Here is a 57,306-nt window from a genome sequence, read left to right as displayed (position 1 = left end):
CTTCTATATAAAGAAGAAAGAAGCTACTTTAAAAAAACGACATATGTAAAATCGAGAAAGCTTGTCCTGTTCAGGCAAGCCATTATTACAGCCAATCGAGCATTGGATACATTAAAGAAACTGCACAGGCTCGAAAACGAAATCTATCACATGCCTGAGGAGTTTCAGACGACTTTGACAGAAGAGATTGATTACCTGCTTCATTGGCATGAACGGATTTTGATGCGGTTTGTCGGCAAAGTTAAGCCGCACGATGATTTTGAGGAAGAAGGCATACAGTACAAACAGCTTTTAACAAGATCATTTTTAAAAAACCAGCAAAACGCTGAGGATGAACTGCTTGATTATAATATGCTTAATATTATGGCAAGCGCGGTGGAATATCGTGAACAGCTTGAACATTTAGAAACATTAATCACAAGCTTTCAGACCTATCATCCGGAAGACAGTGAGTTGGAGACAGAGGAGTAGCCCGGTTTCATTAACCGGGTTTTTTTGCACGAAAAAAACTGATATCGCAGGAGCGATATCAGTTACATGTCAGTTTAAATTTTGGATGGTAAATAAGTGTTTGTAATGGCTGTCCCGCTTCATCAGTTCGTCATGAGTGCCGGTTTCGATAATCGTTCCATTTTCCATCACGACGATTTTATCAGCGTGTGTAATGGTAGACAACCTGTGGGCGACGATGAATGTCGTGCGATCCCTTGCCAGTTTTTCCATGGCTTCCTGGATATAATGCTCGCTTTCGAGATCAAGCGCAGAGGTAGCTTCATCCAATATTAAGAGAGGCGGATTTTTCAAAAAGACCCGCGCTATTGAGATCCGCTGCTTTTGTCCGCCTGACAGCTTGACTCCTCTTTCCCCGACTTTCGTTTCATACCCTTCAGGGAAATTCATAATAAATTCATGGGCATTGGCGGCTTTTGCGGCTTCGATAATGTCTTCAAGCTTAGCATCCGGCTGGCCGATGGCAATGTTTTCCCGAATCGTTTCACTGAATAAAAACGTATCCTGAAGCACCATTCCCACCTGGTTCCGCAGACTTCTCGCCTCATAGTCCCGGATATCGGTACCATCAATCAGCAGGCTCCCGCCTGATACATCATAAAACCGCGGAATCAGGCTGACGAGCGTTGATTTTCCGCCGCCGCTCATTCCTACGAGCGCTATGGTTTCTCCCTTATTCACCTTCAGGGTCACATCAGTCAGTATATCCTCTTTTTCTTTCTCATATTGGAAAGACACATTTTGGAATTCTACTTCGCCTTTAATGTGATTTGCTTTTTTAGCATTCGGTTTATCTGTCAGTTCATATGGTTCGTCAATAAATTCAAACACCCTGTCCATGGATGCGATCGACTGTGTCAATGTGGTGGAAGAATTGATCAGCCTTCTCACGGGATTGTACATTCTGTCAATATACCCGACAAATGCAACCATTGTTCCTACGGTGAGCGGGCCGTTTATGACAAAGTATCCTGCAAACGCAATGACGATGAGAGGCGCCAGATCTGTAATGGTATTGACGACAGCGAAGGTTTTCGCGTTCCAATTGGTATGACTGATTGCTTTATCTAAAAAATGTCCGTTCTTTTCGTTAAAGTTCTCTTGTTCATGGTCTTCTATCGCAAAGCTTCTGATCACCGGCATGCCTTGAATCCGTTCATGCAAGTGGCCTTGAACTTGGGCAAGCGCTTGGGATCTTTCCCTTGTCAGCTTTCTCAGCCGTCCGTAGAAATACTTAACCGATATGCCATATAACGGAAACAACACAATGGATATGAGCGTCAATTTGATATCCAGGGTAAGCATGACACAAATGACAATCAAAATCGTCAGCATGTCGAGCCAGATATTCATTAAACCGGTAATGACAAAATCCTTTGTTTGTTCCACATCGTTTATAACCCGGGAAATGACTTCACCTGTTCTCGTATTGGCATAAAAACGCAAGCTCAGCTTCTGAATATGGTCAAACAGCTTCGCCCTAATGTCATAGAGCACTTTGCTGCCTGTCCACTGGGCAAAATATTGCCGATAATACTCAACAGGAGGCCGGAGCACTAAAAATATGGCAAACATAACAGCCATAATCGTAACCAATGATGTTGTTTTATCGTGGGCGCTGCCGCCTCCCTGAATAATATCATCCACGACATATTTCAGCAGGAGCGGGAGAGCAAGAGGAATAGAAAACTTCACGATTCCGATTAATACTGTAATGACAATCTGCTTCTTATAAGGTTTTACAAAATGCATATAGCGTTTAATAACACCCACACTTCATCCCCCTCTCTCTTTATCATGATGTGCGAGCCCATGTGAAAAACCTGTTGCACCCCCAACAGGTTTTTCATTAAGAATTATTTTGTATAACGCAGAAACCGTTCATACCACATATCTACAAATTCTGGAGCAAACGGCCCTTTTCGCTGGTGAATCCAATGCAGCAGCGTGTTCAGATATTCTCTCAAAATACTGTCGATTTCTTTTGGATAATTCATTAATTTTCGATGGTCATCGTACTCGTCTTCATCAAGAATATTATAAGTCATATCAGGAAATACTTTGACATCCAAATCATAATCAATATATTTAATCGCTTCGTCATCATAGGCAAAGGGCGAACTGATATTGCAATAATAGTGAACTCCGTCTTCTCTCAGCATCCCGATGACATTAAACCATTGTCGCGCATGGAAATAACAGATTGCGGGCTCCCTTGTCACCCATGTCCGGCCATCTGATTCTGTCACCATCGTCCGGTCATTTGCGCCGATGACACACATTTCTGTACTTTTTAAAATCGTCGTTTCATTCCAAATTCTATGAATCAGCCCGTTATGCTTATAGCTGTGAATTTGAATGGTTTCTCCTTCCTTGGGATAGCCCATTTTTCTCCCCTACTTTCTATAAAGCCCTGCGGTTAGTATGTCCAAATTTCCTTTATGACAACGTCTTTTACCTATTATAACGTTACAAATTAAAAAATGAAAATAAAAGAACCATTCCGGTGTCGGAATGGCACATTTTAAGCGCTACACATAAGAAGACGGTTTTTCTGATCTGCGATAGGAGCGAATAACCTGTTCGGTCTGCTTTTGAAATACACTCTGTATGTCAGCCAGATCTTTTCGTTTTATCGCAATCTCCTCCTGAATGGTGTGCAGCCTTGCATCCCGTTCCAAATGCCGGAGTTCTGATTCAACTTGTTTGCACCGGTCAAGCTCTGCCTGCAGGTCGAGAAGCTTATCCATAATCTTCATTTGTTCGCTTACCAGTTTTTCAAATTCTGACATCCGGTTCCTCCTTCATGCCTGGTGCAGGGTATATGGTTTTCCATACAGTATGATTTCTATTTTGCTGAATAAATCCCTTTGACTCTTTATGTTGAGCTTTCACAAGTTTTGTCGTTTTATAAAAAGAAAAAAGCACTTCCACCCGAGGATGAAGTGCTTTTTTTCTGTTTCAGTGATTAGCTGTTTTGTTGTTTGTTTTGTTCAGCAGATTGGTTTTGCTGTCTTACTTGCTGAGCATCAGTTTCACTAGCGAATTCAGTGCCGAATTGTCCTTGTCCAGCAGCTGATTGTTGGTTTTGTTTTCTTACTTGTTGTACGTTTGTTTCGCTAGCAAATTCTGTACCAAACTGACCTTGGCCAGATGCTGATTGTTGGTTTTGTTTTCTTACTTGTTGAGCGTTTGTTTTGTTGTTTGAGTTAGCCATGTTTATCACCTCCACGACAATTAGAATGTGCAGGAGATAAACGGGCTATTCATATTTCGAAAAAAATTTTAAACGAGCAGAGAACGTCCGCCATCGACGATGATAGTCTGCCCGCGGATCATATCCGCTTTTGAAGAAACTAAAAATTCAACGGTATCCACCATGTCTTTAATGTCGACCATTCGTCCGGCAGGCGTATTTTGGCGCGCGTCCTCCAATAGGTCTTCCCTGTTTGGAAAATGCTTAAGTGCATCCGTATCAATCGCTCCGCCGGAAACCGCATTGACGATAATCTGTTTTTGAGAAAGCTCGACCGCCAGATAGCGTGTTAATGCTTCAAGAGCGGCTTTTGACACGCCGACTGTCGTATAGTTTTCAAGATAACGGATGGACCCTAATGAACTGATGCTGACAATATGCCCGCCTCCGTTTCTTTCCATAAGCTTGGCCGCTTCCTGGGCGCAGAAAAGCAATGCTTTCGCATTAATGTTCATCGTCCAGTCCCAATGGGTTTCTTCAAGCTCCATGACAGGTCTTAATACGCCTGACGCAGCGTTGTTAATAAAAACATCAAGTCTGCCGAATGTTTCATCAATTTGCTGAAACATTTCTTTTATTTTTGCAGGCTGTCCGACGTTCGCTTTGACAACAAGCACTTTAACGCCGAGCTTTTCAATTTCCTCAGCAGTTTCTAACGCCGCTTTTTTGCTTCGTGCATAGTTAATAACGATGTTGTAGCCCTGCTCAGCAAGTCTTATTGCGGCTGCTTTTCCGACGCCGCGGCTGCTTCCTGTGACGAGCGCACATTTATTTTGTTCCATTTTTTCCTCAGCTCCTTGTTGTGTATAGTTCTTTCATTTCCACAAATAATAATGATAACAACGAAAAAGGGGGTCTTCTGTTATGTATGTCGGACGTGATATGGGCGAACTTAGTATGATATCCAAAAAAGATTGGAAAAACAGTGAGCTCTCTTATTTTCATCATGCCTTCCAACAAATTATGCCTTATTTGAATGAAGAAGGCCAATCAAAATATCGTGAATTAAATCAAGAAATTGAAGCGCGCGGCGGACTGAAACGAAATGAAGCAGATTACAGCCACGGCACACGCATCAGTTATGATTAAGGCTTAAGGCAGTCGGTTTATGCTACTCGGCTGCCTCAACAGCCATTTTCCATATTTTTTGATGAGAGACGGGAAATGCGAATTCCTCAAGCTGTTTTTTCGTTACTTTTTTCAGACGTGTGCTGTCCGACACTTGTTTTACTTTACCGAAAAATACAGAAATATTCCAGACAAGATGGGTGAAAACGTGCTCGACAACACCTTGCAATTCGTCAATCTCCGCATTTATCCCCATTTCATTCTCTAAAAATAAGACGAGCTGGTCGCGTTCTGTTTTGATTCCTTTTTGTGTTTCAACATTCGGGAATTCCCACAGGTTGGCAAGCAGGCCTTTTGACGGACGTTTATGGATATATATATTTTCTTGATCATCTGTCAGGACAACCGCCGCCATTGTCTTGATCCCCGGTTTTTTCTTTTTGCTTTTGACGGGAAGTTCTCGTTCAGAGCCTTCCGCAAAGGCTGAGCAATGCTTCTGCACCGGGCACAGCAGGCAGGACGGCGACTTCGGTGTGCAGATGATCGCTCCGAGCTCCATCAGCCCTTGATTAAATTCAGATGGTTTTTCTTTAGAAATAAATGCATGAACCGCTTGCTCGAAAATGGTTCTCGTTTTTGGTTTGGCAATATCATCCCAGATGGAAAGGATTCTGGACATCACGCGCATTACGTTTCCATCAACTGCAGGTATCGGTTTGTTATAGGCAATGCTGAGCACAGCCCCTTTTGTATAAGGCCCGACTCCTTTTAAGCCGCCGAATTCCTTTTCCGTAGAAGGGACGGTCCCCCCGTACTGCTGCTGCACTTCTTTTACGGCGCTTTGCAGATTTCTGACTCGCGAGTAATACCCAAGCCCTTCCCATGCTTTAAGAACTTTTTCTTCATCGGCCTCCGCCAATGCTTCGACGTTGGGAAACTGCTCAACAAACCGCAGAAAGTAAGGGATAACCGTTTCTACTCTTGTTTGCTGCAGCATTACTTCTGATACCCACACCTTATACGGGTCTTGATCTTCTCTCCACGGCAGAATTCTTTGTTCTCTTTCAAACCATGTAATTAAATCATCACGAAACATGTCTATATCTTTTTGCTGTAGTTTTTCTTCAAGTGCGTTCATTTGAGTTTCTCCTCGGTCTTTCGTTGCCTCAATCGCGCCCCGCTTTTCTTAAGACTGTTTTTTGTAGTACACTTAGGGCACAGTACGATAATATGTTACATTAAATATAGATAAAGAAAAAGCGGAAACATATGAGAACAAGTCTGTTTTATGATTTGGCAAATGTAAAATGGGGAATATCTTTAATGTGTATGTGCAGGCTATACGATTTTACCTGCAAGGAGGTCACCAATGGATACTGGCACTCATGTTGTCATGGGCATCGCGCTCGGCGGTATTGCGACCCTGGACCCGGTCATCGGCACGGATACTTCGATGGCACACGCCGCTATGATTGCAACGCTTGCGGGCTCTCAGGCTCCCGATATTGACACAGTGTTAAAGCTGAAGAATAATGCCGTTTATATAAGAAACCACAGAGGTTTCACCCATTCAATTCCCGCTGTTTTGTTCTGGTCAGTGGCGATTCCGGGGATATTGATGTTGTTTTATCATCATGGAAATTTTCTTCACTTGTGGCTGTGGACACTGCTGGCCGTTGTGCTGCATGTTTTCGTTGATATATTCAATGCATATGGAACACAGGCAATCCGGCCTTTTTCAAAAAAGTGGGTAGCTCTCGGTTTAATTAATACGTTTGATCCATTTATTTTCATCAGTCATCTGGCGGCGATTGCCGTTTGGTATGTCGGCGGTCATCCCGGTATAACCTTCTTGATTTTATATGCTGTACTGGTCGGTTATTACGTTGTCAGGATTATCATGCAGCTGAGGATTAAAAGAAGGCTGCGGGAGCTGATTGACGAGGACATCGAAACCATTATTATATCGCCGACGATGAAATTCAGACAATGGCGGATTGCGGTTACGACCGCCCATGCGTTTTATGTTGGCAGAAGCCTTGACGGCCATGTCGTTATACTTGATACGTTCAACCGGGTTCCCGTGCCTGAAACAGATGTAATGAAGGCCGCGCAGCAGGATGAAAACATCGCTGCGTTCCTATCGTTTTCACCTGTGTACAGGTGGGAGGTTGACACATACAAGGACCATTATGAGGTCCGGTTTATTGATCTCCGCTATCGCAGCAAAGGGCACTATCCGTTTGTCGCAATCGTTCACCTCACCCATGATCTTGAGCTTAAATCTTCTTACACAGGGTGGATATTCAGCGAAGAAAAGCTTCAGAAAAAATTAAAGCTCGGCTCTATTTAGAGCCGGGCTTTTTTCGTTTTCTGATATAAAAACAAGCAATGGCGAGACTGACCAAAGTGACGGCTGCAGCCGGTTTAAAATAAGGAGGATAGTAGGCCAGCTCAATGCGGTTCTCCCCTTTTTGGGCACGGAAACCGATAAAGGAATAATCAGCTTGTTCCACCGGCTGTTTTTTCCCGTTGATCTTCAGCTCCCAGCCTTTCTCATACGGGATTGGGAGCTTGATATATCGAGCATTTCCCTTATTTTGATATGTAATGTTGAGTTTATTTTTGTTCCAGTCTATTTTAGCCGGCTGTTCTTCTTTTTCTTTTTCGGCAGCGGCTTTTAAGGTTTGATAGGTTTCTTCATAGAGCGTAAAGCGCTTAAGCTCATAGGTTCCTTTCGGCAGCTCGATTGTGATTTGGTTTGTTTTCGGCACTCTGATGGTGAGGTCGTTTACTCCGGTTTTATAAATGGATTTGTTTGATTTTCTTGTTGTTACATAATCATTCACTTTCAACGTAAAGCCTTTGTCCTTCGCCTTGCTTTTCAAATAGAAACTGAGATAATAATCGCCCGGTTGTTTTGACGGAGATTCCGGCGTGATAATCAGTTGTCCGGTTGATTCCATTACCGTCAGCTGTCCGTTTTTATATTCCGCATGCTTTGCTGTAATGTTTGAATGTGAGATCAAATTGTTCAGCTTCGGCGGTTTCTCAGTTTTCCCTGAAGGATCTTTTATGACAATTCCCCGTAACATCGCCTGTTCTTTCACAAGCGCCGGAGACCCGTCAAAATCTGTTTCATTGTACACCTGGCCGGCGGTCTTCACGAACGGAAGCACATGTTGATTTTGATAGACAGCGTAATGTTTTGATTCCATTATTTTTGTAAAGCCGTAAGGGACATTGGCTGTGTTCGTTTTTTCCGTCATGAAGTACTTTCCGTAAAGCAAGCTGTATAAATTCGCTCTGCCTCCCATTGATGCGTAACGGCTGACACTTTCCCTCCCCATATCTATATTGAGATCATTCCAATAAAAAGACAGGAGATTTTGGTTCAAAATGCTGGAATAAGCGCTAAATCCGTTAAATCCATACATGATGGGCGTATTATTGCGGACGCCATTCATCCAATCCAACCTGGCTAAAGGATCGGTATCTTTTGATTGCAGGCGGCTGATGAGCTCCGTTTGCTCTTCGCCTTTATACTCTCTGCTTGTTAAATAGGTGTTTGAAACGGTTTGAAGGCCTCCTCCGTCTGACAACACATATTTTTGATAGATGTTGGCAATCAGCACAGCTGACAGGACAATCACTGCATATACGGTGAGACGTGACTTTTTAAAAGTCAGCTTTGACACGAAAAGGGCAGCAATTGTCAGAAATAAGAGCAGGATGACACTGGTATATGCCGGTTTTGTCAGATCAAGCCCGTGCCGGTGCTCATTGTACCAGTAAAACAGGATGGCGATTACGCTCGCTCCCAGCATTTCCTTCCATCTTACCTCAGACAGCTGGGACAAACCTGCGGCTACAGCTCCCGCAAGGGTAAAGGACAACACATATTCAAACCTGTATTGAGGAGCTGAAAAGCCGTTAAAGACACTTGCGGCATAAGGACTGTAATGAAACATGATGAAAAGCACGCTGAGCCCCGCAAATAGGCGAAATACACGATTTCTGTACAAGGAGAACGTAAACAGAAACAGCAGAAAAATCGCGGGAAGCACGATAATTCGGCTTGAAAATAAAATATTGTCAGAGAAATCGAACCACTCAATCTGCCCGCTGTACGGCGGGCGAAGGTTATGTAAATATCCGTATACAACAGGAATAAAGGCTGCCGCGCTGATGCCGAAAGAAATCAGGCCTGAGATCATAAACATTTTAAATTGGGCGAGTTTTTTAATCTCGCCTTCTTCAAGCCTGATCAGCCATCTGAATAGAATGTAAATGCCGATAAAGATCAGATTCATATATGCGAAGTAAAAGTTATTGATTAAAGTCAGCGCGCAGGCCGCGATAAACCACGCAGGCCGGCGTTCCCTGATGATTTTTTCCGCTCCGTAGACGAGAAGCGGAAGCCATATCATCGTGTCGGTAAAAAACTCCCAGTATGCTTCATGGCGAAAATAAATAATGGATACCCCGTATAATACGGCCCCGACAAAAGCCGCTCCTGTATGTTTAACGATATAACGCAACACACCGGCGGCAGTAAATATAATAAGGCTGAGCTTTGCAATGCTGATAAAAACGGCCGCCTGCGCCCAAAACAGCGTATCAGCTTCCCCCGCCAGATGGACAAGCTGAAGAATTCGGACGACGGCAGAAGTCAGGATAAATAGAAAGGAAACAGAAAAATAATAGCCAAGCTGACTGTAGACTCCGCCGCCAAGTCCAAATGAATAATTGTAAAAAAAGTTGCCTTGCATGTATTGTTCAAAAAGCATTTTTTTGAAGACGATCATTTGTGCAAGACCGTCTCCCGGTCCTGTCATATATCGGCCCTCAGCCCATTCTTTAAGGAAAAAAGCGTGGGCGCAAATCGAAATGAGCAGGCTTGCAGCAAACAGATATGCTTTTTTCATTTCGCTGCCACAGCCTTCCAGCCATAAAAGCCGCGCATACAAAAAGAGCACTGCCATCTCTTGTTCATTACTTTCAGTGCGGAATGCTGATGCTTCTTTTTTGTCTCTTTATTTACTTCAATTTGTTTCATTTTGATCTCCATTAGGGATATTCGCTTCTTGAATTAAATAATGCGGTCTTTTTTTCGTTTCATAATAGATTCTGCCGATATATTCTCCGATGATCCCGAGGCTTAACAACTGAATGCCCCCGAGAAACAAAACGGCTGTAATAATGGTGAAATAACCCGGCACTGCCACGCCGTTTGTCATGATTTTGACGAACGTGCTGATGATATAAACAATGGATAGCAGCAAAATAAAGATTCCCGTATAAAAACAAATGCGCAGCGGCTTGTTGTTAAAAGATACGACACCGTCCATTCCGTAGTTAAAGAGATTGCTGAATGACCATTTGGATGTACCGTTTTTTCGCTCGACATTTTCGTAAAAAACGATTTTCTGATCAAAGCCGATCCAGCAAAACAGCCCTTTCGAGAAGCGGTTGCCTTCACTTAATTTCAGCAAAGAATCGACCGCCTGGCGGCTTAGCAGGCGAAAATCACCGACACCGTCCCGCAAATCCACTTCCACCGCTTTGTTTATAAATTTATAATAAAGCGATGAAAGTGCGGAGCGGACCGGATTATCCCCTTTCCTGTTTCGCTGGGCAATCACTTGGTCATACCCTTCCTCATAGCCTTTAATAAATTCATGCAGCAAATGCGTCGGATGCTGTAAATCCGCGTCCATCACAATGACAGCCTCGCCCTGAACATGCTCAAAACCGGCCAGAATCGCAGCTTCTTTTCCGAAGTTCCGGGAAAAAGAAATATATTTGACTCTGTCACAAATTTGAGTCAAATTTTTGATCTGCTGAAGTGTGTCATCTTTGCTTCCGTCGTTTATGTAGAAAATTTCATAATCATAATGAATGCTTTTGAATTCCTTTTTCAAGGATTCATGAATGAGTTTGACGTTGTTACCTTCGTTATAGGACGGGATAATAATTGAAATCAATCCTTGTTTCATTAAGGCACCTTCTTTTGGTATATTCTTTTTTAAGTATTGCCTTATGGGAGGTGTACGCAAATTCTTCAGTAAGGCTATTCCTTTTTTAAAAGTCGTTTAAACCTATTATTTGTTACATTTTGTTTAAAAAATTTCAATTTGCGTATGTTTTATTGTTATTTTGTCATGTTTTTAACCATCTATGAGAAAAAAAGAAAAAAGTCTGCGAAAGAGACAGACTTTACAACGTGTTGTTATTTATAAATTCTAGGATCAGCCTGTTCACAATGTCAGGTTTTTCATGGTTGATCCAATGTGTTGCCTCATCCACAAAAATGAGATGGCCGTTCGGACAGCGTCTGACGGTTTCTTTCGCAAGCTTCCTGCTTAAGAAACGGTCTTCCATCCCCCATATCAGCCTGTAAGGTACCGTGTGTTTCGGTTGAAGTGCCCTTAATCCGCCCATTCCTATTGCTCTGTACCAGTTCAGCATGGATGTGAGCGCTCCTGGTTGGCTCCAAGCTTCTTTATACTTGCTTACATCCCGGCTTGAAAAAAGCTCAGGGCGGTTTGTTAAGCCGATAGCCTGATCCAATACTTGATACTCGTTCCGTTCTAAAGACGCCTCCGGTATATCCGGAAGCTGAAAAAAGGCAATATAGGAGCTTTTTTTCCACTGTGGCGGATAAACAGGCGTTACCTTTCTCATGACTGTCGGGTTAGGCATATTGACAGCAATCAGTCTGTCTGCATATTCAGGTCGGGTGGCTGCCAAATGCCAAGCTACAGCTCCTCCCCAATCATGTCCGATCACAATCGCTTTGTCATGCGTGAACTGGGTAATGAGGCCGATGATGTCATTTCTTAATGTGTCGATCATATAATTCCTGATGCCTTCCGGTTTTTCACTCAAATTGTATCCTCGCTGATCAGGCACGATCACTCGATAGCCCGCTTCTGCCAGCGGTTTGATTTGGTTCTTCCATCCGTACCAGAATTCCGGGAACCCGTGCAGCAGCACAACTAAAGGGCCGTCCTTAGGTCCTGCTGAAGCTACATGCAGCGTGACTCCGTTTGTTTTCACATATTGAAATTCAATGTCTGCCATCTGTTTCCCCTCCATGTTTCAGCTTTTTCAGCCTGGTTTGCGTTGTGAAAAAAATCAGACTACATGCGGTGAGCAGATAAATGAACTGTAGGATGATATTAAAGACGGTTTCCGGTCCTAAAATTGTGTCGCTCACAAAACCAGCCCCCATGACGAACAATCCGCTGATTAGCATGACATTTGCGCTGTACCGATTGCCTTCTTTCCATAACGTATCCTCTGACATTGAAAGCCTCGTTCTGTAACCGTACAAGCTGTTGATATGCCGAGGCGGGAAGCATTTAACCAAGAAACCCGCAATCACCATTAATCCGCCGCCGATTAAACCAATCATGTCACCACTCTCCTTTCTTAGTATTACGAAAGAAGTCAGGAAAAGGTTTCCTGTAAAAAAGCCAGGTCATGGTAAATGATCTGGCTTTTGTTTGCTTGCAGCCGCTGATAGCGGGCATCGGAGGACGTCCGCGTTTTAGCGATTGATTCGGTTTGTGCACACGCTGAGTCTGACTTTACTTGATATTCAACTGTAAATCGTCAGTATGGATATAACCTCTTACTCCGTCATAATCAACATATGCCCAGTTGAAATCAAATCCGCCATTCTCACTGAATCCCCATCCTAAGAAAGAAACTTGGGTGCCTGAAGAAATGCTTTGTTTTTTGCCGACTTCTGGTGTCGGTGAATAAAAAATTGTTTTATTTGCTGTTTTTGCGAGGCTTGTCTGTTTCATTAAGAAATGAGTGGATATATACGCTTTTTGGCCTTTGAATTGAATCTCGGCCCAGTCGGCGCCTGCAAAACCTTTCACATTCACTTTGTCTTCTGATTTCAAGGTGCCGAGAATTTTCCCTTTATGATTGGGTTGTGTTCGGACGTTCAGTTCGCCTGCTTTAATCATATATGAATCTGTTGGCATTGTGACATTCGTTTGGTGAGATGATGCTGCTTGTGCTGTCGGAACGGCATCAAAAGGAACATTGCCTGCTGCTGTGAATCCCAGTCCAGCGGCCGCGGTAAAAGCGATCAGTGCTTTTTTCATTTTCATATGTAGTTCCTCCTCGCATATTGACAAGATATAGTAGGTATTTCCACCATTGATTCAGTTTTAAACCTCTTTTCTTATAAATAAGAAAAGACCCGCCGGAAACATCCGGCAGGTCTTTGTTTTTCGTTTAATGCAGCAGTCCTCTGCTTTGATTCAGATAATCATTCACATCTTCACGCGCGCTTTGAAACATGTGGAGCTGGCTGCCGTAGTGGTCAATCCATTCTTTTACGATCCGCTCCGTCATTTCTTCGCCTTTATAAGTGTGTCCTGCTTTGGCATAGGTCGCTTCAAAATCCCCCCATAACAGCTCAACCCAAGTTTTCGCCTGTATATAGCTGAGCATCTCATTTTTCTCAAGCAGCAAATTTGTCAGCTTCTCAATATATGTATTCATCGTTAAACTCCTTCCAAGAAAAAAATTACGCTTTAAAACGGCTTGTTCTCCATATACTAACCTTACGTCTTCAGATGATGAGACGCAACTTTTTGATCTTGACTGGGGGTAATGATATGGTACGGAACAAAGCAAAAGGCTTTCCTAACTTAAACAACAATAAATTTGAAGGCGAACCGAAAGCGAAGGATGACTTTGCTTCAAAGCGCCCCGACGGTTCAACGAATACGCATCCTCAAGAAAGAATGAGAGCATCCGGTAAACAATAAGGAAAAACAGCTGCGGGCGTCTGCAGCTGTTTTTGTGTGTCTAGCTTTTATTGATTTCATATTGATACATGCTTTTCTTTTCAGAAAAATGCGCGAATGTGGACAGAACTAGGCCAAGAGCGGTCACCAGCGCTCCGCCGGCAAACAGCCAGTGATAAGACCCGGTTCCGCTTAAGATGATTCCGCCGATCCACGCTCCAAGCGCATTGGCGAGGTTAAACGCAGATACACTGACAGCTGCGGCGATGGTTGTCCCGCTATTAGAAGATGAAATTACCTTTGTTTGCAAGAGCGGAGGGGTGCCGAACGCGCAAGCCCCGAATAAGAACGTGGCTAAAATGGCCGCTGCCGGATATACCGCCATGTATGGAAAAACAGACAGCACACCGATTAAACCGATCATGACGCCAATCATCGTCCGTGTCAGCAGATGAAGCGGCACTTTTCCTGCGAAAAAGTTTCCTGCGACTCCGCCTAACCCGTAGGCAAATAAAGCGCCCGTGATGCCCACGGTGCCGAATCCTGCTGAATTTCTGAGCATCGGTTCAATGAACGTATAAGCGATAAATACGCCTGAATAACCCAGAATCGTAATCGCAAACGAATACAGCACTTGCTTTTGTTTGAACACGCCCCATTCATTCATAAGCACCGGAATGACTTTTGGTTTCCGGTTCGGAACAGTCAGCATAAGTCCGATAAAACCGACTGCGCCAAGGATGGTAATAATTCCAAAGACAAATCGCCAATTCATGATATCTCCTAAGTAGGAGCCGAACGGAACGCCGAGCATTAAGGCTACTGTTAAACCGCCGTTCATGGATGCGGCGGCGGCTGAACGTTTTTCAGGCGGCACCATTTCACTTGCAAATACCATTGCGATAGCAAAGAAGGCACCGTGTATCGAAGCTGATAAGATTCTCGAAATAGCCAATACAGCAAAATTAGGCGCTAACACGCTGATCAGGTTAGACAGGATAAAGACGCCCATTAATCCGAGAAGCACAGGTTTTCTCGGCAGTTTGACTGAAATAATCGTTACGAGCGGGCCTGTCAGACAGACGCTTGCCGCATACGCGGTGACAAGAAGCCCCGCAGAGGATACATGTATGTTAAAGTCATCGGCAATCGACGTCAAAATACCCATCACAGCATATTCGGTATACCCGATCGAAAAGGTGCAGATCATTAATACGAAAATGATCAGTTTAACTGATGCCTGCTTATTTTTGATACTCAACGCAAATCGCCTCCTTTTTAAAAAACAACAGATTTCATCTTAAAAGATATCAGAGGCGAATTCAATCATTTTTCCCCAAAATATTATAGCTAATGTGCTGGTGCCTTTTTTTCAAAAAAAGAAGAGGCCTGTTTTCAGCCTCTTCTTTCACCTTTTTCTTTTAAGACAGATATCGGCAGGGCCTCTTCCTGTTCGGGAGAAGATTTCCGGAACCCCCATGCAAACACTCCGTTTAAATAGCTGATATGAAACTCGTCCTCTGAGCCTTCTATCTGGTAGCTTTCGCCCGGTGAAAAGTCTTCCGGTTTCAGCAAATATGCTTTTGCCATCGTGATTTTCCGTTCCAGCACTGCCAGTTCATTTACGATTCCAAGCTGTTCCGCTTTTCTCGCTTTTTCAGAAAGTCCGGAAATTTCTGTATGCAATTCGTGCTCAGTCATTTGGCTGTATCGTTTGTCCATTCTGTAATTACTCCTCTTCCTGCAGAAATTGGTCTATCATATCCAGTGAGAATCCTTTTCTGAATAAATATTGTTTTACCTTCATCTTGCTCTCGTAGGAGCCGTCATATCGGTATTTTCTTAGCGCCTTTTCAGCGTGCTGCCGTAACGCTTCCCTTTCTGTATCTTCATCGTTTGCATACTCGGTCTGCTCAAGCGCCGCTGTGATGACGTCGAAGGAGAAGCCCTTTCGCTGCAAAAGCATTTGCGCTCGCTGCTTGATTTCTTTTGTAGAGAGCTTTTTTTCTTTTTTCAGGATTTTTCCGATATGCTTCAGCGCCTCTTCTGTCTGTTCCTCAAAAGAAAATGTGCTCAGTGTCTCTTTGATCGTGTCATCGTCGATCCCCTTTGACCTTAACTCTTTATAAAGAACGTCCGGTCCCTTTCCATTTGTTTTCTTATGTGTGCTCGCATAAGCTTCTGCGAACTCTTTATCATTCAGATAGCGATAATCATTCAGCTTATGGATGATTTCTGTAATGGCCGGATCTGATATTTCTTTCTTCTTTAAATGGTCCGTTACCTCTTTTGTTGAGCGCATCCGGTATGATAAAAATTCAAGCGCACGGTTAAAGCCTTTCTTTACTTCATCCCCGTATTGAATCTCAACGATATCAAGGTCGTCGAGTTCTTTTCCTTTTTTCAGGTCGAATTTGACGAGTACGTCCGCATCCACACTGAAAGCATATTTATTATCGAGAAAAATGTTAAAGCGCTCGGTCGTTTTTTTCTGCGTTGTGATTTTCGTGATAAACGGCATGCCGATCTCCCTTCTTGCGCCCGTGTCAGGCGTTTTCTTTTATTAAAATGAGGTAAAGTATAACTATCAGAATCATGAGGAGAGATGTTTATGAATATTGCGATGACGGGCGGCACCGGATTTCTCGGTCAGCATCTGACAGGTGTTTTCACCCGGCAGGGACACCATGTCTATATTCTATCAAGAAAACCGAAAGAAACTGAACAAAAAAATATCACGTATGTTCAATGGCTGACTGAGGATGCTGCGCCTGAACAAGAGCTTCCCCATATTGACGCCTGGGTGAATCTCGCGGGACAATCCATTTTTGGCCGCTGGACGGAAGATACAAAACAGCAGATTCTCTCCAGCCGCGTTGATTCAACGAGAGAAGTGAGAAGGCTTATTCATAAACAAACGGACAAACCGGACGTCCTCATTCAGGCGAGTGCTGTCGGCATTTACGGTACGAGCGGCACCGAGTCCTTTACTGAGGATTCCCCCACATCAAATGAAGACTTTCTCAGCCATACGGCGCATGTATGGGAGCGCGAAGGACAAAGGATCGAAGCGCTCGGCATTCGCACCGTTTATGCAAGATTCGGCGTCATGCTTGGAGAAAAAGGCGCCCTGCCCCTGATGGTGCTGCCATACAAGCTGTTCGCCGGAGGGACGATCGGTTCAGGGGATCAATGGCTGTCATGGGTCCATGTGGGCGATGCGGCCGACTTGATTTCCTTCGCGATCGAACACGACAGCGTATCCGGCCCAGTCAATGTAACATCACCAAATCCTGTCGAAATGAAACAGTTCGGCAAAGCGATCGCACGCATCAAACACCGTCCGCACTGGCTTCCCGTGCCGGAATTCTTTTTAACAAAAGCACTGGGCGAAATGAGCCTGCTTATTGTGAAAGGACAGCGCGCTCTGCCTAAAAAAGCCATTGTAGAGGGGTTCCGTTACACCTATTCAGATCTCGGCTTTGCACTCTCCCATCTATTAAAGAACCGGAACGCTGTATAAAATTAGCAGGAATGCATCACCCTAAGAATACACTGTTTATCATAAAGGAGGGTCTTTTATGGAAAAGAAGCGGGAGAAACATCAGCAGGGAGCGAATCTGAAAAAAATGCAGGAAGTACTTTATTCCGGCGAATTTAAAAAAGCAGAAAAAGCTGCCAAACGCAAATAAACTTTGCTTTGAATAGAAACGCGTCAGCGGCAGATACTATGTTTGTTTGATATCACTTTTTTCAGGGGGAATGTGTAATGGGCAGAAATCATATCCACAAAAACCGTGATAAAAACAAACAAAAACTTCCTCAAGTTCCTGACGCATATAAACGTGAAGCTGACGGCGTATATGAGGAATACTCAAGCGAGCTTGCTGATTCAGCAGACCGTGAAGCACAAGCGCGTATGAAAGCCGCTGACAACCGGGCGAAAAATAAAAACCGTTAACCGGCAAAAACCCCGTCTCTTCTGAAGACGGGGTTTTTTTACAGTTCAGTAAACCGCTCGCGCACAGGTGTGCGGTCTTTGACTTTCGGCATTTCATCAGGATAGCCGGTTTGGATGATAGCGGCAAAGCGTTCGTCGTCCTTCAACCCGAAAGCCTTGTGCATCTCTTTATCGTAAAGGATTGGGCCGCTTTTCCACACCATGCCGATCCCTTTTTCCCAGGCAAGGAGCTGAAGATTTTGGATGAGGCAGCTGACAGCTGCAAAGTCGTCATCTTTTGCTCTTTCATTTTCATCCACTTTACATACAACAAGAAGAAAACCGGGCACACCGCTCAGCGTGTTTTTCACATTTTGCACCTTTTCTTCTGTCAGGTCGGGTTTTGTTCGTTTGAAAAAAGATATATACTGATTTGCCAGATTTTTTTACCTGTTTCGCTTGAGACGTAAATAAATCTCCACGGCTCCGTCAGTCTGTGGTTTGGCGCATATACAGCGGAATCAAGCATCTCCAGCATGATATCTGAAGCAACTGGTTCAGCTTTGAATTTTCTGATTGATCTTCTATTTCGGATAATATCTCGAATGGATGAATGTTGATTTATTTGTTCGGTGTGAGGCATGCCGATTCACCTTCCTATACAATTGAAAATGATTATCATTAGTAATGATAACGGAAAGGAATGCCTTTTGTAAACTAAAATCAGATGTTAAGTATCAGGGTTTCCGCATATACGGCGGTTCCTGTCATTTTTATTTTCATTTCTTGGTTTTCTTCAAGGACAGCAATTTCAACTTTTCCGTCTTTCCCCATCTCTTGTCCTTGTTCAATTGTGAAAACCTGCTGATCCGCATGACCGTATGTTTTCATATAGGCAGCCATCACGCCGGAAGCTGTGCCGGTTACGGGATCTTCCGTTGTTCCCGAATAAGGCGAGGAGAAATGGCGGCCGTGCAGATCGCAATCGGGATGAATCGTTTCAAACGTAAACGGATGGACGGAAGCTTTGGGAAGATCAATTAAAACGTCTGGGAATTGATTGTTGTTAGGCCTTATTCTTTTTGAAGCATCTAAGGTTTTTAACGGAACAATTGTCGTCCAGATCCCCGTATTGCCATAAACAATCGGCAGTTTGTCATGAAAATCGCTGATTGTTAAGCCAAGAGAGGCCGCCAGCTTTTCTTTATCTCCTGTAAAAGCTTTAAATTGGGGAGAAGCCTGTTCAAGGGTAATATGGATACGCCCCTCCCTTTCTGAAATCTCCACAGGCAAAATGCCGGCTTTCGTTTGTATGTTATATGTCTTCCCCTTTTCAAGACCGCCTTTTTCGCACAATGCAAATAATGAGGCGACGGTTGCATGTCCGCATAAGTCCATTTCGTGTCCAGGTGTAAAATAGCGGATTTCTAAATCGGCCGAATCGCTTTTCAATAGAAAGGAGGTTTCCGAATAACCTGTCAATTCAGCAATTTTTTGCATATCATCTTCTGAATAGCTGTCTCCGTCAAACACAATTCCCGCCGGATTTCCTTGGTTAGGTTCGCTCGCAAATGCTTCATATTTCAATACCTTTGCCTCTCTCATGTCAAGCCATCCCTTTCTGCTTTCATTGTCACGTTTTAGTATAACAAACAAGAAATGAGAATATTTAGTATTTTAAAACAAAAAACTCATTTTCTTCTGAAAATGAGTTTTCTGCATCAGTTATTTCTTGTTTTATATAACAGATAAATGAAGTAAGGTGCGCCGATCGCGGCTGTGAAGACGCCAGCCGGGACTTCCACCGGGGAAAAGAACGTTCTCCCGACAATGTCAGCCAGCAAGACAAGCAAACCGCCGATCAGTGCAGATACAGGCAAGAGCGCGCCAAACGACGAACCGACAAGCCGCCTTGCAATGTGGGGCGCCATTAAACCTACGAAACCGAGGGTGCCCGCAACAGAAACCGCACAGCCGGTTAAGGCGGTACTTAACAGCAGCAGAAAAAAACGGTTTCGCTGAACAGAGCTTCCCGCACCAGCAGCCACATCCTCACCAAGCCCTTGTATATTCATATTTTTAAGCGAAACAAAACAAATCACTAAGAGTACAATTGAAAATGCCGCAGCCACTTTCACATGCTGCCAGTTTGACCCGTACACAGAGCCTGTAATGTAAACATTGGCTTGAGACGCCCTGTAGATAGGACCTTTAATCATCAGCAGTGTCGTCATCGCCTGCGCGCACATGGAAAATCCTATGCCGATCAACACGAGACGGAAGGTCGAGGCGCCGTTTTTGTAGGCTAATACGTAAATGATGAGCCCTACGAGCGCGGCGCCGATAAAGGCGGCGACGGGAAGCCAGGACAGACTGACCGTCAGCGAATCATTGCTGTCTGAAAAGAGCAAGAGAAAAAGCATAACCGCCACAGCGGCGCCGCCTGTTATTCCGATAATATCAGGAGAAGCCAATGGATTGCGGACCAGACCTTGCAAAATCGCGCCGGCAACAGCCAAACAGATCCCCGCTACTAAAGCGACCAAAATCCTTGGCATACGGAATGACTGCACAATCATTTCATCGAGCGTTGTGCCTGCCCCAAACAGCGTCTTTGCCACTTGCCACGGGGAAATAAACCGCTGGCCGAGACCGGCGCTTATCAACAGTGTTGCCGCCGTCAAGATGAGTAAGATCAAGAAGACGAACAAGGCTTTTTTTTCGGCTGCCGTCATGACTTTTCCGCTGCCGAAGCGAAACGTCCGAATCTGTTTCATATAGTCTTCCCCCTTCTTGCAATATAAACAAAGATCGGCATTCCGATAATCGCCGTCATTACACCGACCGGAACTTCCTGCGGCATAATAATATAGCGCGCGCCAATATCTGCGGTCACAAGCAGGATCGCGCCCAGCACAGCGCTAAAAGGCAAAATCCAGCGGTAGTCATTTCCGATGACAAACCGGGCAAAGTGAGGAATGATAATCCCGATGAATGAAATCGGCCCGGCGATCGCAACTGCCGAACCGGCAAGCAGAACGATACATATCGCCATAACTAATTTTAACAGACCCGTTTTTTGCCCAAGGCCCTTGGCTACGTCTTCTCCCATTGACAGCAGATTTATTTTTTGTCCGAGGAAGAAACTGATGATCAGCGCAACAGCGGCATAAGGCAGCATTAACAAAAGCAAATGGAGACTGCGTCCCTGTACAGAGCCTGTGAGCCAGAAAAGCACCTGTTCAAGCTCAAGCTCATTCACAGCGAGCAATCCTTGAGTCAGAGAGGAAAACATCGCCGCCATAGCAGCTCCGGCCAGCGTCAGCTTAACCGGAGTTAACCCTTCCCTCCCCAATGAGCCAGCTCCATACACAATCGCCGCGGTAAAGGCTGCGCCGATAAAAGAACTCCACCCCAGCGCATGGGGCGATTGGATATGGAGAAAGAATGAACCGGCGACCACGAAAAATCCAGACCCCGCGTTTATTCCGAAAATCCCCGGAGAAGCGAGCGGATTTTTTGTCAGCGCCTGCATTAAAGCTCCGGCGACAGCCAGCGAGGCCCCGACCGCTGTGGCTACGAGGGCGCGCGGCAGCCTTACATTTTGCACGATTAAGTGTTCGTTTGATCCATCAAAAGATGTAAACGCTTGATAGACCAATCCCCATGATGTATCTGTATATCCATACACGACACTCGCACAGTTTACTGCCAATAACAAAATAAGAAGACTAATCAAAACCAGAACTTTAAAATACGTCTTTCGAAAGAGCATCGTCCAATTCTCCTATTTTTCACTATGTATACATCCTTATTAATTTTATCAGACTCTAGTGATTTTGAAAATCAACCTCAATTAATGATTGACAGTCAGATTGTTGATAATTATGATCTAATTGAGAACAGATTTCAATGTAGGAGGAAAAAAATGAAAAAGCAAATCACCATGCTATTCGTATTCGTTATGGCGATCATGGTACTTTCTGCCTGTAACAGCAGCGGGAGTTCAAATGACAGCAAGGGGAACAGCAGTGAAACAAGAACGATTAAGCATGCGATGGGGACGTCAACTAACATTCCCGCGAATCCAAAGCGAATCGTGGTGCTGACGAATGAAGGAACGGAAGCGCTTTTAGCCCTCGGAATTACTCCCGTTGGGGCAGTCAGATCGTGGAAAGGCGACCCGTGGTATGACTATATTAAAAGCGATATGAAAAATGTAAAAGACGTGGGGCTTGAAACCGAGCCGAATGTAGAAGCGATTGCGGAATTAGAGCCTGATTTAATTATCGGAAATAAAGTGCGCCAGGAAAAGATTTATGACCAGCTGAATAAGATAGCGCCGACTGTCTTTGCCGAGTCTCTGGCGGGCAATTGGAAAGACAATCTGACTCTTTATGCAAACGCCGTCAACAAAGCGGATAAAGGAAAAGAAGTCATTCAAACATTTAATAAACGTGTGTCCGACATCAGCGGAAAACTTGGCGACCAGAAAAACAAAACGGTTTCAGTCGTCCGTTTTATGTCCGGCGAGTCCAGAATCTATTATAAAGACTCTTTTTCAGGCATCATTTTAGACGAGCTTGGATTCAAGCGTCCGGAAAAACAGAAGGAATTGTTCAAAAAACAGAAGGATCAATTTATTTTTTCAACCGACAGTAAAGAATCGATTCCTGACATGGACGGTGATGTCCTGTTCTACTTTACGTATACAGCTGATAACGCCAAAGATAATGTAAAATGGCAGAATCAGTGGACGAGCGATCCCCTTTGGAAAAACCTGAAGGCCGTTAAATCTGGAAACGCTCATGAGGTGGATGATATCGTCTGGACGACAGCCGGCGGAATCAAAGCGGCGAACCTGCTTCTGGATGATATTGAAACAACTTTTTTAAAAACAAATTAAACAGAAAAAAAGCTCCGTCTGCGCCAGACGGAGCTTTTTCATATTAACTATTACGCTTGCTTTTCCCGATCAGCCGTGACACGAGAAACATCGTGGCAGGCAGCGATCTGTTTTTGCGGTACGCGAGATATTTTCCGCGCCATACCGGTTTATATTTCTCTTTAAATGCCCTGAGGCCGCTGAAGCTGTACATATAGCGCACATTATTGAAAATGACGGCGGCAATCCGTTCTGACCAAAAGGACGTAAAGGACGTGCCGACATTCGCCAAGGGCGCCATCCCCATGTTAAAGGCTGTGTAGCCTTGTTCCTTCGCCCACAGAAACATCCGGATAAACAGGGCGTCCATGATGCCGTTTGGCGCTTCTTTCTTATACCGCATGAGATCCACCGAGATTTCTCCTTCTTGGTACATCGGCATCACACTGGCGAACGCAATGATTTTTCCTTCCGGGTCTTTCATATAAGCGACAGGCGCTTTTTGCAAATAAGAAACATCGAAATATCCAAGTGAGAAGCCTTTCTCTTTTTTCGGGCCGAGCCATTCATCAGAGATCTGTTTCAATTCCTCTATAAATGCTTCAGAAAAAGGCGGCTCATCGACATGAAAAGTATATTCTTCTCTTTCAAACCTGTTGTTAATCGCCCTGAGTCCCGCCTTCTTCTTGCCTGACAAGGTAAAGGCGGTCATATCCACGATCGCTTCTTCTCCGAGTTTAAAAAAGTTGTAGCCGAAGTCATGGTACAACGCCATATCTTCCCGCTCAATCTGGTAGAACATCACACTGAAACCATGCTGGTGCGCTTCGTTTAAAAATTCTTCGAGGACAAGCGGGAATGACTCCTTCTGACCGGACGGATCGCCCAGCACCACCAATCGTCTGGATATTTTTCCAAACAGCAGAAGCGCTTTGCCGTCGCTCGAAAAATAAAACCGCTTATCTCCTAAAAACCCGAGATGGCTGAGGGCATTGCCCCCCTCTTCCTGCAAAAATTCCTGAAGGCGCTCTGGGTCGGCCTGTTCACCGATTGTTTTTGTTTTTTTATGATAGAACGCCGTGAATAATAAGAAAAACAGCGGAACGATAATGACGGCCATGATGGTTGCGTGCGTGATATGTGAAGTATCGTGCACAAAGTAATCATGGCGAAGGAGCCGGTTCATCCGGTCCCAAATAAATCCCGCGATGATGTTATAGTTGAACAAGGCCACAACGAAAAGCGCAACCGCAAAAATCATTTGTCCGAGCGTATAAGATGCTTGTTCTCTGACAAATTGTTTTTTCAGAAGCACGAACAGCACAATTACGATGGGCAGAATAAATATGGCGCTGATATTCAGCCCTTTCAAAAAGCTGAATACAAATCCGCCGACAAGTGCTGTGACCGCCATCATATAAGAGCGTTTTGTCCGTTTATACAGCTCAATCGGCAAAATGAGCAAAATTAAAGCAGAGCTTAAACTCAGTCCGTTAAACAGCAGCAAAGCTGGACGCGGAATGTGCGGGATGACGGTCAGCTTATCTATCGGCAGAGATACCGAGACGAGGACGATAACCCCCGCAACAAACACAATGAGCGAGAGTGAGCCGTACAGCAGCCTGATTAAAATCGCCCTTTGCAGAATCAGCAGCACGTTGGTCGTTTCAATCGCCGGGGCAATACGCGGGTTCGTTTCAAACCGCTTCATTGTATTCTCAGTTAAATCGCCAGCCGCGAAGAAAAGGCCAAGCACAAATGGAATAAAGGAATACACAATGCGATAAAGCACGAGCGATGCGACTATGGCTTCCTGATGAAAGCCTAAATGCTCCATACCGAGTAAAAACAGCAGGTCAAATGAGCCGAAGCCTCCGGGCACAAGGCTGATCAATCCTCCGAGGGCAGCGATCACAAATACGCCAAATACATGCCTCACATCAGCGTGGATCCCCATAGCGAACAAGGACAAATACATGACCATGCCCGCAGCGAGCCATTCTGCAAATGAAGCTCCGATATAGGAAACTATCGGATTTTTAACCTGAGCCGTTTCTTCGGTATTCTTCGTTTTTGCATTTTTCACCTTTGCCGCGATGAGGGATACGGGAACGACAAGGGCAAAACCGATTACTACAATCCAGAGCCACGGTTTTTCATTCATGACTTTTTCGACAGGCAGCACTCTCACAGCCACGAGAATGCTGAAGACAGACAGGCCTAGTACCATAGAAGATGTAAGCCACGCGATTCCTTTGACCAGGCCTTTTACATCCTTCGTATGCTCCTTGTAAAGCATCGTTCTTAAGCCGACGCCTGCCAATCCGCCGAAACCCAGCACATTATTAAATGAATTGGCAATCCATGATACTCTGAAAACCTTCGCATTTGAGATGGAAAGGCGCAGTGAGCGTTTAAGCACAAAATCGTATAAAGACATCGCCGCAACCGCGAGCAGTCCGATTAATACAAGAATAAATAGGTCCGTGCGCTGCAAGCCGTTGATGATCATAAGAGTTCTTTTGAAAGACAGGTTCGTCAGTTCATTTTTTAACGTATAGATCACAAAGAGCAAAACAGCAATAGGAAATACAATTTTTAATATCGATAAAACATTTTTTTTAATCAGCAATGATCTCTCCAATCGTCTTACAGCTATTTTGTCATGTTTCCCCCAATAATCTCCAACATATTATACACTACCACATCATTTGCGGACAAAACCCAGTCAAAGCAACTTTCTTTCTTCCGTAAAAATAAGTAATATGGAAGCAGGAGCAAATGATGAGGAAGTGAGAAGATGGATTACAACTTACATGACACGACCGTATTAAACGAAAACATCCTATCATCTGAGGAACGGGAAATATGGGTGCTTTATATGAAGGTGCTGACTGCCGCGGGGCTTGGAGACGTATCCGAATGGATGAAGCTTGATATGAGCATGCCGCAAATGAAAGTGCTGATGCTTTTGAATAATCACGGGACACTGAAGGTCAGTGACATTGCTGAGAAAATGGGCGCTTCCCTGTCCAACACAACCGGCCTTCTCGACCGCCTTGAGAAATCAGGTTTTATTAAACGTTCACACTCTGAGACGGACCGCCGCTCGGTCGTGATTCAATTAACAGAGGATGCGAAGAGTATTTTTCGAGGGCTCTATGAGAAAGGCCACACCAAATTGAAACGGTCTTTGGAAAAGCTGACCGCTGATGAAAAAGCAGCTGTTACTCAAGGCCTTTCCATTCTCGCTAAAGCACTTGCACCTGATAACGCAGAATAAAAATCAAAGTCTGCCTGACTTGGAATTCCGGTCACAGGCTTTTTTTATTTGACATTTAGTTCACTTAAAATGAATAATATATTTAAAGTGAACTAAAAAGGAGTTGATGATATGGAAAATCCAAAATCCCTGGAAGGCGGACAGAAATGGGCGATCAGTTTATTTACGATCGGGGTTTTTATGGCGGCGCTTGATAACGGGATTATCTCAGCGGCGCTCACCACAATTAACAGTTCATTCGGCGTCTCTCCTTCCTGGGGATCATGGGGAATCACCCTTTATACATTGGGGCTTAGCGTCAGCGTTCCGATCGTCGGGAAACTTTCTGACCGCTACGGAAGGAAAAAGCTTTTTATGATTGAAGTAGGCCTTTTTGGTCTCGGTTCATTGCTTGTTGCGTTAAGCCAAAGCTTTCCGATGTTTCTGATTTCGCGTCTCGTTCAAGCGCTGGGAGGCGGCGGTATTTTTATTATCGGAAGTTCTCACATCCTTGCCACGCTCCCGAAAGAAAAGCAAGGGAAGGCGCTTGGACTGCTTGGCGCGATGAACGGGATGGCGGCGGTGCTCGGTCCTAATATCGGCAGCTTTTTGCTTGATTGGAGCGGGTCCTGGCATTGGCTGTTTTTGATTAATCTGCCGATTGCCGTTCTTTTGGTTATCTTCGGAGGCCTGTTTATTATAGAAACAAAGGCTTCGGAAGCCAAACGGCTGGATTTTCTCGGCTCACTCATCTTGTCGCTGTCGATCTTGTCTGTAATGTACGGGATTACAAATCTTGACGGGGCAAAGCTGCTGAGCAGTATAACGGAGCTTAATGTCTATGGATTTATGGTTCTGGGACTCGGGCTTTTTGCGCTTCTTTTATGGTACGAAAAACGGGTCGAGATAAGAGGCGGAGATCCAATTCTCGCTTATTCGCTGCTGCAAAATAAAGTCTTTCAATGGACCCTTGTCATCGGGTTTTTGTCAGGCGGTTTATTGGCGGCTGTTATTTTTATACCGTCTTATGTGGAGCAATATTTAGGGGTATCTGCTGCGAAAGCGGGGTATTGGATGACGCCGCTCGCTCTGGCATCCGGAGTCGGTGCTTGGCTGGGCGGAGCGTTTACCGACAAAAAAGGCCCTGTCAAAACAACTTTGCTGTCGGGAATCATTTCAATGATTGGATTTGGTTTATTTCCGCTGTGGGTAACGGAGAAATGGGAATTTGTCATTGCGAGTATGATCGCTGGGGCCGGTTTTGGTTTTCTTCTCGGCGCGCCGCTGAATGTCTTAGTATCAGAAGCGGCGGACGTGAATAAAGGTACGGCGCTCGGCACGCTGTCACTGGTAAGGCAGGTCGGTTTGACATTGGCGCCGGCTTTTTATGCCGGGTTTATCACGGCCGGGTTTGACCGTGTCGGAGATGAGGTGAGCAGCCGTTTATCCGACAGCCGCTTTTCATCAAAAGATATACCTATTCCCGACATCAGCAGCGGGCAACCGGCTTCATTTCAAGAACAGCTTCAGCACATTCCCGTGCCTGAGGTCAGACATGCGATCACCGAAGCCATTCATGTAAGTGTCGGCAGCGGCTTTAGCCATTTATATGCCTCAGCCGCCGTCATTTCTTTTTTGGTTATTATCTCTATCAGTCTGCTGGCTTTCTATCGCCGAAAATCCTGCTAATTCCAGCCCATTCGGCCCGCAAGCCCCGTAATGTGCGCGATATGATGATGAGAATGCCAGACATATAGGCCGAGAGCATTTTCAAGCGTGATGCTTTGCTTTGTATCAGGGTGATAAAAGCTCCGTTTAAATTGTTCGTCTGTCATAGAACGCAGAAGCGCCGTCCACCTTCCGTGAAGAGCCTTAAGCAGAGACAGCGAACCGCTTGGATCGGCTGTTTTGGAATCCGCCAGCGCGGCCCACCCTTTTTCATCATATGGACGAATGGCAGGCGTTTCTTCTGTAAGGCTTAACTTAAAACGGATATAACTGTTCATATGGCTGTCCGCCAGATGATGCACCACTTGGCGGACGGTCCATCCGCCCGGGCGGTACGGCGTGTCCAGCTGATTGTCCGTCAAACCGCCAATGGCATTTTGCAATAATGCGGGCGCTTCTTCAAGCGCTTTGATCCATTCTGTTTTCTGCTGGTCTGATATGTATTCCTTCGGCTCGTACTCACCTATCGGATAGCTTAGATTGTCTTTATTCATGTTGTTCCATGTCTCCTTCTAAAAAGGCAGCCGTACCGCTGCCTTTTGTTTTATGAATATTCTACGACGAGTTTGCCGATCATTTTGCCTGATTCTAGTTTAGCATGGGCTTTTTTCAGCTGTTCTGCGCTGAACGGCTTTAACACTGTCGTCAGTGTATGGTGAAGCTTTCCTTGATCGAATTTTTTTGCGGCTTTTGTTAATATCTCTCGCTGTTTGATCATGTCATCCGTCTGAAACATCGCTCTTGTAAACATGAACTCCCAGACAAAGCCGGCGCTTTTGCTTTTCAGCAGATTAAGATCGAGAGGGTGCTGATTTTCGACGATGGAGCAGATGGTTCCCTGCGGCAGGATGACGTCAGCCATTCCTTCCCAGTGCCCGTCTGTATCGTTTAAGCAAAGGATGTATTCTGTCCCATTTATCCCCGCAGCTTTCAGTTGGGGCAGGAGCTCTTGGTGATGGTTGATGACATGATCAGCGCCCATTTTAAAGCACCAGTCCTTCGTTTCCTCTCTGGATGCGGTAGCTGCCACGGTTAATCCCGCCTGCTTCGCAAGCTGGGTTGCAATCGAACCGACACCCCCGGCTCCTCCGATGATCAGAATCGTTTTCCCTTCATCCTCTTTTGTTATGCGGAGACGGTCGAAAAGCGCCTCCCACGCTGTTAAAGTCGTCAAAGGCATGGCGGCAGCTTCTGCGCAGGACAGCGACTCCGGCTTTTTGGCGGCAATACGCTCATCGACGAGCTGATACTCGCTGTTTGACCCTTGGCGGTTTACATCTCCCGCATAATATACCTCGTCGCCTTCTTGAAACCATTCACAATTCTCACCTGTTTGGACAACGGTTCCGCAAGCATCCCAGCCAAGAATTTTCAGCTCATCTTCCTTCTCTGCTTTCGGCGATCTGATTTTCGTATCGACGGGATTGACTGAGGCCGCGGCGATTTTGACAAGCAGGTCCCGGCCTTTCGGTACAGGCTTTTCAATCTCTTCTTCTATCAGACTATCAGGCTCATCAATGGGCAAATAACGATGTAATCCTACTGCTTTCATGTGACTCACTCCTTTTGTTCTTTTTGTGTTTCACTGAAAAAACAGTTATGAAACCATGTGCTTATGATTTCACTATGGTGATATCATAGCCATCTGCTCTTGCGCTTTGAAATACCTCCCAAAAGGCTTCGGCTGAGCTGCCGAGCAGCTTTTTGCTTTGATCAAAGTGCTTCCATTCTATGACGATCGGAAACTCAACCCATCCAGTCAAACAATCCCAGAGCGCATCAAGATTTTCACCGTAATACTCGGGCAATTCCAAATCTTGTTTCAGCTGCCTGTGAAGGTTTTTTACATCCCGGATTTGCTCTCCATTAATGATGATTTTGTTCATGGCTCATCTCCTTTGCTGTTTGTTCACTTCTTTTCTTACTTTCTCTATTATTTTACATCCTGTCAACTGAAAAACCCATCTGCCGCTTCACAAGGCGATTTAGAAAAAAAACGGAGGATATAATGCAAAGAACGGCGGGCCGATGCCCTGCCGTCCTTTATTTCAGCCCGCATGATCGCGGACTTCCAATTTCACTTTATCCCGCTTCGGCTGATAGATTTTGCCGACAAACAGATAACCGTATTTAAACTTATTCATCACCCAAGATGTGAGGATCGGGCCGCCTACACAAATGACAAACAGCAGCACAACAGCACACACGGCAGGAATGTCATTGATATTCGCTAAAAGCACGTAACCGATGATCATAAAATAAGCGTGCAGCAGATAGATAGAAAAAGAATAGTTGCTGATAAACATAATGATTTTCGGAACGGACTGAAGCTTTGAAAACAGCTGAAAGAACAGGAAAATCATACTTGTTGAATACAGCATGATGTCCGGCCGTTTGGAGCTGATCATGCCGAATTCGCCGAAATAGGAAACGGCAACAATCAAAACAGCTGACACTGCGGCCGCGCCATATACCGCATAACGGTACTTATTCAGTAACGCTAAAAAACTCTTGTACTGTTTTCCGCAATAATAAGCGAGACAGAAGTAGAACAGCCAGCCCGGAAAAGGAACCCAGAAGAAAGGAAAAGCAGAATCCGGGGCGGCGGAAGAAGAACTCCCAAATGAAAAATAGCTTAAATAAGCGGCAGTGATGACAAATGAACAGGCAAGCACCCACTTTGGCTGCGCCTTTTCCAAAAATGTGTGAAAGCACATATGGAGTAAGTAAAATTGAAAAATCACCAATATAAAGTAGCCGATGAAATGGCCTAAAAATACATTTGCCAGGAAGTTTTTCACGATTGCGAGAAAGTCGATCCCCTGCGTCATCATACTCCCCATCAGTACCGCATCAACGGCAGCGATAAATAGAAAAGGCACAAAAATCACTTTTCCTCTTTTCTTCAGAAAACCCTTCGGCACCCCTCTGGGATAAGAGCGGGCCAGCAAAAATTCCGAGATAAAGATGAATGCCGGCGTACTGAACATCAGCAGGGTCCGATAAGAATCCACTGTATGTGAGATGTCAGCCAGAGCTTCAGCCTGAAGAATGAGAACCATTGAGATAATATGAAGAAGAACGACACTCAGACAGGAAATGCAGCGGATGACAAAGATTTCTTTAATTTGCATACTCGCGCTCCTTTTTTCAAATTTGAAACAATTGGATGTTTGTACATTACCATATTCATCCAACCCAAAAAAGAGCATTAGTTCCTATCCGCGGCGGTCTGAATGTCATGTTATCCGAGTGGCAGCGAACTTGGTTATACACCTTTTAAAGCCATTTGCCAAGATTTATATTCTGTTGTCTCGTAATGAACGAAAAAAAAGATGAGCAAACTGCGATTCCGGCATGCGTATGGTATACTAACTGTCAAAATGTGCTTGCATGGAGGACATCATGAGAATTTTAAAATACGCCATTTTAGGGCTATTGCGTAAAGGCGAATTGAGCGGATACGATATTACAAATTATTTTAAAGAGGAGCTCGGACAGTTTTGGAGCGCAAAACACAGCCAGATTTATCCCGAGCTGAAAAAGCTGACGGATGAAGGCTTTATCGAATTTCGAACAGCGATTCAAGGCACGAGGCTTGAGAAAAAAATGTACACGCTGACAGAAAGCGGCGAACAGGAACTGCACGCTTGGCTGACAAAAAAGGACCCGATTCCAGAAACGGTAAAGGATGAATTTATGCTGAAGGCGTATTTCATTTCTTCTTTAACTCAAGAGGAAGCTGTTGATTTGTTTACAGATCAGCTTTTGAAACGACAGCTGAAGCTGTCTGATTTACAACATAGCTACAATGAACTGATCGAATCATTGGATCAGCCTATATCATTTTCTTCACCGGATTTCGGCCATTATCTTGTTCTGACGAAAGCGTTGGAACGGGAAAAGAATTACGTGACTTGGCTGGGGGACATACTCGCTGTGATGAAGAATCAACAGTAACAAAAGGCGAAGCGGGCTGCTTCGCCTTTTTCTTATTTTTATCGCAATGCTTTCACTCCCGCTGCAAAAAACACGGCGGCAAAGGCCAGCAAAATACCGTATATTCCAAGTACATCCGAGATATGCGCGCCGTTTGCGATAATGTCGGTAAAGCCGTTCATCGCCCATTTCTGAGGGAGAAACTCAGCCACAGACTGCATCAGCTTCGGCTCAATTTCGATCGGCCAGTACATTCCGCTTACCATACATGTCGCAATTACAAACAGGTTTCCTAAAGCCATTTGCTGTTCAGGTGTTTTGGCGAGGGCGGCGATCATCAGTCCGATGCCGACAATGGCTAAGAGGAACAGCGAGACTAATATGATGACAGCGAAAGGATCACCCCAGCTGACGCCGAATATCCAATGCGTGGCCAGGAGCAGTATGCCAAATTGGAGCCAGCCGATGATAAAGAATGAAAGCAAATACCCGGCAGAAATTTGGGCGCGGCTGGCCGGCGTTGTGAACAGCCTTGTCCATATGCCGTTTTTTCTCGCTTCTAAAATGGTTCCGGCTGAACTGATCATGGTCAGCATAACAAAGAGAATCGCAAATCCGGCCGCTCTTGCAGCTGTGTTACTTACGGTTCCTTGGTCATCAATATCCGTCCGCCTTACTTCAGATTTTGTGCCAACTGTATTTTTCGCGATGACATCTTTATATGCCGCTTTCCAGCTTTCCCCCGCAGCGGCCCCCGCTTCTTTTGCCGCGGTGACCTGTATGTTCAGCTTGGACAGGCTATTTTCGGCATACTGCTGCACAATTTGCGCTTCTGCCAGCTCCGGTCCGTGCAAAAACGTCATATTCGGATTTTGGCCTTTTTCCAGCGCTGTCTGGAACGAGACGGGCAGCATGATGACACCCGCGATTTTCTTTTGCTTCAGCTTTTTTTTTGCTTCACTCTCCGGCATATTTTCGAATGAGTATACATCATCGTTTGTTCTAAGCTGCTTGATGTAATGCTGAGAGAGCAGCGTATCATCCAGATCCACAATGGCAAGCTTCAGCTTTTCTTCGCCGCTCCCCATGATTCCGCCGAATACAAATGTCAGCAGCAATGGAGCCGCAAACATCATCAGGTAGCTTTGCGGCTTTTTTAAGATCAGAGCGAGTTCAATACTGCAAATCGCTATCATTTTTTTCACTATTTTTCCTCCTTATCGTGTTTGAAGACGTTTCAGGCCGATGGCGAGAGAGCACACGCAGACAGCAGCAAACAAAAGGACGGGCAGGCGCAGGTCAGCCCATCCTCCGCCTTCCATCATCGAAATAAAGCCTTCCAGCGCCCATTTATTCGGCACCGCGTTCGAAATCGTCTGCAAAAAGGCGGGAAATTGATAAAGCGGAAGCATCGAACCGCCGCAAATGGCCAGCAATTGAATGCCGAAGCCGCCTGCAATATCAGCCGTTTTCATATCAGTGATAAACGAAGCCAGCATCACAGAAATACCAGACACTGCCGCCCCGTAGGAAAGCCCAAGAATAGCTGCAAGAACGAAATTGTCTCCCCAATCGACGTCAAACACCAATGCGGTCACCGCCATGAAAATAAAAAATTGAATAATAGCAAACAGATATGTACCGAGAAATTTTCCAAACAGGATCGAATATTTCGCTGTTGGGGTGACAAGCATTCTGGCAAACGTCTCTGTGTCCTTTTCCTGAAGCAGCGATTTAGCGCCGATGGTGATATTAAACAGCATAAACATACAAAGCATCGCAGCTGCGTAATATTGAAAGCTTGTCATCGAGTGTTTTCCGGCTGATTGCTCTGTTACACTCAGCTTGGCAGCCGCAGCCTTTTGAAGGTCTTTGGCAAGGCTTACGCTAAAGGAATCAGGGTCAATCTTGCCTTCTTTCATCGCTTCAGATTGTGCGATATACGCCATAGAAGATGACGCTGCATGTTGTACCGTACTGTATTGGTCTGCATACGAAACGGTTATGGATTCCACAACGGATGCTTTCAGCTCTTGCTCAGCATTTGCATAAATGGATGGAAGCTGCTTTGTATCACCCCAGTTTTCAGGAATAACGAGGCCGACATCTATTTTTTTATCCTCCAGCAGCTTTTTCAATTCTTGCAGATTGTCAGCGTTCTTCACTTTTACCATATCTATTTTTTGCAGAACCTGCTTTTTGAAGGTGACCGCTGCATCAGACTGATCTGATTGCACATAGCCGATTGTGATGTGATCAAGCTCATTTCCCCCGTCAATCACTGATCCGAGTGCAGCACCCAAAATTGCGGTTAATATAACCGGCATCAAAATCATCATCATAAAGCCTCTTCGGTCCCTCATTCTAATGGTGAAATCCTTCCATGCGATCACTAGGCTTTTTTTCATTTTTCTTCCTCCTAATCTCGCAGCGTGCGTCCGGTCAGGTGTAGGAATAGCCGCTCGAGATTCGGCTCTTGGACGTGCAGGGATTTCAAGCTGACATGGTGAGCGGCCGCCAGGGTAAGGATGCCGCTGATTACTCTTTCATGCTGCTCGGCGACAATGTCTATTTTGTTATCATCAGAATGGACCACTATATCACTCACATTTTCCTGAGAGCGGATCGCGGAAATAAAATCATCATTGATAGATTGTACGGCGAGATGAATGATGGTCCCCCCTGCCAAGCGTGTGCACAAATCCGTTTTTGTGCCGATGGCAATCATGTCGCCTTTATCCATAATTCCAATTCGATCGCACAAATACTCTACCTCTTCCATGTAATGACTCGTATAAATGATCGTTGTCCCCTCTTCATTCAGCTGTTTGACTGTTTGCAAAATATGATTTCTTGATTGGGGGTCAATGCCGACTGTCGGCTCATCCATAATGAGCAGTTCAGGACGATGCATTAAAGCGGCGCCGATATTGATTCTGCGTTTCATTCCTCCGGAAAACGTCTGAATTTTATCCTTTGCCCGTTCTGTCAATCCGACATATTCGAGAACTTCAACGGCCCGTTTTTTCGCTTCGGCACTTGTTAAGCCATACATTTTTCCCCAGAACAGCAAGTTTTCCTTCGCTGTTAACGTCGGATAAAGAGCGATATCCTGCGGAACCACACCGATTTTCTGTTTGGCTTGATTCGTATCTTTTCCGACAATGCAGCCGCCGACTGTAATTTCACCTTTGTCAGGCGGCACAAGGCCTGCAATCATTGAGATAGTTGTTGACTTACCCGCTCCGTTCGGCCCTAACAAACCGAATGCTTCGCCTTTTTCTAATGTAAAAGAAATCCCTTTTACGATCAGTTTCTTTTCATAAGCTTTTTCGATATTTTCTACTTGCAGCACTTGTGTTCACTCCTTTTTTGTCACCTACCCTAGTCTAAAAAATGCAGATGGTTTGCACATGTGGCGCGCGATAGAAAATCAGGCATAAAAAAAAGCCTGTGACAGGCCTTTCCGGAGCGTGCTATATGCCAAAAGTCATATAATCTATTGAAAAATGGTCACACCGTATCGGACAGAATAAATCGCTGCCTGGGTTCTATCCCTTACAGCCAATTTATTAATAATGCTTGAAACGTGATTTTTCACCGTGCCTTCCGTGATAAAAAGTTTTTCGGCAATTTCTTTATTGTTCAGGCCGCGGCCGAGCTCAGCCAGTACTTCCGTTTCTCTTTCCGTCAATTCGAGCAGCTCTTTCGGCTTCGCTTGTTCTTCCATTCCTTTAAGCTTCTTTTCACTCTTCCATTCGTTCAGCATTTGCGCGGTCAGTTCGGGCGGGAGAACCATTCCCCCAGATTGCACAGTCATGATAGCTTTTACGATTGTATCTGCCGACATGTCCTTTAACAGATACCCGCTTGCACCCTCTTGCAGCGCCTCAATGATCAGCTCGTTATCTTTAAATGTAGTCAGCATCAGCACCTTGACATTCGGGAGGCTGCTTGTAATCAGTCTCGTTCCTTCCACTCCGCTTGAGATCGGCATGCGGATATCCATTAGCACGATATCAAGCTGGTATTCTTTCGCCTTTTCAAAAGCCTCCTGCCCGCTGCTTGCGGTGGCGACGACATCCAGCTCCTCCCTAAGCTGAAGCAAGGATGCCATTCCTTCTCTGATAATATCCTGGTCATCTGTAATCATAATTCTAATCATGACAAGCTCTCCTTTTGCTGAACCGGCCCAAAGCTCCATTTCTTTATGGCCAGTGAAAATTCCGCTATTACTTTAAAACCTTTGCTCCGTTCGCTTTCAAAACGGACTGTTCCTCCATGCTCTGCCGCCCGCTTTTTCATATTCAAAAGGCCAAAGCCGGCTTCCGTCTCAGGATTGCCTTTGCCGTCATCCTCGATTATCACGCTGATTTTTTCTGGTTCACATGTTAATTGAATGCTGCACCTTGTCGCTCCCCCATGGCGTTTGGCATTTGTTAAAGCCTCTTGCACCGTTCTTGTAATGGCTGGCTGGAGTGATAGCGGTATCAGCGAGGGATCGCCGTTTAGCGCGATCTCTGACGCCACCCTCGCGTTTTGATAAAAATCCTCAGTAAGCTGTTTAAGCGTTTCGACAAATGACGGCTGGCTGTTTTCGGCTTGCAGCGTCCGGACGGATAGCCGGATTTCCTCTAATGCTTCACGTGACAAAGCTTCACATACACCCACCGTTTGCTCCGCTTTTTGGCTGTCCCGTTTTTGCCATTCTCTCAGGAGCTGAAGCTGAACGAGCAAGGCTGTCATTTTGTGGCCGACGGTATCATGGATGTCCCTCGCCATTCGGTTCCGTTCATGAATAGCTGTCAGCTTCTCCACTTGTTTCGCGTACAGATGCAGCTCTTGATGGGCCGCAGAGAGGGCTTGATGAGAATCGGTCAATTCCTGATACTGCTGTTTTGTTGTTTCCTGCGCTTCCATTAGTTTGCGGATCAATTTGCCGACCACTCCGCAGAACACAACAAATGTCATACTGATGCAATGGTCCATGACATGTTCATTTCCAAAGAGCTGATAGGTACGGAACAGCACAATAAGCCACAGGATGGTACAAAGACACAAGACAGACCATACTGTTCTTCGTTTAAATCCCTTCAAAAAAAATGTAACCGCGACAGGGCTGAGCAGCGTAATATATAAACCTGTCCCTGGAAAAACGAAAGCGAATGAAAAACCTACAATAATATCAATAAGACAAAAAATAAGCGGGGGCTTTGTTTTTATCAGTAAGAAATGGTTGGACAAAAATATACATGCCCCGCCGCATATAAATATGTAATGGTACGGATTGTCAGCTGCAACAAACAAATAAACTGAACAAATCACCAATAACGTAAATAGCCTTGTAAATAGAAGAGTCGACATGTTGGTTCACTCCCGCAATAAATTCCATTTTCTATCATACCTTCCTGTTGGAATTTTTGACAGATGTTTCGAAAAAATAAATGGTCTTCCTTCAGGCTGCAGGGGAGGAGTAATACAGGGGTCTGGCAAAAAGAAAAAAGCTTGAAGAGAAACTGTTTTCTCTTCAAGCTGAGTGTGCACTTCAAATTTATTCATTTCGGCTACACAAAATCCACCCACACTGAACCATTTTCTGCTGAACGCACACCATTTTCAATCCAGCGAATGCCTTCCAGTCCGGCATCAATATCAGGATAAATGAGATTTTGCAATGTTTCTTCATTGCCGCGATTTTTGGCATCAATGGCGATGGCGAACTTCAGATAAATATTTGCCCACGCACATAAAAAAAGCCCCCTTGCGAGCTATGCAAGAGGGCTGTCTTTGTCAGATCACAAATACGATACCTGCGCCTGAAGCCGGATCTTTTACATATAATCCTTCGTGCTTTTCTTCAACGGTGTATCCGGCATTCTGCAGCCTGTCTGCCACCTTTTCGAGCTCTTCCTTGTTTGGGAGCACAATGGTGTAATAAGCCAGGCCGCTGGCGTTTGTCGGCTTCGGAGGGGCATTTTTCCCCGCCCAGATGTTTAAGCCGACATGATGGTGGTAGCCTCCCGCCGATACGAAAAGGGCGGACATGCCTGCGTAGTCGCCTGTAATGTCAAACCCTAATATATCTGTGTAGAATGCTTTCGCCTTTTTTAAATCATTTACATGAAGATGGATATGGCCTATCACCGTTCCCTCCGGAAGCAAGCTTTTTCGCTCATCTCCCGCCTCGGCTAACAGACCTTCCACATCAACGGGCGCCGTGCCCATGATATAGTTTCCTTTTGCATCACGCTGCCATGTGCTGCGCGGCCGGTCAGCATATATTTCAATGCCGTTTTGGTCCGGGTCGGACAGATAGAACGCCTCACTCACGCCGTGGTCCCCCTGCCCGATTGCGATGCCGTTTTCAATCAGGCGGTTGATGGCAATGCCGAGTTCTTTTCTGTCGGGAAGAAGAATCGCAAAGTGATAAAGGCCCGTTACTGTCCGTTCAGGCAAGACGACAGCGCTCGGATTTTCTTCAAGGACAAGCAAAACGTGCTCTCCGTCGGCCGTCAATTCCGCCGCGGTATCTGTTTGCTTCAGCACTTGAAAGCCGATCACGCCGCAATAGAACTGCAGGGAATGCTCTAAGCTGCGGATGCTTAATTTGACATAACCGATGTTTGTATCTTCGTGGATACTCGTCATATTGATGGCCTCTCTTCTTATGCTGAAACGTTTTCTTCCTTTTTCGCTTTAAAAACAAACGAATCTAGCGCCAAGAAACGGCTCCCTGAAAGAGCTAAATGGATAGATGCTACCAACAGAAGATAATCAAATTCAGAATTCCCCATGAAAGGCGCTTTAAGTTTTACTGTAAAGATGGCTCCGAGCAGAGTTAGGGCAAACAATACTCCCACGATGCGTGTCGCTAATCCGAAAAAGACAAGCACTCCTCCGACGAGTTCAATGGCTGCGATGACATAAGCCATAAAACTTGGGAGCCCTATACTTCCGAAAAATTGGATTGTGCCCTCCATTGCCGTAAACTTTGATAAACCGTGAACAAAAAAGATAATACCTGTAACTACCCTTAAAAGTAATGTGCCAATTTCAAATGATTTATTCATTATGTTCCTCCTTGATAAGTGTTATCACTTACTTTGTGTAAGTTAGTATATATAGATAACTTGTTTACGTCAAGTAATTTTGTTACATTTTACGAAAATGAAATAAAAGTACCATAAATGATATAAAAAAAAGGCCTTTGCTGTTGGCACAAAGGTCTTTTTTCTCACTTAGGCTCTTTTAAATTGGCTTTCATATAAATTGCTGTAAAATCCTTTTTGCCGGAGAAGCTCGGCATGGCTGCCTCTTTCTATCATCTCTCCGTCTTTTAAAACAACGATTTGATCCGCTCTTTGAATCGTATTCAGCCTGTGGGCGATCATCACGCTTGTTCTTCCTTCCATCAAGCGGGCAAGGGCTTGCTGAATTTTGACTTCTGTGACTGTATCAATGTTGCTTGTCGCCTCATCTAAAATCAGCAAAACCGGATCTGCCAGCACCGCTCTGGCAATGGAAATCAGCTGTTTTTGCCCTTGGCTGATGCCTGCTCCGTTTTGGATCAGCACCGTATCATATCCCTTCGGCAGCCGTTCGATAAAGCTGTGCGCATTGGCGTTTTTCGCTGCCTCTTCCACTTCTTGATCCGTTGCGTCCAAACGGCCATAGCGGATATTCTCTCTGATGGTTCCCTGAAATAAAAAGGAATCCTGAAGGACAAACCCCATATGTTTCCGAAGGCTGGACCTCGTCATGTCCTTAATATCAATGCCGTCAATCAAAATCGCTCCCTCACCCGGTTCATAAAAACGGGCGAGAAGATTGGTGACAGTCGTTTTTCCCGCGCCTGTCGGGCCGACAAATGCAATGGATTGTCCCGCCGGCACTGTGAAGCTGAGGTGTTTCAGCGTCTGACTCCCTTCCTCATATCCGAAAGAGACGTGCCTGAATTCAATGGCGCCTGTTTGAATCGGCTGATGTAAGGCGTTCTTTTCATCCTCCCGTTCTTCTTTTTCATCGAGCACATCGAAGACACGTTCAGCTCCGGCAATGGCGGACAACATCGTATTAAATTGGTTGGCGAGATCGTTCAAAGGGCGGGTAAACTGTCTTGAATACTCGGCGAACACCACGATTGAGCCAATCGTAATCCAGCCCTTTAACGCAAACCAACCGCCGATGGCCGCAATAATCGTAAAGGTTAGATTGTTCAACGTGTTCATCACTTTCGGGATAAAGCCGGAAATCGTCTGCGCCCAAAAGCCGGAAGCCTTCAGGCTGTCATTTTTCTCTAAAAACTCAGCAGTCACCTGTTCTTCCCGCGAATAAGCTTTGATGACCTTGGCGCCTGAAATGGATTCTTCAATATAGCCATTAAGCTCTCCAAGATTTTTTTGCTGCTCTTTAAAAAGTTTTCCCGTACGGTTGGTGATCCATTTGATGCTGACCGCCATAATCGGCACGATAATCAGCGTGATGAGCGTCAGCAGCGGGCTCATGTACAGCATCACTGAGATCGTTCCTACAAAGGTGATGACGCTTGATAAGATTTGGATGACCGACGTGTTTAAAGTTGAACTGACATTTTCAATATCATTCGTCACCCGGCTCATCAGCTCGCCGTGCCGCTGTTTATCGAAGAACGGAATCGGCAGCTCGTGCAAGTGGGTGAACAGCTCACTCCGCATTCTGAATACAGTGCTTTGAGAAATATTAATCATCCAATAGTTTTGAAACCATAAAGACAGGGACTGGATGACATAGATCCCTAACAAACCAAGCAATACCGGAAAAAGCCCGCTTGCCGTCCGGCCGACAATAAAATGGTCGATGGCACGGCCGATCACAATAGGCCCAAGCAAGCCAAACACGGCACTGACCACAACCATGATCATGACAAGCGTGAGCATGCCTTTTTTCTCAGCCAAGTAAGACCACATTCTGCCTAGCGTCCCTTTGGCATCCTTTGCTTTCGTTCTTTTTTTGGAGCGGTCTTTTTGATCAATAGTTATTTTTTTATATTGGAAAGGACTACGAATGTCTTTCAGCATGACCAGCCCCCTCCTTTCCGAATTGAGACTCGTAAATAAGCTGATACAAATGAGACTGTGAAAGCAGCTCGTGATGAGTGCCTTTTTCAATCAGTTCGCCGTCCTCAAGAAGCAATATGACATCGGCTTTCATGGCCGTACTGACTTTTTGGGTAATGATCAGTGTTGTGCACTCATAAGCGCTGATCGCCTCAAGCAGCTTTCCTTCTGTTTGCAGGTCGAGGGCGCTTGTACTGTCATCCAATAAAAGAATGGCTGGCTTTCTGATAAAGGCTCTGGCGATGGAAATCCTTTGTTTCTGACCGCCTGACAAATTGACGCCCTTTTGTCCAAGCACCGTATCATAGCCTTTCGGGAGCTTCATGATCGTGTCATGAATTTGCGCGCTTTTGGCCGCTTCCATTACTTCATCTAGTGAAGCATTTTCTTTGCCCCAGGCGATATTTTCCCTGATCGTTCCCGTGAAGAGGAGCACTTCCTGCGGAACGTAGCCGATTTGCTTCCGAAGCCCTTCAGCCGGAAACTCGCCAATCGGCTGCCGGTCAATCAAAACCCTGCCTGAATCCGGTTTGTATAGCCGCGGAATTAACTGAAAGAACGTTGATTTTCCAGAGCCCGTCGCTCCTAAGAGAGCAATCGTTTCCTTTGGTTTTGCTGTAAAGGTTATGTGATGAAGCGCTTCTCTTTCCATATCGGGATAGCGGAATGACACATCTTCAAAATCAATACGGCCGCTCAGCGGCTCATCCGTTTTGCCGCGCTCCCGTTCGTCGCCTTCTGTCTCAAGCACCTCTCCGATTCTTTCCCCGGAAGCTTTCGCCCGTGAAAAAATCATAATCAAGAACGGAAAAACGGACAACGCGCCTGTAATGCGTGTGGCGTAGTTAATAATCGCGACAACATCGCCGACCTGCGTACCGTTTTGTGCCACGCTATTGGCGCCAAGCCACAAAATAAACAGAATGCATATATTCATTAACAGCATCAAAACAGGCATCGTTGCTTCAACGAGGCGAAAGGCCGATACTGTTTTTTGCATCAGTATGGTGTTTGATTTCAGAAACCGTTTGACCTCGTGGCTCCCGCGAAGCAGCGCCTTAATCAATTTGATAGCCGCCAGGTTTTCCTGCATGATGGTGTTCACTTGGTCAAGCCGTTTCTGCACAGAGCGGAACAGCGAACCCCCTTTTTTTAATACCCAAAGTAAAAAAAGAATCAAAATCGGAATCGTCACAAGCAGAAAAAAACCAAGTTTCACATTGACGGCCAATGATAAAATAACACCGCCGACAATCATTAAAGGCGCCCGAAGCATAAACCTGAGACTCATGAAGATCATATTTTGAACCTGTGTCACGTCATTGGTGAGCCTCGTAATAAATGATGAGGAGGAAAACTGCGCAAAAGTAGAAAAAGAGAAGGACTGGATTTTTTGAAATATCCCTTTTCTCGTATCGTAAGCATAGCTTTGGCTGACATGAGCCGCATAGAAGGAATTCAGCATTCCCGCCGCAAATGACACCAGTGTAAGCCCGACCATTACAGCTCCCCATACCCAGACTGTCCTAAGGTCTTGTTTCAAAATCCCCTCATCTATAATTTTTGCGATAAGGAGGGGCTGCACAAGCTCTACCGCAAGCTCAGTCAGCATCAAGACAAGAGCTATCCCCGCTATCAAATAGTATGGTTTTAAGTATGATAAAGCCTTTGACATCTGAAAGCCTCCCAAACCTGTTTATCAATATGTATTTTTATTTTATTTGTTTGTCTTAAATGAATAAAGGATTAACCCTTGAACCCGCACTTTTATTATGTACTTTGTGTAAAAAATGAAAATCATTGAAGATAAAAATGGAAGGATTGAAGCGTGTAAATATATGGAGGCTGACTTATCTTTTCTTTTTACCAACGCCTGAACCAGAGTGTTTTATTTTAAAATGAATAGCGGAGTCTTTAAAAGGCGTCCGCTATTCAGATAATCATTCATGGCGTGTCATTTCATTTAACGAATAAAAACGAAAGCAACACCAAATCCTTTATCAGCATCAAACTCTTGGATCACTTTCATGACCTGCCAGTGCTGGTTTGGAGAATCGGATTTTGTTGCGATCCCGTTATGAGCGTGAATAAAATCTCCTGCTTTCACCGTCTCATCGCATCTGACATATACCTGGCCGATGAGTCCGACAATGTTCCACTCGTCTCTCTCATCTCTTGAAGCATAGTCTTCTTCAGGTCGATAGTCAGGATTTTCTTTTGGAGCCATGACCATTTGCCCGTTTGCATCTTTCTGTTCTTCATAAACGCAGCCGCCAAACTCATTCTTTACGTATCGTCCCGACCAATGGAAACTCGACTCGCCAAGAATCACTCCGGCAGTCTCGGAAATTACCCCAAGCATGAGATCACCTTTTTCAGCCGGTCTGATCTTATCACCTTCAAGTGTGACCAGTGTTCCTGTCGGAATCTTCTCCCCGCTCAGGCTCTCAAAATACTCGGCATAGTCAGAGAATGTAGCGGAACCTGTTATCTTTCCTGTGGCCTTAATTGTTCCTTCTTTTGCATGAAGCTCAATTTTTCTGTTTGCTGATGACGGAGTGCTGCCTGCACCCCAGCCAAGTGCTACAGAATCTGAATTCGGGTTAATTGTATTGTACGAAGAAAGCACTGAAGATTGAGCCGCTCCGGTTGCTCTTCCCCGAACAGAACCAGCCACAAAATTATTGTTGCCTGTAGCGTGAGATTCACGGGAGCCAATGACTCCGCTTCCTTTATGTTTGAATAAGAAATAAGGAGTGACTGCTCCTCCAATGTGAAAGTCAGTTTCATAACCTGAAAAATCACAATTGGATACATTAAGGTCTGGATCTGAGGAATAAATTCCAACTGTACCGCTATTATTTTTTGGAGATCTCTGCCCCCAAACATTACTAACAACAGACTCGTACATTCCGCTGCCAAATGCAACTCCATTTTTTCCGGAGTCAATCAAGGTGACACCATCTACCATTATTTTACCTACTGAGTTATCCCCGCCGACAATATATAAATCATTGTCTGCAGTCTTAAATCCGCGAATGGTTATATTCTTCAAGCTCATTAAGCGTCCTTTATAAAATACACTGACTACAGAATTACCCTTATAATCAATTGAACTATCATCACAAATAGCATGGAAATTCATAACACTCACACCATCATATCCGGAGATTTGCAACGCGTTTGGTCCCGCCCCTTTGTAAAGGTCATTTGGTTTAGGGTTATATGCGATACAATTCGCGAGCTGCACATCATGGGCTGTCGCTGACTGAGGATCGCTTGCTGTGTGGTGACCGATATGGCGAATGCTATATCCAATGGCATTTTCGTATGCGCGACAGTTAACAAGCTGTACTCTCTTCGCTGCCGGTGCATAACCATGTGCTTTAATCTCAAAACCTCGGACTCCTCCAATTGAGATACAACTATCAACCATTACGTCTTGAGAGCCGTCATCAATTTCAAAACAGTTCGTGTTAGAAGTTCCGTCATTTAACCCCATAGGATGGTAAGAGAGGCAATGACTGAAAGTAGTGTGTTTACCAAAATGACAAGTAAAGTTATCATCGCCGGACCCTGTTGCTTCACAATGTGAAAATGTTACAAAGTTACAGCCATTGGGCTGATAATAAGTTGGGTCGTCCATTTCACCATGTCTATTATAATTCGGGCTTGTCGAATCAAAACCGTGGAGGCCGCCATTCTTGGCAAACACATGCTCGACAAAAGAATAGTCAACATTCGCAAAAAGCAAACAGCTTGAAGTGGGGCCTTTCGGAATCTTCCAGCCGGCAGGGCGCGTATCCTTGTTCCAGTCCAGTGTGAGGTGGCCGATGTAAATATTTTCATTACCGTTCGTGTAATCACTGTTGGTAAGAACAGAATGACCGACCGGTGTTTCGTCTAATAATTTAATGACCGTTCTTTTCTTGCCTGCTCCGATAAGCATTGTATTTGAAGGAACAAACAATCCCGATGTTCTGAAAACACCGGCGGGAACTGTTACTACATAACCTCCGTCACCCATGGCATCATGAAATGCTTGCGTATCATCTGTTACTCCGTCTCCTTTAGCCCCAAAATCCATAACGTTGCGTTCTGTAACATGTTCAAATCTGTTTTCATACGTTTTAAGTCTTTCATTTAAGTTTTCATAAGTTGACGTACCATTGCTAAGAGCGGCACCGATTTTGCTGTCAATCGCTTCAAAGTTTTGAGAAAGGCTTTCAACTTCAACGCCCTCAGCTTTATCGGGTTTGTAAAGTCCTAAGAAAGTAGTATAGTTTGTCATTGTCCTGCCTCCTATTTTTTTAATTGCTATTTAAAACACGAACACCATAGAAGTCATTCGCTTCTACATGTACAGGTGGCAAAGGTACGACAAATTCATACATCTTTTTAAAACATAAAAAAAGCGCTGGATAAACAAGCGCTCTTTCCACTCTGCATATAGACTTCTGCAGCAGTATTTAACCGTTCAGTATTCTCTCCACACGCTCCCGCACCTGCGGAACACTCAGCCCGACAATGACTTGAAGCGCTTTTCCGTTTCTTACGACGCCGTGGGCGCCCAATGCCCGGAATACGCTGTCCGGCTCGACCTTTGATTCGTCCTTTACGCTGATTCTGAGACGTGTGGCGCAGTTGGTGACATCTGTGATATTGTCTTTTCCCCCTAAAGCTTCAATGTATAAAAACGCCTCATCATCCGCTGTTTCTTTTGCAGAGGCTGTTTCCTTCTGTGTGTTCCTTCTTTCTCTGTATTCCTTTTTTGAATATAGCTTTGTTTCCTGCTGATCGTCCTTTTCCCTTCCAGGTGTGGCGATATTGAATTTCAGGATAAGGAATCTGAAAGTGAAAAAGTAAATGGCTGTAAAAGCGAGCCCGATCAGGATTTGATTTACATAGGTCATTCCGTGGCTGCTGAAAAGCGGAATCCAATTCAGGGTGACCACTTCTATTAAGCCGCCTCCCATATTTCCGACGAGCCCGGCCATAAACATCACGGTAGACATTGTGGCTGCCAATAACGCATGAACTGCAAACAATAACGGCGAAATAAATAAAAAGGTGAATTCAATCGGCTCTGTAATGCCGGCGATGATGGCCGTCAGCGTGACGGGAATCAGCAGGCCTGCGACAATTTTTTTCTTTTCTTTTGAAGCAGTCACATAGAAGGCCAAAGCGATTCCCGGGATGCCGAAGATTTTCGAATTGCCGTGAAGCGCAAATCCCCCCTGAGGGAATAACTCTTTCAACGGTTTGGCGCTTTCTGAATATGGGCCGAGATGCTGCGCCCAATAGGTGACAATTCCGCCTTCTGCGACAGCAGGGCCGTAAATAAATGGAGAGTAAATGAAATGATGAAGGCCTGTCGGAATTAAAATGCGTTCTAAAAAGGTGTATACCCAAACCCCGAATGCTCCTGATGCGACGAGAAATCCTTGCAAAGAAGCGATGCCGTTCTGCACCATCGGCCATAGATAAGCAACGGCCAAAGCGACAGGAATCATGATAAAAAATGAGATCATGACGATGTATGTTGAGCCTTGGAATATGCCGAGAAAATCCGGCAGCTTCTTATCAAAATAACGATTGTGCAAATAGACCACAATGGAGGAAATTAAAATCGCTCCGATAATATTCGTATCAAGCGTTTTAATGCCCGCAATCATGGTTAATCCGCTTGTGCCGCCGACCTCCTGATCCATATCAACACCAAACGCGCCGCCCCACACGGTAAGGATGGCATTAATAAAATAATTGAACGTCAAGTATACAGTAAGCGCTTCCAAACATGCGCGCGCCTGAGCCTTCTTTGCCAATGCGACCGGGATGCCGATCGCGAATAAAAGAGGCATTTGATTAAACACGGTCCAGCCGCCCTGCTCAATGACATACCAGCATTGATACCAAAACCCTTTAGGATCGGCGAGCGATCCCATGAGGGCTTCATTTTTAAACACTGTGCTAAGGCCGACAATAATACCGGCAAACGCAAATAATAAAACAGGTACAAACATGGCGCTTCCAAAGCGCTGTACTTTTTGCATCATACCATGACCCCCCTGTTAATCAATGTTGTTTTTCTCATCCTCTTTATAATCAACATAAGCCCGGAACAATGCTTCTCCAACGAGAAAAAATGGCGCAAACGCGACAATCTCCGTTTTATCGCTTAAAGTCACGGGCTTGCTTGTCGCATACAGATTGTACGGCGTTGTCTGGGCGAGCACGTTATTTTTCAAATTCGTAATGGAAATAAAGGGAATTCCTTTTGCAGAAAGGATTCGGGCCTGCGGAATTAATTCCGGCGTTTCCCCGGAGAGTGAAATAATAATAAATAAGTCATTACCTTTGAAATCATCCAGCATCGTATCAAACTCTATTTTGTCTTGAATCAAAATCAAATACCGATGGCGGGACACAAACATTCTCTGCAGCTCTCGGGCGCACGTTGTTTGCGCCGTCCCCGATCCATAGACAAAGATTCGTTCAGCTTCATCAATCAGCCGGCACATTTCCGTCATATCCTTCGTCTTTAAAAACTTCAGGTTGGCTTCTATATCATCAAGCAGCTTTTCAAAGCTGAGGCTTTCCCCTTCTTCAGGCTGATCCTCCCATTTCAAGTACACACGGAATTCACTATAGCCGCTGAAGCCGAGCTTTTGGGAGAGGCGCAAAATCGAAGAACGCGACACACTGCACTCTTTCGCCAGATCATTTATTCCGAGAAGATAGCATGTGTGCTTATGATTCAAGATATATTTTAAAATATAAAAATCGTTATCATTTAATTTATTGTAATGCTGATTGATCAATTCTTCCAAGCTCATATGATCCCCCCATTTTCTTTCTATTATATACAATAATAGACCAAGAAAATGGGGGAACTTTTTAAGAAATGCGGCTCGGGCTTTGGTCAAGCTCAGGCCAGTACTCCTTGTTGGCCTCCATTAAATCCTCTAAAATCAATCTCGCCACGCGGGCGTTCGGCACTGTTTTTGAGAGGATCAGCGCCTGCCACAGCTTTTGGAATGATTTCTCTTCCCAAGCTTCCACTGTTAATTTTTCAACAGACACCTGCTGCTCCATCAGCCCTTTTTGGAACTGCGGGATTTTGCCGACTGTCACAGGTTCAGGGCCGTTCGAACCGACGATACACGGCACTTCGACCATCGCAGAAGGGTCAAAGTTAACGATCGCGCCGTTGTTTTCTACAATCAGCAGCATTCTTTCGCCCGTATTGTAAGCGATGGCTCGGGCCAGATCGACGATATAAGAAGCGTGATCATCAATCGTAATGTCACTGTTTTTAGAAGACTGCTCACGTGTAATCATGTCACATTGGCTGAAAATAAACGCCTCTCGTCCTTCCATGACTTCATTTGCCCTCGTATGATTTGGATTTGATTTTTTGACCATATCATCCGGGAACAAATAATACTGCAAATACGTATTCGGCAAAGTGTCCGGATCAGCTGCCTGCACATCGCGCGCTTTTCCGAATGTGTCATTCCAACTTGCTTCCACTTGTTCGGTTTCCGTCTTCGGTATATATCCGTATTCACGAACATGCTCTTTCAGCTTCGGCATTAAATCGTTGCCCTCTTGATCTTCTATGGATGTCCACCATCCAAAGTGATTCAATCCGTAATACCGGATCTTCATGTCTTTTCTTGACGACAGGCCGAGTATTTGTGCCATGCGGTCTTCAATTCCGACCGGCATGTCGCATATATTTAAGATTTTTGAATTCGGTCTGAGGCGGCGCGTCGCTTCGGCTACGATTGCTGCAGGGTTTGAATAGTTAAGCATCCACGCATCCGATGAATAGGTTTCCATATAATCCAGAATCTCGAGAACACCGCCGATTGAACGCATCCCGTACGCAATTCCGCCCGGCCCGCATGTCTCCTGCCCGACGACTCCGTACTTTAACGGAATTTGTTCATCAAGCGCGCGCATCGCATATTTGCCGACTCTGATATGCGCCATCACAAAATCCACATCTGTAAAAGCCTCTTTTGGATCAGTCGTCGCTGTAAATTCAATATCCGGCGCTTTTTCCTTTATGAACACGTCACAAGCACCCGCGATTCGTTCCTGCCTTGCTTTGTCATTATCATATAGCTTCAGCTTTCTGATCGGAAACTCCTGTAAATGATCCAAGAGCATTAACACAATTCCCGGGGTAAACGTGCTGCCCCCGCCTGCGATCACAATCGAGAATGATTTTTTCTTCATATGACGACCTCCTTGATAACGTTTACATTACATTTATATCATGGGACGATTCTCTCCGTAACGCGTTTGGCGCAGTTAGGTCATTTGATCAGTTTTAGTTTATTTTCTCAGCAAGCGGGAAAATTCCCGGCTGTTTTATTGAATATGTACACAGATTGATCTGTTCACCTCCACGTAAGCTTAAAGTCTCATTTTTCTTAAAATAAAAGTGGATATACACCCTTCTATCCTTTATGAAAAGGTTCTTTTGTAGGATTCGGATATATGCCTAATTATTTATAATCATTTATATAAAACCATCCATTTGTGCGTTAAATTAGGAAAGGCGGGGTGCAAAAGTTGGACTCAAATAAAGTACTCGAGCTGGCAAACAAATATAGTGAAGCGGCAGAAGAGGTTAGAAACTCAAAACAGCTCCTGAATTCACGTTTATTTGCATTGGGCGGCGCTTGGCAAGGAAAAGCAAGAGAAACGTTCGACCAAAAGTTTGAGGAGACAAAGTCTGATTACGACCAATTCGAACAGGATTTAATTGAAACAAGCAATGAACTCAAGGCAGCCGCTGTGAAAATAGAAGAACGAAAAGCAGAGATTGCCAGAATGGAAGAACTCGAAAGAAAAGCAAGAGAAATAAAGAAATAGAATCAGGGGGTACCCGCCATGTCAGGAAAAATTGCAGTTGATCCCGATAAGCTAGAACATTTGGCAAATGATTTTGTCACAGAATTAAAGGATATGGAAAACAAATATAAAGACTTACATCTCGAACTGGCACAGCTGATCTTACAATGCGATCCGCAGTACAGCAGCTGTTTTTCAGGTGTCGGCGATGCATGGGGCTCGGGAAGCGCGCTCGTCAGCAAACTAAGTGATCATGAGATCTTTATCAGAAAAACCAGTGATCAATTTGTTGAGAAAGATGATATTTTAAGAAAGCTTTATAACGTATATGACAAATATGGCACGATGGCAAGCTTATCAGGTCTCATGATTACTCAGGGAAAATATTACGGATTAGGGCTGACGACATTTGTAAAGCAAAGCAGCGGCTTGCATACAGCCCAGCACTCGAAGCTATTATTGGATATTTCCAGAACTGTCGATAGCTCTCGTTATCAAAAAGCGGCCAGAGTCCTTCTCAATCCGAAATATCTATATAAAAAGACAAACAAGCCCTTTGCAGATTTAGTCCACAAAAAATTCACGAAGTTCTTTCCGCAGGATGCGGTGAATTTCTCAAACAGTGTAAGAAGTTATACAAAGGGATTAGCAGACGAAGCCGGGGTCCGCTCAACACTAAAAGATGTCGGGAAAACAGGCCTTAAATTTGCGAAAGGAAATATGATAACGGCAGGCATCATAACAGGAGCAACCGAAACAGTCGGAGCGGGCTTAAAAATCGCCGATAATTATGCAAGATACGAAAACAACCCGGAAGTATTGAAGCGGGAAAATGCGAAAGCCGTCGGAAAAGCTGTAAATGATACGGTATTTATTGCCGGCGGGTCAACTGTCGGAGCTGTAGTCGGCGGTGCAATTGGAAGCTTAGCGGGTCCTGCAGGCACAGTTGTGCTTGGCGCAGCCGGCTCATTTGTAGGAGGAGTAGCCGGAGAAAAAATCGCCAAATTCACGGCAGGTTTTGCCGAAAAAGCGGCGGTTAAACTGAAAGACCCCATTCACAAAGTCATTGATACAGGGAGAAAAGGCTGGGAAACAGCCGGAAAAGCCGTGAAGTTGGTGAATGACGGCATAGAGACGGCCAACCGAACGATTCATAAAGGAATAGACAGCGCGAAAAAAGGCGTGGACAAGGCAAAGGAAACAGCAGGATCACTGTTAAACGGCGCAAGCCATTTCCTCAGAGGCAAACTTTCATTTGGATAGGAGAATGATAATGAACCAGCTTAGGATCAGTATTGAAGAACTTATTTTTTGTTTTTATAGCGAAGGGTTTTTTGAACAAGGCATGGCAATGAAACAAAACTACTTTCCTGACATGGAAGATGAGCAGCTCGGATTTTTATTTGAAGCGGCCTGCCGTTCGCTTTTAGCTAAAGAGGTCGCGGAGTACCGCAATCATCAATATCGGCTGAAGGAAGAATATCGCCCGTTTATTCATGTGTTAAATGATGCTGACTATACGGTGAAAATGTCAAAATTTGATGAGCAGAACGGCAATGAGCTGAACTTTTCCTGTCACGTATCAAAATCAGGGATCTATTCTCATCAAGTAATACATGAGCAGCAAGTACATAGAATCATGACAATCGCTTCCAAAGAAGAATTATATGCAAAAACATCCGAATTTTTACATATAATAGAATCAGAAGAACAGAGCGGTCCGGTCCTGACACTTACATCTGAGGAATTTGAACAGCTCCTTGAGGGCGTTTCCGAGAACCAATCACGTATGATGGAATTCCTTGATAAGCATGGTAACCGAGAAGGCGTATCTCAGTTTGTGCAGGATCTGTCTTTGCGCAAAGGAAAAATGGATACGATGATGCATCTTCTGTACGATAAAGACAACACGCCGGAAGTGGCAAAAATGGCATTTGTTATTCCAGGCAACCGCTTTACATGGCTTGTAACCGGCATCACTCAAAATGAATTTTCTATCGTGCCTGCTCATAAAAATGATGTCAAAGAAATCATTTTTGAAAAGAACATCAACCTGAATTCTTAAAAGGAGAAGACCATTGAAAAATAGTGAAATCATTGAAGTCAGAAGCAGAATGTTCTTTAGAATCTGGGCATTTGCCGCCTCTGGCGGTATGGGCTTAGCTTGTTTATGGCTCTTTTATATGGGAATTACCTTTCAGACGAAATATTATTTGATAGCAATACCTGCCGGATTGATATTCAGTTTGTTTTGTTTATATCTATTTATCATCTTGTTTCCGGCATTTACAAAGCGAGGAAATGTGATCTTTCGATTGAAAACAGGAGAAGCTGGTGAAATATTTACTGATAGACACACCGTAGAATTCAAAGACATTAAGAAGATTGAAATGAATCGACATAAGACCAGTGTAAAAGGGATTTTTTTAGAAGATATCATGATTCAAACAGTTGAAAATAAGATGATTCAAATTCCTACTTGGAACATCATTCCTAACCCTTTGTTTTTCGAAGCCGTTGAGCGATACATACTGCCCCATATGAATAATGAAGCGCAAACCAATTGGATCAGCCAGTTTACTGAAGTCCAGAGAAATGTGTATTTAAAAGAATTTGAAAATAACCCGAAACTGTGATTTCTTCAATCGCCCCTCCTCATAACTGCTTGTTACTATATAATAAGAGAAATAACGATCACTGGTAACTAGGAGTGCTGCAAATGCTTTTGTCGATTCTTTTGTTTCTCGCAGCAGGGGCAGCGGAGATTGGCGGCGGGTATTTGATTTGGCTGTGGCTTAGGGAGACAAAACCGGTTGGGTATGGGATTGCCGGGGCGCTGATTCTCATTGTCTACGGCGTTCTTCCGACGTTTCAGACGTTCCCTTCATTTGGCCGTATATATGCCGCTTACGGAGGCGTATTTATCGTGCTGGCCGTGCTGTGGGGCTGGCTTATTGATCGAAAAACGCCTGATCTGTATGACTGGGCGGGGGCATTGATCTGTCTCTTCGGAGTCGGCGTCATGCTTTTTGCTCCGAGAGGATAGTTTTTCACAAAAACCGGTCTGCTAGTATTAGCAGGACCGGTTTTTGCAGTCTGACAATTAATGTTCTTTTAAATTGGTTAACAAAACCTCGTGTTCCTTCTGGGGCTCATCCAGCGGAAAGATTCTCGCCATTCCGTGGTCTTCGTCTACATGCTGAATATAGATCGGAACTCCATTATATGTGACATTCGCCATTTCGGCGGACTCAGCAATTTCTATTGCTCGCTGTGTGTCCAATGTTCCAGCCTCCTTTTTCAATATAAAGGTAACGTTTCCTTGAACACATGAAAATATTCTATGGCGACACCTTGAATTTCTTAAGCCGTTTATAAAATGTGCTGCGCGGAATGCCTGTCATCTCAGCAGCTTTTGATACGTTTCCATTTGTAGATTCCAAAGCGCTGATGATAATGTTTTTTTGGATATGTTCACGGAGTGTAAGTGAAGCGGCGCTGTCCTTCTCTGCCCGCTCGTGATTTGTCGGGAGTCCTGCCGCTTGAAGCAATGATGGGAGCGAGCGGCTTTTCAATCGGCCGTCCGGAAAGATGATCGAAAGACGTTCAAATACATTAAACAGCTCGCGGATATTTCCGGGCCACTCCATCACTTTCAAGGTTTCCAGAAATTCTTGGGGAAGCTCTGCATTCCACTTGTTTTTTTCTTTAAAGCAGGCAAAGAGGGCGGGAATATCTTCGGGTCGCTCTCGTAAAGGAGGAAGCCGAATCGGAAACACATGAAGACGGTAAAACAAATCCTCCCGCAGTTTCCCGCTTTCGACAAGCTTACGCAAGTCACAGTGTGTGGCAGTTACAACTCTGATATCAATCGGGATTTCTTTTGTTCCGCCTACCGGCATGATTTTTCGCTCCTGGAGCACCCGAAGTAGCGCCACTTGCATAGCATGGGAAATTTCACCGATTTCATCTAAAAAAATCGTTCCTTTATCAGCTCTTTGAAACACCCCTTTATAACCGTTTCGTTTCGCTCCCGTAAAGGCTCCTTCAGCATAGCCAAACAGCTCGCTTTCTACGAGATCTGCGGGTATGGCCCCGCAATTTACGGCAATAAACGGTCCGTTTTTGCGGGAACTGTTTTCATGCAGCGCACGAGCGGCGACTTCCTTTCCCGTCCCTGTTTCTCCTGTCAGACAAACTGATGCATCGACGGCTGCTACGCGCTCGAGATCCTTGAGCACGGATTGGAATTTTCCGCTTATTCCCGCAGCCCCCTTGAACAAAAAAGCCGGCTTTTTCTTCCGTTCAGATAAATAGAAACAGATGTATCCTTTTTGCACGGTGACGGCTTTTTCTATCTTAAAACCTTGATCTTCTATTTCGGCAAGCGCCATTCCGCACCATTCTGTTATGGCATGACGGACGGGCACACTGGCGGCGATAATTTTATTTTGCTCATTGCAAAGAACGGCCGGCACATGGGAGGATTCCATACCGGAAAAATGGCTGAGCAGCTCCAGCTCTGCTAAGCGATTTTGGGCAGCCAATTCCCGTTCCGCAGCGTATGCGATGGCTGTAGCGATCCCAAGCATAAATGGCTGAGCGCGGGGAGCCGGGCACGAAATGTCAATAATCCCGGCTAGGCGGCCGTCCTCATAACGGATGGGAGCGGCTGAACAGCTCCAATTATGGGAAGCGAGCGAATAATGTTCTGTCCCTTGAATTGCCACAGGTTCGCTGATTTGAAGTGCAGTGCCAATCGCGTTTGTGCCGACAGCCTGCTCCGTCCAGCACGCCCCTTTGCTAAAGTTAATTTGCCGTGCTTCATGCAGTGTGCGGCGGTGGCCCTCCAAGGACAGCACAACGCCGTCTGCATCAATCAGAAGCCCCATCATTTCCATGTCTTTTAAAAAAGGCCGGAGTTTTTCTAAATATGGAATAGCGGTCTTTAAGAATAGCGAATGTTTTTCCGCCTGATCGCTGAGCTTCTTTTTCTCTAACACCGCGGGGCCTTTATTCTGATAAGGGTTCACCTCGGCCTTTTTGCAGCGGTGCCATGATTCGGCAATCCGTTTACTGAGACGGGCTTCATCAAGCACTCCCTCTTTCACAAAGCGCTTCCAAACCTGCAGATCATTCGGGATCGAATTCATTCTTTGTTCGCTCCTCCCTTTTGAAAAATGCCCTTTTCATTTATTGTAGGGGAAAAATAAAGCGCTTTCAATATTAAAAACCTTCTGACTTTGTCAGAAGGTTTTATCAGTATTACTTATGCATGCACCGCAAGTCCGATCGTGCTTAGCAGAGCTTCCTGAAGGGTTTCCGAGAGTGTCGGATGCGCGGCGATAAAATGCTCTGTCATATCAACTGTCATCTCTCCGTTTATCATGGCTGCCGCCTGGCCGATCAGTTCTGTGACATCCGGGCCGATCATGGAAACACCGATGATTTCTCCGAATTCCGGTTCGGTTATAATCTTAATTTTACCGCTGTATTGATTCTTAATGAGAGCCTTTCCATTCGCTGAAAAAGGAAATTCGCCGATTTGCACATGGCCGTATTCGCGTCTCGCCTGTTTTTCTGTCATTCCGATGCAGGCGATTTCCGGAGAGGTATAGATACAGCGCGGCACCGCTCTCTCGTTGACTTTGACATCGCGCCCCGACGCGTGTGAAGCGGCGATCACCCCTTCGTGAAACGCGGCATGCGCCAGCTGAATTCCGCCTGCTGCGTCTCCGCAGGCATAGATATGAGGAATATTCGTCTGCATATGTTCATTCACGTGAATTCCGCTTGAGGAAAAGCTGATTCCGGCTTGCTCCAGCTCCAGTCCAGAGATACGGGGTTTTCTGCCGATTGCAATCAATACATAATCTGCATGCGCTTCGGCTTCCCGCCCGCCGCTTTTATATATGACGGTTTTAGCTGCTTTATCGACCCGCTGTAAAGAGGATGAGGTGTGAATCTCCACGCCTTCTTCCTCGAGTTTTTCTTGAAACAGCCGGGCAATATCAGCGTCTTCTGCCGGGATGAGCTGATCAGCGGCCTCAATGATGGTGACTTTCGTTCCCAGTCTGCCGAACAGTCCGGCAAACTCACAGCCGATAACACCGCCCCCAATAATCATGAGAGAGTCTGGGATGTCAGGAAGCGTCAATGCGTCTTTGCTGTTAATCACCCATTCGCCGTCAAACGGAGCAAACGGAAGCGAGGCCGGTTCAGATCCCGAAGCAATTAACACATGCTCGGCCTCTGCGATTTCCTTCCGCCCGTCCTCCCGATGGATGGAGAGCTTACGGTCCGAAAGAAACGAAGCCGTACCTTGAATTGTCTTTATTTTATTTTTCTTCATCAGAAATTGCACACCCTGTACAAGCTGATCGGCGACCTGCTGTTTGCGGCTCTGCATGTTTCCCCAGTTAATAGTGATCTTGCCATGGGGTAGTGTAATCCCGAAGGTTTCGGCATGCTTGATTTTGTCGAGTACATTCGCGCTTTCGAGCAGCGATTTTGTCGGAATGCAGCCTTCATTGAGGCAGGTTCCGCCAAGCTGTCCTTGCTCAATGAGAATCACCTGCCTGCCTTGCTGAGCCGCGGATACGGCGGCTGCATAACCCGCCGGGCCGCCGCCAATAATGGCCAGTGTCATCATATTCACCTGCTTTCTTTATAAAATCAATCCGGCTGGTTCCTCGAGATATTCTTTGACCGTTTTCAGAAATGCTGCTGCCGGGGCCCCGTCACAGGTTCTGTGGTCAAAGGTGAGGCTGAGCGGCAGAATGGTGCTTCTGACAAGCTCCTCTCCTTTGTAAACAGGTGTGTCATAGCTTGCGCCTATACCTAAAATCCCTGTCTCCGGCGGATTTAGAATCGGTGTAAAATGCTCGATTCCATAGGCGCCCAGATTGGTTATTGAGAAAGTTGAACCTTGCAGATTATCGCTTGCCATATTCCCTTGACGGGCTTTTTCTGCGCTTTCTGAAACTTGCTTGGCAAGCTCAATGAGCGAGAGCTTTTCAGCATGGCGAATGACCGGAACGACCAAACCGCGGTCAAGGGAGACCGCCATTCCGAGGTGAACATGAGAATATGTGATGATCCGTTCGTCTTGATAGGCACTGTTTAGCTGCGGGTGCTGCTGTAATGCAAGCACCGCCGCCCTTGATACAAAATGCGTGATTGTCAGCTTAGTGCCGAAGCGTTCTTTGGCAGCGGACGCAAGCTGCTTTTGCAGGCTGAGCAGGTCCGTTAGATCTGCTTTCATCGTGATCGTCAGCTGGGCGCTGTTTTGCAGGCTGGCGTGCATTCTTTCGGCAATAACCTTTCTCATCGGTGTCATTGTCTGCTTTTGTTCTTTTTCTTCATGGACGGCTTCATCCGGTTTTTGCTCGGATGTCGCCGAAAGCGCCGTTAACACATCTTCTTTGACAATTCTGCCTCCGGGTCCCGTTCCTTCGAGCGTTTCGATCGGTATACCGGCTTTCTCAGCGATTTTTCGTGCAACAGGAGAGATTTTCACTCTGCTTTTCGCCGCCTGTTTAATGCCTCGGGTGATTTTATTTTCTGTTTTCTGCGGCGGACTTTGCTCTTCCTTTTTAGGCTTTTCATTTTCACTCTCCCGAAGTGCCTCCCCCTCTTCACCGATATAACAAATCGCAGTCCCCGGCGGAACGCCCTCTCCTTCTTTGACTTTGATATCTAGCAGAGTGCCGTTTTCAGGCGCTTCGATTTCCATTTCAATTTTTTCCGAATTGATGCTTGCGATGCTTTCACCTTTTTCGACAGCATCGCCGACTTGTTTATTCCAGACGGATACCTCTCCCTCTTTCATTGCCATTCCCAATTTCGGCATCACCACTTTTACAGCCATTCGTTTCTCCCCCCTCTTAATTCGCCAGCGGTTCACCCAGCAGCTCTAACGTTACGTTTACAATATTGTCAGGTGTCGGTAAATAGATATCCTCCAACACCGGTGAAA

58 protein-coding genes and 2 pseudogenes (2 of these 60 running past the window's edge) are annotated in these 57,306 nt (G+C 45.1%); 16 read left to right on the top strand and 44 right to left on the bottom strand.

Annotated elements, in window-relative coordinates:
• Positions 1–471, top strand: the final stretch of a protein-coding gene (locus AXI57_RS08685; RefSeq protein ID WP_061669841.1) for an FUSC family protein. The gene continues 591 nt to the left of window position 1, outside the view; only the last 471 of its 1,062 coding nucleotides appear in the window; its start codon lies beyond the left edge, outside the window; its stop codon occupies positions 469–471.
• A 69-nt stretch (positions 472–540) separates the two neighbouring features.
• On the opposite strand, the gene AXI57_RS08680 is transcribed toward AXI57_RS08685, so the two are convergent.
• The 5 genes from AXI57_RS08680 to fabL form a co-directional block, all read right to left on the bottom strand.
• Positions 541–2,283 (bottom strand): ABC transporter ATP-binding protein, encoded by a 1,743-nt coding sequence (locus AXI57_RS08680; RefSeq protein ID WP_013390444.1) that lies wholly within the window; start codon positions 2,281–2,283, stop codon positions 541–543.
• A gap of 83 nt (positions 2,284–2,366) precedes the next feature.
• Positions 2,367–2,897: a nucleoside tri-diphosphate phosphatase gene (ntdP, locus tag AXI57_RS08675; RefSeq protein ID WP_004430623.1), complete on the bottom strand. Its 531-nt coding sequence runs from the start codon at positions 2,895–2,897 to the stop codon at positions 2,367–2,369.
• Between the two features lie 144 nt (positions 2,898–3,041).
• Positions 3,042–3,302 (bottom strand): YgaB family protein, encoded by a 261-nt coding sequence (locus tag AXI57_RS08670; protein ID WP_004430620.1) that lies wholly within the window; start codon positions 3,300–3,302, stop codon positions 3,042–3,044.
• 176 nt (positions 3,303–3,478) lie between these two features.
• Entirely contained in the window at positions 3,479–3,727 is a 249-nt protein-coding gene (locus AXI57_RS08665) for a gamma-type small acid-soluble spore protein (RefSeq protein ID WP_004430614.1), read from the bottom strand.
• 68 nt (positions 3,728–3,795) lie between these two features.
• On the bottom strand, positions 3,796–4,548 hold the full coding sequence (fabL, locus tag AXI57_RS08660; protein ID WP_004430608.1) for an enoyl-[acyl-carrier-protein] reductase FabL: 753 nt from the start codon (positions 4,546–4,548) through the stop codon (positions 3,796–3,798).
• Positions 4,549–4,630: 82 nt separating this feature from the next.
• Here fabL and AXI57_RS08655 point away from each other — a divergent pair, with 82 nt between their 5' ends.
• The gene (locus AXI57_RS08655; RefSeq protein ID WP_004430607.1) at positions 4,631–4,855 is read left to right on the top strand and encodes a hypothetical protein; all 225 of its coding nucleotides are present in this window, start codon (positions 4,631–4,633) and stop codon (positions 4,853–4,855) included.
• 22 nt (positions 4,856–4,877) lie between these two features.
• Here AXI57_RS08655 and mutY read toward each other — a convergent pair whose 3' ends face one another.
• Positions 4,878–5,972, bottom strand: a complete 1,095-nt coding sequence (gene mutY, locus AXI57_RS08650; protein WP_061669840.1) for an A/G-specific adenine glycosylase — start codon at positions 5,970–5,972, stop codon at positions 4,878–4,880.
• Between the two features lie 231 nt (positions 5,973–6,203).
• Here mutY and AXI57_RS08645 point away from each other — a divergent pair, with 231 nt between their 5' ends.
• On the top strand, positions 6,204–7,187 hold the full coding sequence (locus AXI57_RS08645) for a metal-dependent hydrolase (protein ID WP_061669839.1): 984 nt from the start codon (positions 6,204–6,206) through the stop codon (positions 7,185–7,187).
• Here AXI57_RS08645 and AXI57_RS08640 read toward each other — a convergent pair.
• The 7 genes from AXI57_RS08640 to AXI57_RS08615 all read right to left on the bottom strand — a co-directional run bounded on the left by AXI57_RS08640 (position 7,180) and on the right by AXI57_RS08615 (position 13,363).
• Positions 7,180–9,762, bottom strand: coding sequence for a YfhO family protein (locus AXI57_RS08640; protein ID WP_061669838.1), 2,583 nt, complete (start codon positions 9,760–9,762; stop codon positions 7,180–7,182). The two genes, AXI57_RS08645 and AXI57_RS08640, sit on opposite strands and share 8 nt — an antisense overlap.
• Positions 9,759–9,893: a hypothetical protein gene (locus AXI57_RS22265; protein WP_255265380.1), complete on the bottom strand. Its 135-nt coding sequence runs from the start codon at positions 9,891–9,893 to the stop codon at positions 9,759–9,761. The genes AXI57_RS08640 and AXI57_RS22265 overlap by 4 nt, the downstream gene beginning before the upstream one ends.
• Positions 9,880–10,833: a glycosyltransferase family 2 protein gene (locus AXI57_RS08635; RefSeq protein WP_061669837.1), complete on the bottom strand. Its 954-nt coding sequence runs from the start codon at positions 10,831–10,833 to the stop codon at positions 9,880–9,882. The genes AXI57_RS22265 and AXI57_RS08635 overlap by 14 nt, the downstream gene beginning before the upstream one ends.
• 220 nt (positions 10,834–11,053) lie before the next feature.
• On the bottom strand, positions 11,054–11,920 hold the full coding sequence (locus AXI57_RS08630; protein WP_061669836.1) for an alpha/beta fold hydrolase: 867 nt from the start codon (positions 11,918–11,920) through the stop codon (positions 11,054–11,056).
• Positions 11,907–12,254, bottom strand: coding sequence for an SdpI family protein (locus AXI57_RS08625; RefSeq protein WP_061669835.1), 348 nt, complete (start codon positions 12,252–12,254; stop codon positions 11,907–11,909). Before AXI57_RS08625 ends, AXI57_RS08630 begins: the two co-directional genes overlap by 14 nt.
• A gap of 175 nt (positions 12,255–12,429) precedes the next feature.
• Positions 12,430–12,966 (bottom strand): SH3 domain-containing protein, encoded by a 537-nt coding sequence (locus tag AXI57_RS08620; RefSeq protein ID WP_061669834.1) that lies wholly within the window; start codon positions 12,964–12,966, stop codon positions 12,430–12,432.
• A 127-nt stretch (positions 12,967–13,093) separates the two neighbouring features.
• Positions 13,094–13,363: a YfhJ family protein gene (locus tag AXI57_RS08615; protein WP_004430597.1), complete on the bottom strand. Its 270-nt coding sequence runs from the start codon at positions 13,361–13,363 to the stop codon at positions 13,094–13,096.
• Positions 13,364–13,479: 116 nt separating this feature from the next.
• Between AXI57_RS08615 and AXI57_RS08610 the strand changes: the two genes are divergently transcribed.
• Positions 13,480–13,632 carry a small, acid-soluble spore protein K gene (locus AXI57_RS08610; protein ID WP_004430596.1) on the top strand — a complete coding sequence of 51 codons (153 nt, stop codon included), beginning with the start codon at positions 13,480–13,482 and terminating at the stop codon, positions 13,630–13,632.
• A 40-nt stretch (positions 13,633–13,672) separates the two neighbouring features.
• On the opposite strand, the gene AXI57_RS08605 is transcribed toward AXI57_RS08610, so the two are convergent.
• The 3 genes from AXI57_RS08605 to recX all read right to left on the bottom strand — a co-directional run bounded on the left by AXI57_RS08605 (position 13,673) and on the right by recX (position 16,132).
• Complete coding sequence (locus AXI57_RS08605) at positions 13,673–14,872, bottom strand: MFS transporter (protein WP_061669833.1); 1,200 nt, start codon at positions 14,870–14,872, stop codon at positions 13,673–13,675.
• A gap of 134 nt (positions 14,873–15,006) precedes the next feature.
• Complete coding sequence (locus AXI57_RS08600) at positions 15,007–15,333, bottom strand: YfhH family protein (protein WP_061669832.1); 327 nt, start codon at positions 15,331–15,333, stop codon at positions 15,007–15,009.
• Positions 15,334–15,340: 7 nt separating this feature from the next.
• Positions 15,341–16,132, bottom strand: a complete 792-nt coding sequence (gene recX / locus AXI57_RS08595) for a recombination regulator RecX (protein WP_004430590.1) — start codon at positions 16,130–16,132, stop codon at positions 15,341–15,343.
• Positions 16,133–16,222: 90 nt separating this feature from the next.
• Between recX and AXI57_RS08590 the strand changes: the two genes are divergently transcribed.
• The 3 genes from AXI57_RS08590 to AXI57_RS08585 all read left to right on the top strand — a co-directional run bounded on the left by AXI57_RS08590 (position 16,223) and on the right by AXI57_RS08585 (position 17,572).
• A complete protein-coding gene (locus AXI57_RS08590; RefSeq protein WP_004430588.1) occupies positions 16,223–17,134 on the top strand; it encodes a TIGR01777 family oxidoreductase in 912 nt (303 codons plus the stop codon).
• A gap of 58 nt (positions 17,135–17,192) precedes the next feature.
• The gene (locus AXI57_RS20775; RefSeq protein WP_003223230.1) at positions 17,193–17,303 is read left to right on the top strand and encodes a YfhE family protein; all 111 of its coding nucleotides are present in this window, start codon (positions 17,193–17,195) and stop codon (positions 17,301–17,303) included.
• A gap of 77 nt (positions 17,304–17,380) precedes the next feature.
• On the top strand, positions 17,381–17,572 hold the full coding sequence (locus AXI57_RS08585; protein ID WP_004430587.1) for a YfhD family protein: 192 nt from the start codon (positions 17,381–17,383) through the stop codon (positions 17,570–17,572).
• A 38-nt stretch (positions 17,573–17,610) separates the two neighbouring features.
• Here AXI57_RS08585 and AXI57_RS08580 read toward each other — a convergent pair.
• From AXI57_RS08580 to AXI57_RS08565, 4 genes and pseudogenes are all read right to left on the bottom strand, one after another.
• Positions 17,611–18,194: pseudogene (locus AXI57_RS08580) on the bottom strand (nitroreductase family protein).
• Positions 18,195–18,274: 80 nt separating this feature from the next.
• The gene (locus AXI57_RS08575; protein WP_061669831.1) at positions 18,275–19,156 is read right to left on the bottom strand and encodes a PhzF family phenazine biosynthesis isomerase; all 882 of its coding nucleotides are present in this window, start codon (positions 19,154–19,156) and stop codon (positions 18,275–18,277) included.
• Between the two features lie 116 nt (positions 19,157–19,272).
• Positions 19,273–20,286 carry a FecCD family ABC transporter permease gene (locus AXI57_RS08570; protein ID WP_087941833.1) on the bottom strand — a complete coding sequence of 338 codons (1,014 nt, stop codon included), beginning with the start codon at positions 20,284–20,286 and terminating at the stop codon, positions 19,273–19,275.
• A 38-nt stretch (positions 20,287–20,324) separates the two neighbouring features.
• Positions 20,325–21,326 (bottom strand): FecCD family ABC transporter permease, encoded by a 1,002-nt coding sequence (locus AXI57_RS08565; RefSeq protein WP_061669830.1) that lies wholly within the window; start codon positions 21,324–21,326, stop codon positions 20,325–20,327.
• A 153-nt stretch (positions 21,327–21,479) separates the two neighbouring features.
• Between AXI57_RS08565 and AXI57_RS08560 the strand changes: the two genes are divergently transcribed.
• Positions 21,480–22,457 carry an ABC transporter substrate-binding protein gene (locus tag AXI57_RS08560; RefSeq protein WP_010787999.1) on the top strand — a complete coding sequence of 326 codons (978 nt, stop codon included), beginning with the start codon at positions 21,480–21,482 and terminating at the stop codon, positions 22,455–22,457.
• A gap of 43 nt (positions 22,458–22,500) precedes the next feature.
• Here AXI57_RS08560 and mprF read toward each other — a convergent pair whose 3' ends face one another.
• Positions 22,501–25,068 (bottom strand): bifunctional lysylphosphatidylglycerol flippase/synthetase MprF, encoded by a 2,568-nt coding sequence (gene mprF, locus AXI57_RS08555; protein ID WP_061669829.1) that lies wholly within the window; start codon positions 25,066–25,068, stop codon positions 22,501–22,503.
• A gap of 168 nt (positions 25,069–25,236) precedes the next feature.
• Between mprF and AXI57_RS08550 the strand changes: the two genes are divergently transcribed.
• Together AXI57_RS08550 and AXI57_RS08545 are read left to right on the top strand one after the other, a co-directional pair.
• Entirely contained in the window at positions 25,237–25,719 is a 483-nt protein-coding gene (locus tag AXI57_RS08550; protein WP_004430569.1) for a MarR family transcriptional regulator, read from the top strand.
• A gap of 111 nt (positions 25,720–25,830) precedes the next feature.
• A complete protein-coding gene (locus tag AXI57_RS08545) occupies positions 25,831–27,387 on the top strand; it encodes an MFS transporter (protein WP_061669828.1) in 1,557 nt (518 codons plus the stop codon).
• On the opposite strand, the gene bstA is transcribed toward AXI57_RS08545, so the two are convergent.
• The 4 genes from bstA to AXI57_RS08525 all read right to left on the bottom strand — a co-directional run bounded on the left by bstA (position 27,384) and on the right by AXI57_RS08525 (position 30,560).
• Positions 27,384–27,920, bottom strand: coding sequence for a bacillithiol transferase BstA (gene bstA / locus AXI57_RS08540; protein WP_010787996.1), 537 nt, complete (start codon positions 27,918–27,920; stop codon positions 27,384–27,386). The two genes, AXI57_RS08545 and bstA, sit on opposite strands and share 4 nt — an antisense overlap.
• Before the next feature lie 50 nt (positions 27,921–27,970).
• The gene (locus tag AXI57_RS08535) at positions 27,971–28,978 is read right to left on the bottom strand and encodes a zinc-binding alcohol dehydrogenase family protein (protein WP_061669827.1); all 1,008 of its coding nucleotides are present in this window, start codon (positions 28,976–28,978) and stop codon (positions 27,971–27,973) included.
• Between the two features lie 61 nt (positions 28,979–29,039).
• On the bottom strand, positions 29,040–29,312 hold the full coding sequence (locus tag AXI57_RS08530) for a barstar family protein (RefSeq protein ID WP_004430559.1): 273 nt from the start codon (positions 29,310–29,312) through the stop codon (positions 29,040–29,042).
• Between the two features lie 162 nt (positions 29,313–29,474).
• Positions 29,475–30,560 (bottom strand): acyltransferase family protein, encoded by a 1,086-nt coding sequence (locus AXI57_RS08525; RefSeq protein WP_061669826.1) that lies wholly within the window; start codon positions 30,558–30,560, stop codon positions 29,475–29,477.
• Positions 30,561–30,831: 271 nt separating this feature from the next.
• Between AXI57_RS08525 and AXI57_RS08520 the strand changes: the two genes are divergently transcribed.
• Complete coding sequence (locus tag AXI57_RS08520) at positions 30,832–31,386, top strand: PadR family transcriptional regulator (protein WP_061669825.1); 555 nt, start codon at positions 30,832–30,834, stop codon at positions 31,384–31,386.
• 38 nt (positions 31,387–31,424) lie between these two features.
• Here AXI57_RS08520 and AXI57_RS08515 read toward each other — a convergent pair whose 3' ends face one another.
• From AXI57_RS08515 to glvA, 14 genes and pseudogenes are all read right to left on the bottom strand, one after another.
• Positions 31,425–32,570: an ABC transporter permease gene (locus tag AXI57_RS08515; RefSeq protein WP_061669824.1), complete on the bottom strand. Its 1,146-nt coding sequence runs from the start codon at positions 32,568–32,570 to the stop codon at positions 31,425–31,427.
• Positions 32,571–32,582: 12 nt separating this feature from the next.
• Positions 32,583–33,773 (bottom strand): ABC transporter permease, encoded by a 1,191-nt coding sequence (locus AXI57_RS08510; RefSeq protein ID WP_061669823.1) that lies wholly within the window; start codon positions 33,771–33,773, stop codon positions 32,583–32,585.
• Positions 33,774–33,784: 11 nt separating this feature from the next.
• Positions 33,785–34,720: an ABC transporter ATP-binding protein gene (locus tag AXI57_RS08505; protein ID WP_061669822.1), complete on the bottom strand. Its 936-nt coding sequence runs from the start codon at positions 34,718–34,720 to the stop codon at positions 33,785–33,787.
• A 144-nt stretch (positions 34,721–34,864) separates the two neighbouring features.
• Positions 34,865–35,530, bottom strand: a complete 666-nt coding sequence (locus tag AXI57_RS08500) for a response regulator transcription factor (RefSeq protein ID WP_061669821.1) — start codon at positions 35,528–35,530, stop codon at positions 34,865–34,867.
• Positions 35,527–36,729 carry a sensor histidine kinase gene (locus AXI57_RS08495; protein WP_061669820.1) on the bottom strand — a complete coding sequence of 401 codons (1,203 nt, stop codon included), beginning with the start codon at positions 36,727–36,729 and terminating at the stop codon, positions 35,527–35,529. The genes AXI57_RS08500 and AXI57_RS08495 overlap by 4 nt, the downstream gene beginning before the upstream one ends.
• Before the next feature lie 200 nt (positions 36,730–36,929).
• Positions 36,930–37,109, bottom strand: a pseudogene (locus AXI57_RS20770) (gfo/Idh/MocA family oxidoreductase); the annotation flags it as partial.
• Between the two features lie 46 nt (positions 37,110–37,155).
• Positions 37,156–38,013 carry a catechol 2,3-dioxygenase gene (gene catE, locus AXI57_RS08485; RefSeq protein ID WP_061669818.1) on the bottom strand — a complete coding sequence of 286 codons (858 nt, stop codon included), beginning with the start codon at positions 38,011–38,013 and terminating at the stop codon, positions 37,156–37,158.
• A gap of 17 nt (positions 38,014–38,030) precedes the next feature.
• A complete protein-coding gene (locus tag AXI57_RS08480; RefSeq protein WP_061669817.1) occupies positions 38,031–38,435 on the bottom strand; it encodes a DoxX family protein in 405 nt (134 codons plus the stop codon).
• Between the two features lie 168 nt (positions 38,436–38,603).
• A complete protein-coding gene (locus AXI57_RS08475) occupies positions 38,604–40,421 on the bottom strand; it encodes an ABC transporter ATP-binding protein (protein WP_061669816.1) in 1,818 nt (605 codons plus the stop codon).
• Positions 40,402–42,135: an ABC transporter ATP-binding protein gene (locus AXI57_RS08470; protein ID WP_061669815.1), complete on the bottom strand. Its 1,734-nt coding sequence runs from the start codon at positions 42,133–42,135 to the stop codon at positions 40,402–40,404. The genes AXI57_RS08475 and AXI57_RS08470 overlap by 20 nt, the downstream gene beginning before the upstream one ends.
• A gap of 288 nt (positions 42,136–42,423) precedes the next feature.
• Positions 42,424–44,751 carry a peptidase G2 autoproteolytic cleavage domain-containing protein gene (locus AXI57_RS08465; protein WP_061669814.1) on the bottom strand — a complete coding sequence of 776 codons (2,328 nt, stop codon included), beginning with the start codon at positions 44,749–44,751 and terminating at the stop codon, positions 42,424–42,426.
• A 178-nt stretch (positions 44,752–44,929) separates the two neighbouring features.
• On the bottom strand, positions 44,930–46,516 hold the full coding sequence (locus tag AXI57_RS08460; RefSeq protein WP_061669813.1) for an alpha-glucoside-specific PTS transporter subunit IIBC: 1,587 nt from the start codon (positions 46,514–46,516) through the stop codon (positions 44,930–44,932).
• A gap of 15 nt (positions 46,517–46,531) precedes the next feature.
• A complete protein-coding gene (locus AXI57_RS08455; RefSeq protein WP_004430535.1) occupies positions 46,532–47,296 on the bottom strand; it encodes a MurR/RpiR family transcriptional regulator in 765 nt (254 codons plus the stop codon).
• Positions 47,297–47,357: 61 nt separating this feature from the next.
• On the bottom strand, positions 47,358–48,707 hold the full coding sequence (gene glvA / locus AXI57_RS08450; protein WP_061669812.1) for a maltose-6'-phosphate glucosidase: 1,350 nt from the start codon (positions 48,705–48,707) through the stop codon (positions 47,358–47,360).
• 339 nt (positions 48,708–49,046) lie between these two features.
• Here glvA and AXI57_RS08445 point away from each other — a divergent pair, with 339 nt between their 5' ends.
• From AXI57_RS08445 to AXI57_RS08425, 5 genes are all read left to right on the top strand, one after another.
• Positions 49,047–49,349 carry a WXG100 family type VII secretion target gene (locus AXI57_RS08445; RefSeq protein WP_004430533.1) on the top strand — a complete coding sequence of 101 codons (303 nt, stop codon included), beginning with the start codon at positions 49,047–49,049 and terminating at the stop codon, positions 49,347–49,349.
• 18 nt (positions 49,350–49,367) lie between these two features.
• Positions 49,368–50,591, top strand: coding sequence for a hypothetical protein (locus tag AXI57_RS08440; protein WP_061669811.1), 1,224 nt, complete (start codon positions 49,368–49,370; stop codon positions 50,589–50,591).
• A 10-nt stretch (positions 50,592–50,601) separates the two neighbouring features.
• The gene (locus AXI57_RS08435; protein WP_061669810.1) at positions 50,602–51,393 is read left to right on the top strand and encodes a hypothetical protein; all 792 of its coding nucleotides are present in this window, start codon (positions 50,602–50,604) and stop codon (positions 51,391–51,393) included.
• 13 nt (positions 51,394–51,406) lie between these two features.
• On the top strand, positions 51,407–51,964 hold the full coding sequence (locus tag AXI57_RS08430) for a YfjD family protein (protein WP_061669809.1): 558 nt from the start codon (positions 51,407–51,409) through the stop codon (positions 51,962–51,964).
• A gap of 83 nt (positions 51,965–52,047) precedes the next feature.
• A complete protein-coding gene (locus AXI57_RS08425) occupies positions 52,048–52,374 on the top strand; it encodes a YnfA family protein (RefSeq protein ID WP_061669808.1) in 327 nt (108 codons plus the stop codon).
• A 57-nt stretch (positions 52,375–52,431) separates the two neighbouring features.
• On the opposite strand, the gene AXI57_RS08420 is transcribed toward AXI57_RS08425, so the two are convergent.
• The 5 genes from AXI57_RS08420 to AXI57_RS08400 form a co-directional block, all read right to left on the bottom strand.
• Positions 52,432–52,611 (bottom strand): small acid-soluble spore protein H, encoded by a 180-nt coding sequence (locus tag AXI57_RS08420; RefSeq protein WP_061669807.1) that lies wholly within the window; start codon positions 52,609–52,611, stop codon positions 52,432–52,434.
• Positions 52,612–52,669: 58 nt separating this feature from the next.
• Entirely contained in the window at positions 52,670–54,481 is a 1,812-nt protein-coding gene (locus tag AXI57_RS08415; protein ID WP_061669806.1) for a sigma-54-dependent Fis family transcriptional regulator, read from the bottom strand.
• A gap of 116 nt (positions 54,482–54,597) precedes the next feature.
• Positions 54,598–55,977, bottom strand: coding sequence for a dihydrolipoyl dehydrogenase (gene lpdA / locus AXI57_RS08410; protein WP_061669805.1), 1,380 nt, complete (start codon positions 55,975–55,977; stop codon positions 54,598–54,600).
• Between the two features lie 18 nt (positions 55,978–55,995).
• A complete protein-coding gene (locus AXI57_RS08405) occupies positions 55,996–57,198 on the bottom strand; it encodes a dihydrolipoamide acetyltransferase family protein (protein ID WP_061669804.1) in 1,203 nt (400 codons plus the stop codon).
• A gap of 16 nt (positions 57,199–57,214) precedes the next feature.
• A protein-coding gene (locus AXI57_RS08400; RefSeq protein ID WP_061669803.1) for an alpha-ketoacid dehydrogenase subunit beta crosses the window boundary here: on the bottom strand, positions 57,215–57,306 show its final stretch. 937 nt of this gene lie beyond the right edge of the window; only the last 92 of its 1,029 coding nucleotides appear in the window; its start codon lies beyond the right edge, outside the window; it ends in the stop codon at positions 57,215–57,217.

The organism is Bacillus atrophaeus, assembly GCF_001584335.1.
Taxonomy (GTDB): Bacteria; Bacillota; Bacilli; order Bacillales; family Bacillaceae; genus Bacillus; species Bacillus atrophaeus.
The sequence above is the reverse complement of the archived record's forward strand: the minus strand, read 5'-3'. Positions and strand labels throughout refer to the sequence as shown.

Bases quoted from the DNA above. Each gene is read 5' to 3' on its own strand.
- ntdP (WP_004430623.1), bottom strand. From the start codon at position 2,897: ATGGGCTATCCCAAGGAAGGAGAAACCATTCAAATTCACAGCTATAAG.
- AXI57_RS08670 (WP_004430620.1), bottom strand. From the start codon at position 3,302: ATGTCAGAATTTGAAAAACTGGTAAGCGAACAAATGAAGATTATGGAT.
- AXI57_RS08665 (WP_004430614.1), bottom strand. From the start codon at position 3,727: ATGGCTAACTCAAACAACAAAACAAACGCTCAACAAGTAAGAAAACAA.
- fabL (WP_004430608.1), bottom strand. From the start codon at position 4,548: ATGGAACAAAATAAATGTGCGCTCGTCACAGGAAGCAGCCGCGGCGTC.
- AXI57_RS08655 (WP_004430607.1), top strand. From the start codon at position 4,631: ATGTATGTCGGACGTGATATGGGCGAACTTAGTATGATATCCAAAAAA.
- mutY (WP_061669840.1), bottom strand. From the start codon at position 5,972: ATGAACGCACTTGAAGAAAAACTACAGCAAAAAGATATAGACATGTTT.
- AXI57_RS08645 (WP_061669839.1), top strand. From the start codon at position 6,204: ATGGATACTGGCACTCATGTTGTCATGGGCATCGCGCTCGGCGGTATT.
- AXI57_RS08640 (WP_061669838.1), bottom strand. From the start codon at position 9,762: ATGAAAAAAGCATATCTGTTTGCTGCAAGCCTGCTCATTTCGATTTGC.
- AXI57_RS22265 (WP_255265380.1), bottom strand. From the start codon at position 9,893: ATGAAACAAATTGAAGTAAATAAAGAGACAAAAAAGAAGCATCAGCAT.
- AXI57_RS08635 (WP_061669837.1), bottom strand. From the start codon at position 10,833: ATGAAACAAGGATTGATTTCAATTATTATCCCGTCCTATAACGAAGGT.
- AXI57_RS08630 (WP_061669836.1), bottom strand. From the start codon at position 11,920: ATGGCAGACATTGAATTTCAATATGTGAAAACAAACGGAGTCACGCTG.
- AXI57_RS08625 (WP_061669835.1), bottom strand. From the start codon at position 12,254: ATGATTGGTTTAATCGGCGGCGGATTAATGGTGATTGCGGGTTTCTTG.
- AXI57_RS08620 (WP_061669834.1), bottom strand. From the start codon at position 12,966: ATGAAAATGAAAAAAGCACTGATCGCTTTTACCGCGGCCGCTGGACTG.
- AXI57_RS08615 (WP_004430597.1), bottom strand. From the start codon at position 13,363: ATGAATACATATATTGAGAAGCTGACAAATTTGCTGCTTGAGAAAAAT.
- AXI57_RS08610 (WP_004430596.1), top strand. From the start codon at position 13,480: ATGGTACGGAACAAAGCAAAAGGCTTTCCTAACTTAAACAACAATAAA.
- AXI57_RS08600 (WP_061669832.1), bottom strand. From the start codon at position 15,333: ATGGACAAACGATACAGCCAAATGACTGAGCACGAATTGCATACAGAA.
- recX (WP_004430590.1), bottom strand. From the start codon at position 16,132: ATGCCGTTTATCACGAAAATCACAACGCAGAAAAAAACGACCGAGCGC.
- AXI57_RS08590 (WP_004430588.1), top strand. From the start codon at position 16,223: ATGAATATTGCGATGACGGGCGGCACCGGATTTCTCGGTCAGCATCTG.
- AXI57_RS20775 (WP_003223230.1), top strand. From the start codon at position 17,193: ATGGAAAAGAAGCGGGAGAAACATCAGCAGGGAGCGAATCTGAAAAAA.
- AXI57_RS08585 (WP_004430587.1), top strand. From the start codon at position 17,381: ATGGGCAGAAATCATATCCACAAAAACCGTGATAAAAACAAACAAAAA.
- AXI57_RS08575 (WP_061669831.1), bottom strand. From the start codon at position 19,156: ATGAGAGAGGCAAAGGTATTGAAATATGAAGCATTTGCGAGCGAACCT.
- AXI57_RS08570 (WP_087941833.1), bottom strand. From the start codon at position 20,286: ATGACGGCAGCCGAAAAAAAAGCCTTGTTCGTCTTCTTGATCTTACTC.
- AXI57_RS08565 (WP_061669830.1), bottom strand. From the start codon at position 21,326: ATGCTCTTTCGAAAGACGTATTTTAAAGTTCTGGTTTTGATTAGTCTT.
- AXI57_RS08560 (WP_010787999.1), top strand. From the start codon at position 21,480: ATGAAAAAGCAAATCACCATGCTATTCGTATTCGTTATGGCGATCATG.
- AXI57_RS08550 (WP_004430569.1), top strand. From the start codon at position 25,237: ATGGATTACAACTTACATGACACGACCGTATTAAACGAAAACATCCTA.
- AXI57_RS08545 (WP_061669828.1), top strand. From the start codon at position 25,831: ATGGAAAATCCAAAATCCCTGGAAGGCGGACAGAAATGGGCGATCAGT.
- bstA (WP_010787996.1), bottom strand. From the start codon at position 27,920: ATGAATAAAGACAATCTAAGCTATCCGATAGGTGAGTACGAGCCGAAG.
- AXI57_RS08535 (WP_061669827.1), bottom strand. From the start codon at position 28,978: ATGAAAGCAGTAGGATTACATCGTTATTTGCCCATTGATGAGCCTGAT.
- AXI57_RS08530 (WP_004430559.1), bottom strand. From the start codon at position 29,312: ATGAACAAAATCATCATTAATGGAGAGCAAATCCGGGATGTAAAAAAC.
- AXI57_RS08525 (WP_061669826.1), bottom strand. From the start codon at position 30,560: ATGCAAATTAAAGAAATCTTTGTCATCCGCTGCATTTCCTGTCTGAGT.
- AXI57_RS08520 (WP_061669825.1), top strand. From the start codon at position 30,832: ATGAGAATTTTAAAATACGCCATTTTAGGGCTATTGCGTAAAGGCGAA.
- AXI57_RS08510 (WP_061669823.1), bottom strand. From the start codon at position 33,773: ATGAAAAAAAGCCTAGTGATCGCATGGAAGGATTTCACCATTAGAATG.
- AXI57_RS08500 (WP_061669821.1), bottom strand. From the start codon at position 35,530: ATGATTAGAATTATGATTACAGATGACCAGGATATTATCAGAGAAGGA.
- AXI57_RS08495 (WP_061669820.1), bottom strand. From the start codon at position 36,729: ATGTCGACTCTTCTATTTACAAGGCTATTTACGTTATTGGTGATTTGT.
- catE (WP_061669818.1), bottom strand. From the start codon at position 38,013: ATGACGAGTATCCACGAAGATACAAACATCGGTTATGTCAAATTAAGC.
- AXI57_RS08480 (WP_061669817.1), bottom strand. From the start codon at position 38,435: ATGAATAAATCATTTGAAATTGGCACATTACTTTTAAGGGTAGTTACA.
- AXI57_RS08475 (WP_061669816.1), bottom strand. From the start codon at position 40,421: ATGCTGAAAGACATTCGTAGTCCTTTCCAATATAAAAAAATAACTATT.
- AXI57_RS08470 (WP_061669815.1), bottom strand. From the start codon at position 42,135: ATGTCAAAGGCTTTATCATACTTAAAACCATACTATTTGATAGCGGGG.
- AXI57_RS08465 (WP_061669814.1), bottom strand. From the start codon at position 44,751: ATGACAAACTATACTACTTTCTTAGGACTTTACAAACCCGATAAAGCT.
- AXI57_RS08460 (WP_061669813.1), bottom strand. From the start codon at position 46,516: ATGATGCAAAAAGTACAGCGCTTTGGAAGCGCCATGTTTGTACCTGTT.
- AXI57_RS08455 (WP_004430535.1), bottom strand. From the start codon at position 47,296: ATGAGCTTGGAAGAATTGATCAATCAGCATTACAATAAATTAAATGAT.
- glvA (WP_061669812.1), bottom strand. From the start codon at position 48,707: ATGAAGAAAAAATCATTCTCGATTGTGATCGCAGGCGGGGGCAGCACG.
- AXI57_RS08440 (WP_061669811.1), top strand. From the start codon at position 49,368: ATGTCAGGAAAAATTGCAGTTGATCCCGATAAGCTAGAACATTTGGCA.
- AXI57_RS08435 (WP_061669810.1), top strand. From the start codon at position 50,602: ATGAACCAGCTTAGGATCAGTATTGAAGAACTTATTTTTTGTTTTTAT.
- AXI57_RS08425 (WP_061669808.1), top strand. From the start codon at position 52,048: ATGCTTTTGTCGATTCTTTTGTTTCTCGCAGCAGGGGCAGCGGAGATT.
- AXI57_RS08415 (WP_061669806.1), bottom strand. From the start codon at position 54,481: ATGAATTCGATCCCGAATGATCTGCAGGTTTGGAAGCGCTTTGTGAAA.
- lpdA (WP_061669805.1), bottom strand. From the start codon at position 55,977: ATGACACTGGCCATTATTGGCGGCGGCCCGGCGGGTTATGCAGCCGCC.
- AXI57_RS08405 (WP_061669804.1), bottom strand. From the start codon at position 57,198: ATGGCTGTAAAAGTGGTGATGCCGAAATTGGGAATGGCAATGAAAGAG.